This is a genomic window from Bradyrhizobium sp. CCBAU 45389, assembly GCF_028128625.1.
Classification (GTDB): domain Bacteria; phylum Pseudomonadota; class Alphaproteobacteria; order Rhizobiales; family Xanthobacteraceae; genus Bradyrhizobium; species Bradyrhizobium liaoningense_B.
In genome coordinates this window covers 449,125-502,086 of the sequence record NZ_LBIY01000097.1, presented here as the reverse complement: position 1 = coordinate 502,086, position 52,962 = coordinate 449,125, and the positions used below count along the sequence as shown (strand labels likewise).

Sequence of the window (52,962 nt, the reverse complement as noted above, 5' to 3'; positions counted from 1 at the left end):
GAAGGCGCTTGCGTCGTAGTCGGCATAGGTCTGGAGCACGCCGCGGCAGGTGATGCCGTAGGTGCACATGCCGTGCAGGATCGGGCGCGGGAAGCCGGCCTTCTTGGCGAACTCGGGATCCGAGTGCAGCGGATTGCGGTCGCCGCACAGGCGGTAGACCAGCGCCTGGTCGGGACGCGTGACGATGTCGATGGTCCTGTCAGGCGAGCGCGAGGGGATCTTGTGCGGATCGGGCTGGGTCAGGTTCGGCCCGCCAAAGCCGCCGTCGCCGCGGGCAAAGCGCGAGGCGACCAGCGTTGCCAGCTTCTCGCCCTTCTCGTTCTTGAGCACGGTCTGGTGGCTGATGACGACGCCCTTGTCCTTGCCCTTGTCGTAGACCTCGAGCACGGAGGAATCGGCCGTGATGTGCGCGGCGACCGGCAGCGGCTGGTGGAAGGTGATGTCGCGCTCGCCATCGACCACCATGACGCGGTTGAGGTTCATCTCGCCCGGCCCCGAGCCCCACGCGGCGACGGAGGCGAAGGTCGGCACCACCTTCAATGGCCGCGGCGTGAACGTGCCCTCGTTGACGAAGGCGAGCTCGTTCTCGTCCATGGGATCGGCTCCGAGGCCGATGCCGTAGGCGTAGAGCATCACCTCGCGGTCGGTGTAGGCGTATTTCTGGCCGAGGTTTTTCAGGCCTTTGAGCTCTTCGTATCTGGCGGACATTTTTCTGGTTTCCTCCCGGCATTCGTCTCAGCGAGCAGCGGCGCTCGTTAATGTGCCCTCTCCCCTTGCGGGAGAGGGCAGCACCGCTCTTGCAACAAACTCACTCCGGTGAGGGGTTGGCTCCGCAGTGACACTTCTCGTGTGGAGAGAGACCCCTCACCCGGCAGCCTTCGGCTGCCACCCTCTCCCACAAGGGGAGAGGGTTACATCTTGCTTCGCGTCAAGCCGGCGTGAAGAACGGCAGCGGTGCGCCGTCGGTCGGCTTGAACACCACCTTCACCTTCTGGCCGATCTTGAGCTTCTCCAGATCGCAGTCGACGAAATTGGTCTGCACCGACGGTCCCTCCTTCAACGTGACGTAGCCGATGGCATAAGGACCGGTCGGCGACTTCCGCATCAGGCTCCAGGTGTAGATCGTGCCCTCGCCCGAGGCTTCCTCCCACACCGTCTTGTCGGAGTAGCAGAACGGACAGATCGAGCGCGGGAAGTAATGCGCTTCGCCGCACGCGGTGCAGCGCTTGATCATGAACTTGCCCTGCTTGGCCGCATCCCAGAACGCGGCGGTCTCGGGGTTCGTCACCGGGGCCGGATATTTCTTTGCATCTACCATCACACGCGCTCCAGAATGGCCGTCGAGGCGGCGTGGCGGACGCCCAGAAGGCCGCCGGTGCCGTGGGCGATGGCGAGATCGCAATTTTTCACCTGCACCTTCGGATGCGCCTCGCCGCGCAGCTGCCTGACGGCCTCGATGATCTTGGTCATGCCGCCGCGGTTGACGGGATGATTGCTGCAGAGGCCGCCACCGTCGGTGTTGAACGGCAACTTGCCGACGCCCGAGATCAGATTGCCGTCGGCGACGAACTTGCCGCCCTCGCCCTTCTTGCAGAAGCCGAGGTCCTCGAGCTGCATCAGCACCGTGATGGTGAAGCTGTCGTAGATCGAGGCGTATTTGATGTCCTTCGGCGTGATGCCGGCTTCCTCGAACGCGCGCGGGCCGGACCAGATGCCGGCGGAGTAAGTGAGGTCGAGATCCTTGCCGCCGCGCGGGCCCTTCATCGCCTCGCCATGGCCGATCAGCTTGACCAGCGGCTTCTTCAGGCTCTTGGCGATCTCCGGCGTCGTCACGATCAGCGCGCCGCCGCCGTCGGAGACGACGCAGCAATCCATGCGATGCAAGGGATCGGAGATCATCGGCGAGTTCAGCACGTCCTCGACGGTGACGACGTCCTTCAGCATCGCATGCGGATTGTATTGCGCGTGATGGGAGGCTGCGACCTTGATCCAGGCGAGTTGCTCGCTCGTCGTGCCATAGTCGTGCATGTGACGCATGGCACACATGCCATAGGCATTGTGCGTGGTCGCACCGTAAGCGGACTCGAAATCGACCTCGGCGCCGGCCGCACGCGGCGGCATCACGCCGGTGCGCGGCTTGCCGGCGAGCGTGATCAGCGCGATCGAGCACTTGCCCGCGGCGATCGCTTCCGCGGCATGGCCGAGATGGATGATGTAGGAACAGCCGCCGGTCTCGGTGGAATCGACGTGGCGGAGCTTCTTGGTGTTCAGGCCGAGATAATCGACCATCGGCCAGGCGCCGCCGGGCGCATCGCCCGCGCAGAAATAGCCGTCGACGTCGTCCTTGCTGATCCCGGCATCCTCGATCGCGCCCTTGGCGACCTCGGCGTGGAGCTGGGCGGTGGATTTGTCCGGCGCATGCCGGGTCGGGTGTTCGTAGATCCCGGCAATGTAGGCCTTGCCCTTGATGGTCAAACTCAGGTCTCCGCTCGCGTTTCTTCTTGGCTCTTTTTTCTGAACCGCACCGGCCTGATTGGCAAGCGCGGAAATATTCCGTCGGGCGAGAGGGCAGCGGGTCGGCGCAAGTGGAGGATGCTCTCGTGTCCCGGACGCGCTGCAGCGTGCAACGCTGCTGAGCAGAGCCGGGACCCATGCGGTCCCGGACTCGGTGCGACATGGGCCCCGGCTCGGCAGCGCACCACTTCGTGCTGCGCAGCGTCCGGGGCACGAGACTTTACCTGCAGACACACCTCCGCATCCTCGCGGCGCATCTCGCCCGAGCTTTGCTTCCGTCTTGCTCCCCTCTGGAAACAGAGGGCGCAGGGAAGACCGGGTGCCGGCTGGGCACCCACGGTCCGCTGTGCGCGAATTGCGCGAAGAACAGATGCACAGCGGCATACAGGTGAAGCCAAACATCCGGCCTTCCCTGCGCAGTGGCTTTACGGCTTATGTCGCGCTCTCCCCGGGGAGCGATGCACTATTGCCCCCGTCGCCTTGCGAGCGATCGCAAGACTTGACGCACAGACCCCGGGCGTCAGGACCACACGATTTTGCCGTACGCGAGACCGCGCCCGTCGTGCCGCGAGACAATCGCTCGCGTGACGCAGCCCGCGTCCACCGCCGCTCACCCCGCGTTTCGTGACGATCGCGATACGCCCCTCTGAGGGGGATGAGGTGGCGGATCGATACGACAATTCCGAATTTCGGTAAAGTGGAATGTTTTTGCGCCGGCGGATTGACCCATGGCGTGGGTGTTTTGCCCGACGGGCAGCACAAGGGATGGTGTCGCAGTGTCGTAGGGTGGGTTAGCCGAAGGCGTAACCCACCGCTTTGTTCTCAGCGGAGGCAGAAGCGGTGGGTTACGCCTCGCGAACCGCGCTTCGCGCATTCGCAAGGCTAACCCACCCTACGGGACTGCCCTACTCCGCCGCAATCTGCCTCGGCGCGGACGGCGGGTTTGCCAGATCCGCGGCGAGCTGAGCGTAGCGGGCCTTGGCGTCCTGAACCGCCTTCTCCTTCACCGGGCCGTAGCCGCGGATGCGGTCGGGCAGCGAGAGCAATTCCACGGCGGCGTCGATCGTGACCGGCGACAACAGGCCGAGCACGGTGGCGACGTCCTTCTCGTAGCCGGCGATCAGGTCGCGCTCGAGCTTGCGGTCGGCGCTGCGGCCGAAGATGTCGAGCGGGGTGCCGCGCAGGAACTTGAATTTCGCCAGCACGCGGAAGGTCTTCAGCATCCACGGACCGAAGGCGCGCTTCTTCGGGCGCCCCAGGGCGTCGACACCGCTCGCCAAAATCGGCGGAGCCAGATTGAAGCTGAACTTGAAGTCGCCCTCGAACTGGTCGCGCAGCTGCTGCTCGAAGGCGCCGTCGGTGAAAAGGCGCGCGACTTCGTACTCATCCTTGTAGGCCAGGAGCTTGGCGTAGTTCACGGCGACCGCGCGCGGCAGCGCATCGCCATAGCCGCCCTGCCCGGCGGCGTCGCGGACCTGATCGACCAGCTTGCGATAACGCTTGGCGAGACGGGTGTTCTGGTAGGCGGTCAGATGCTTGGCGCGGTGCTCGATGACCTCGTCGAGCGTCATGGCATCCAGCGTCTTCGGCGCAACCACTTCGTCCGTTCCCTTCAGCATGTCGGCAAGGCGCTTGGGGTCCGCGACCGCGAGGCGGCCGAGGCGGAAGGCTTCCTTGTTCATCTTGATCGAGACGCCGTTGACCTCGATGGCCTGCTCGATCGCCTCAGCCGACAGCGGGAACAGCCCCTTCTGATAGGCATAGCCCATCATCATCATGTTGGTGGCGATGCTGTCGCCGAGCAGCTGTTCGGCCGGCCTGGTGAAGTCGAAGAAGGCCGAGTCCTTGTGCAGCGCCGTCTCCAGCACCGCATTGAGCTTGCGGGTCTGGAAGTTGAAGTCGCGGTTGAGGATGAAGTCGGCGGTGGGAATGACGTGGCTGTTGATGACGCCGCGGGTGCGGTTGGAGTCGCAGAGCGAGATGGTGTCCTTGGCGACCGCGACCACTTCGTCGGCGGCGAGCACGAGGTCGGCCGTGCCGGTGACGATGCGCGAGCAGGTCACCTCGGCCGGATGATCGGACAGGCGGACATGGCTGAGCACCGCCCCGCCCTTTTGCGCCAGGCCCGACATGTCGAGGATCATCGAGGCCTTGCCCTCGATATGCGCGGCCATGCCGAGCAGCGCGCCGATGGTGAGCACGCCGGTGCCGCCGACGCCACCGACCGCGATGTTGTAGGGCTTGTCGAGCGTCGGGCGCGACGCGGGCTCCGGCAGCGCGCCGATGTCGCCGAGATCGGCCGGCGCGCGATGGCGCGGCTTGCCGCCGTCGACGGTGACGAAGGACGGGCAAAAACCCTTCAAGCAGGAATAGTCCTTGTTGCAGGACGACTGGTTGATGGCGCGCTTGCGGCCGAACTCGGTCTCCAGCGGCTCGACCGAGATGCAGTTCGACTGCACCGAGCAGTCGCCACAGCCTTCGCAGACGGCCGGGTTGATCATGACGCGGCGCGCCGGATCTTCCATCAGCCCGCGCTTGCGGCGGCGGCGCTTCTCGGCGGCGCAGGTCTGCACGAAGACGATCGCCGACGTGCCCTTGTACTCGCGGCACATCTTCATGACGTTTTGCAATTCGTCGCGGTGATATTTCTTCACGCCGGGCGCGATGGTGTCGGCCGGATAGGCGTCCGGATTTTCCGAGACGAGATAGATCTCGCTGATGCCCTCGGCGTGAAGCTGAGCCATGATCTTCTGCGGCGAGAGATCGCCGTCATGGCGCTGGCCACCGGTCATCGCGACCGCGTCGTTGTAGAGGATCTTGTAGGTGATGTTGGCCTTGGAGGCGATCGACTGGCGGATGGCGAGACTGCCGGAATGGAAATAAGTGCCGTCGCCGAGGTTCGCGAAGATGTGGTTTTCGTTGGTGAAAGGCGCGATGCCGACCCACGGCACGCCCTCACCGCCCATATGCGTGAAGGTCTCGGTCGAGCGGTCCATCCACAGCGCCATGAAATGGCAGCCGATGCCGGCGAGCGCGCGGCTGCCCTCGGGCACTTTGGTGGATGTGTTGTGGGGACAGCCGGAGCAGAAATAAGGGGTGCGGGAGACAGGCGCGACCGCCTGCATCTGGGTGGCCTGGCGACCGTTGAACCAGTCGGCCTTGACGCGGAGCATCTCCGCGATCTCGGGGTTGAGATTAAGTCGGAGAAGTCGCTCGGTCAGCGAGGTCGCAAGCGAGGCGACGCTGAGCTCGGCGGCGAAGGTCAGGAAGCGCTTGTCGTGCTCGTCCATCTTGCCGACGATGCGCGGCCGCACGTCGTCGCGCCAGTTGAACAGCACCTGCTTGACCTGGTTCTCGACGATCTCGCGGCGCTCCTCGACGATGAAGATCTCCTCGAGGCCGACGGCGAATTGATGCACGCCTTCCGGCTCCAGCGGCCAGGGCATGCCGATCTTGTAGAGGCGCAAGCCGATCTTGGCCGCGACCTCCTCGGTGATCCCGAGCTCGCGCAGCGCCTGCCGCACGTCCTCATAGCTCTTGCCTGAGGCCATGATGCCGAAGCGCGCGTTCGGCGAATCCATCGTGACGCGGTTGACCTTGTTGGCGCGCGCAAAGGCGATCGCGGCAAAGCCCTTGTAGTCCTGCAGGCGGCGGTCCTGCTCGAAGCGGTCGTCGGGCCAGCGCAGATTGAGGCCGCCGGGCGGCAGCTCGAAATCGGCGGGGATGATGAAGGGCTTCATCTCATCGGTGAGGTCGATCTCGGCGGTGGTCTCCACCGTCTCCGTGATCACCTTCATGCCGACCCAGCAGCCGGAATAGCGCGACATCGCGATGCCGAGCAGGCCCATCTCGATCATCTCGTGGATGCTCGAGGGATAGAGATACGGCATCAAGGCCGACATGAAGGCGTGGTCGGACTGATGCGGGACGGTCGAGGATTTGGCGCCGTGGTCGTCGCCGGCAAGACACAGCACACCGCCGTTCTTGGCCGAGCCGGCGGCATTGCCGTGGCGGAACACGTCGCCGCAGCGGTCGACGCCGGGGCCCTTGCCGTACCAGATGCCGACGACACCATCGTATTTGGCACCCGGCGAAAGATTGAGCTGCTGCGAGCCCCAGACCGCGGTTGCCGCCAGGTCCTCGTTCACGCCGGGCTGGAACTTGATGTTGTACTGCTCGAGATGTTTTCGCGCGGCGAACAGCTGCTGGTCGTAGCCGCCGAGCGGCGAGCCGCGATAGCCGGAGATGAAGCCCGCGGTGTTGAGGCCGTTGGCGCGATCGCGCCGGATCTGGGCCATCGGCAGGCGGACCAGGGCCTGGATGCCCGTGGTGAAGACGTGTCCGGTGTCCTGGGTGTATTTTTGATCGAGACTGATCGGACCCTGGTTGATTCCCATGCTGTCCTCTTTCCGCGCCCTGTTCAGGTCTTTGTCAGTTGCATCGCTTAAGCCGTTGCCTGCCCATTGTTTTTAGCTAGGGCGCGCCGACCACCTGCGCCACTCTATGTCGGATATTTAACGCGGCGCATCAGAAATCTGGACCAAAGGGAGCGCCGGGTAAAAATCGCAATTTCGTGGCTGCAAAGGCATCGGGCATTTTCAATTTGTGTCACCATACCCCCGCCGTCGCGAAATGAATGGATGCTTCCTTCGCACGGGTGCGGTCGATTGGTCGCAGGAGAGGCTTTCGATGCGGACGATTCTGACTGGCTTGGCTCTTGCGGGTTTGGCGTTGTGCAGTGCGGTTGCAGGTACGGTTACAAGCGCGGCCCATGCCGCCGAACCGTCGCCCGAGCTGATCTCCTATGGCAAGGCGTTGGTCGAGGCCGGAGGCTGCGCGGGCTGCCACACCGCCGATCCGGCGAGGCCGTTCGCGGGCGGAAAGCGCATCGATACGCCCTTCGGCGTGATCTACGCGCCGAACCTGACGCCGGACCGCGACACCGGAATCGGCGCCTGGGCGGAGGCCGATTTCACCCGGGCCCTGCGCTACGGCATCGCGCCTGATGGATCGAACTACTATCCGGCCTTCCCCTACCCTTACTTCACGCGGATGACGAAGGACGACACGCTGGCGATCCGCGCCTATCTCGGCTCGCTCGCACCCGTGGTGAGCCGCAACAAGCCGCCGGAGCTGCGCTGGCCGTTCGGCTATCGCGGCCTGATGCGGATCTGGAATGCCATGTACTTCAAACCTGGCCTGTTCGAGCCGGACCAGAACCAGAGTGCGGCGTGGAACAGAGGCGGCTATCTCGTCACCGGGCTCGGCCATTGCGGCGCCTGCCACACGCCGAAGAACTATTTTGGCGCCGACAAGCAGGCACAGGCACTCTCGGGCAACGAGGTCGGCGGCTGGTATGCGCCAAGGCTCGATGGTGCCGGGCGCACCGGGCTGAAATCCTGGAGCGAGGCGGACATTGCCGAGTATCTGCAAAGCGGACGCAACGCGAAGAGTCATGCCGGCGGTCCGATGGCCGAGGTGGTCGTCAACTCCACTGCGAAGATGAGCGATGCCGATGTTCGTAGCATTGCGCTGTATCTGAAGAGCCTGGCGCCGGCGCGGCGCGAGACGATCGTGACGCCGCCCGACGATGCCGAGATGAAGGCCGGCCAGGCGGTCTATGCAAAGCTCTGCATCGCCTGCCATGAGGCCGACGGCACAGGAGCGCCGCGGATCTATCCGCCGCTGCCGGGCAACGCGCTGCTGCAATCGGTCAATCCGGCCTCGACCTTGCGCATCATCCTCGACGGCGCCTACACCGTGACGACGCCGCGCGCGCCGAACACCGGCGAGATGCCGGGCTATGCCAAGCAATTGTCCGATGCGGAGATCGCCGCGGTGACGAATTACATCCGCAATTCCTGGGGCAATGCGGGCCCGCTGGTGACGCCGTCGCAGGTGGCGAAGGCGCGGAAGGAGGAACCGTAGCTCCTTCTCGTCACCTCTACCTCTCCTCCTCACCCGTGAACACGAATTTCGGCATCTCCCATTTGTAGTGCACCGCGAGCAGGCGGAAGCTGATGCCGAGGACGAAGGTGAGAATGGTCCAGAGCTCCGCGTTGAGCTGCAAGCCGAACGCGGTCGCGTAGAACAGGCCCGTTACCACCGAGACGCTGGCGTAGAGCTCGGAGCGGAACAGCAGTGGCACGTCGTTGCAGAGCACGTCGCGGAGCACGCCGCCGGCGCAGCCCGTCACCATGCCGGAGACGATCACAATGGGCAGCGTCGCATCCATCTGCCAGGCAACGTCGCAGCCGGTCATGGTGAAGACGACGAGGCCGATGGCGTCGAGCACGATGAAGGCGACCTTCAGCCGGTGCACGAGACGCGCGATCAGGATGGTGACGAAGGCGGCGCCGCCCGCGAGCGCGAGATAGACGGGGTTCTGCACCCAGGCCAGCGGATAGTGGCCGAGAAAAAGATCGCGCAGCGTGCCGCCGCCGAGCGCGGTGATGCAGCCGAGGAAGCAGACCCCCAGCCAGTCCATGCTGCGGCGTCCGGCAGCCAGCGCAGCCGTCATGCCCTGTGCGGCCACCGCGACCAGCGACAGGAAATGCAGCACGGTATCGGTTGGTGGCAGGCTCCACATTGCCGTGTTCCCTCATCCCCGATGGAACTTAAAGCCCGGGGCTCCCGGCGGAACAGGTTCCCGATTCCCGAGGCTGGGGCAACATGAGACGAAAGCATCAGAGCAGGCGGAACGGAATCTCGCAGCTGAGGGTTGTCCCGTCGTCATAACCGAGGAGACCAATCGATGGCTGACGACCGTTTTCCCAACGATCCGTATCGCCCGAACCTCGCCGACGATGAGTATCTTCGCGCGGCACGCCGGGATGCCGACCTGCAGGCCGACCCCGAGCTTGGCGAAGGCCCCGCCTCCAGCGGCAAGATCGCGCTGTTTGCCGTGGCCGTCGCCCTTGTGCTCGGCGCCGTGTTCTACGGCCTGAACAACACGAGCACGACGAACCAGGCCGGCAACGCGCCGACCTCGCAGACCGCTCAGCAGACGCAGCCGGCCAATCCGGCCGCGCCTCCCGGCATGCGTGACGTGACGCCGCGCAACAACACCGAGCCGGGCACGACCACGGGTGCTGCGCCGACCAAGCCGGCCCCGGATGCGCAGAAACCGTCTGACGGCGCGAAGTAACAGTCACAAGGTAGTGTCATCGCCCGGCTTGACCGAGCGATCCAGTACTCCGAGGCGGGAGTGATTGATTGATGGGCCGCGGCGTACTGGATGCCCGGCCTGCGCGGGGCATGACACCGAGAGGATGAGAAAGCGGCGGACTCAAAGGGTTCCGCCGCTTTTTCGCTTTCCGGGATGGTCGTTCGCCTAGCTGAACATCTTGTTGAGCTCGCCGCCGGGGTAGCCGCTGCCAAGCTCCGTGAACGTTCCCTTCTCCGCCATCTCCTTCGCGGCGCGCATGAAGCCGCCCCAGGCGGCGCGGGCGAGCGATCCGCCCACGCTGATGCGGCGCACGCCGAGATCTTCGGCTTCCTTTAGCGACAGGCCGGACGCGCCAATCAGAAGATTGAACGGCTTCGGTGCGACAGCCTTCACCACCGCGGCGATGTCTCCGCGGCTCTTCAGGCCCGGCGCGTAGAGGCAATCGGCACCTGCATCCGCGTAGGCCGTGAGCCGGTCGATCACGAGCTTGAGATCGGTCACGCCCCAGAGATAGGCTTCGCAGCGGCCGACCAGCAGCGTGCCGCTGTCGCCGATCGCCTTGCGCGAGGCCTTGATGCGCTCGACCGCCAGCGCGTGGTCGTAGAGCGGCTTGTCCTTGTCGCCGGTGGAATCCTCGATCGACAGGCCGGCGACGCCGGTGCGCACACAGCGCTCGACATTGTCGGCGACCTTGTCCGGCTCGACGGCAAAGCCGCCCTCGAAATCGGCGTTGACGGGAATGTCGACGGCCGAGCTCAATGCTGCCAGATGCTGACAGACATCTTCGACGGAGACGTGGTTGTCGGCCTTGCCGATGGTCCAGGCAAAGCCCGCGCTCGATGACGCGATCGCCTTGAAACCGAGATGCTGCAAGGCTTTCGCGCTGCCGACGTCGACCGGATTGGGCAGGATGAAGCAGCCGCTCTCGTGCATCTCCTTGAACGTCGCGCGCTTGTCGGCGGTCGTCACATGCATGTTTCTCTCCCTTGTTGGCCGCGCAGACATAGGCACGCATCATCGCGCGCGCTAGTGCGCATCATGCACCGCGCGGCTGTCCTTCGGCGCCTCGTCGCGATCGTTCATGCCGTAGTCGCGTACGACGCTGGCGATGCGCAGGTGATAATCGGCAAAGATCTGCGCCCTGCCCCTGGCCTGGGTGCGGCGGTGCTCCATGGTGTTGCGCCAGGCCTGCACGGCCGCCTCATCCCGCCAGAACGACACAGAGAGGATCTTGCCCTTCTCGGTCAGGCTCTCGAAGCGCTCGACCGAGATGAAGCCGTCGATGGTTTGCAGGAGCGGCTTCAGATCGGCTGCGAGGTCGAAATAGGTCTGGCGGTGTTCCGGCTTGGGCCAGACCTCGAAGATCACGGCGATCATGGGCGTCTCCTCTTATGTGAGCACGATCGCTTTCGGAAAACCGCGTTGCACTTTGCGCTAACGCGGCCCTTCGGGTCCGGATCATGCTGGCGTGGCCTACAATACCACCTTGCGCAGGAAGGTGCGCTCTTCCGCGAGGATGAATTTGTGTTCCTCGGCGAAGTGGAAGTTCGCCATGCCCTCCGCATCCTGGCGCAGCCGGGCGCGATAGGCCTCATAGGCGCCAAGGCTCTCGAAGGTGATCAGCGCAAACGCGATGTTGTTGGTGCCCTCATGCGGCATGAAATAGCCGATCAGGTCGCCGCCGCATTTCGGAATGATGGTGAGCCAGCGCGTCGAATATTCCTCGAACTGCGCGCGCTTGAACGGATCGAGCTGGTAGCGGATGAAGACAGTGACGGACATGACGGGCTCCTGATTTTTCGTTGCGCGAAGCGCGAGCGACACCGTCGCCGCTGAAGCAACTGGATTGCTTCGCTTCGCTCGCAATGACGTGTTTGCAGCGACACGCTACGCGCTTGCCCGACCGCAATGCTTCGTCTACCATCGAAGCATGAAATCAGGTCCCGACATCGCCATGGTCGCCTCGCTGGTCGGCGACCCCGCCCGCGCCAACATGCTCACGGCGCTGATGAACGGCCGCGCACTGACCGCGAGCGAGCTGGCGCAGGAAGCCGGCATCACACCGCAGACGGCGAGCTCGCATCTGGCCAAGCTCGAGGCCGGCGGACTGGTGGAGCCGGAGAAGCAGGGCCGCCATCGCTACTACCGCCTCACCGACGACGACGTCGCCGGCGTGCTCGAAGGGCTCGCGGGCCTTGCCGCACGCACCGGCCACATGCGCGTGCGCACCGGGCCGAAGGATCCGGCGCTGCGGCGCGCGCGGATCTGCTACGACCATCTCGCCGGCGACCTCGGCGTGCAGATGCTCGACGCCTTGCGCGAGCGGCACCTGGTCAGGCAGAAGAAGCAGGAGATCGAGCTGACCGCCGAGGGCGAGCGCTTTCTCGCCAAGCACCTGCAGATCTCGCCCGACATGCTCAGCCACCCGCGCCGCCCGGTCTGCAAGGCCTGCCTCGACTGGAGCGAGCGGCGCCATCATCTCGCCGGCACGTTAGGGGCCGCCATGATGCAGCGCTTTGCCGAGCTGAAATGGGCCGCGCGCGATCCCACGCCCGGCAGCCGCGTCGTGAACTTCACCCGCGCCGGCGAGAAGCAGTTTGCGGCGCTGTTCGGCAATGGGAAGGACTGATCACACGAGAAGCGTGGGATCGCACGTTTGCGTGTGATTGGATGATCTCGTCATGGCCGGGCTTGACCCGGCCATCGATCGCTTTAAGCGCAGTGTCATTCCGGGATGGTCCGAAGGACCAGACCCGGAATCTCGAGATTCCGGGTTCGCGCTACGCGCGCCCCGGAATGACGGCTCCAAACACGAGATCCCAAATGAACCGCCTCCTCCCGGCCGCGCTCGCCGCCGCCCTCCTTGCTTCCCCGTTCACCTCTGTCCACGCCGCCGAGACCACGCCGCGCGAACCTTACGGCATTGCGCTCGAGGGCTTTGCCTATCCCTATCCCGTTCACCTGCTCCCCGTGGTCAATGACGGCGAGCAGCTCAGCATGGCCTATATGGACGTCGCTCCCCAGCAGCCGAACGGCCGCACCGTGGTGCTGCTGCACGGGCGCAATTTTCCGGCAAGCTATTGGGCGCCCGTGATCAAGATGCTGAGCGAAGCGGGCTATCGCGTCGTGGTGCCGGATCAGGTCGGCTTCGGCAAATCCTCCAAGCCGGTGGGCGAGCTGCATTTCGACAATCTGGCGCGCAACACCATCGCGCTGCTCGACCATCTCAAGATCGACAAGGCCGAGATCGTGGCGCATTCGCTCGGCGGCATGCTGGGCGTGCGCATCGCCCGCGCCTATCCCGATCGCGTTGCCCATCTGGTGCTGACCGCCCCGATCGGCCTCGAAGACTACCGCTTCTACGTGCCGCCGACGCCGACCGAGAGGATGATCGAGACCGAGGACAAGCTCACCGCGGACGGCTATCGCAAGCAGCTGCAGACCAACTACGCGATCAAGCTGCCGGGCGAGGCGATCACGCCCTTCGTCGATGCCCGCTTCAACATCAAGGGCAGCCCCGACTATCCGCGCTGGCTGCGCGCCTTCGTCTCTTCCGGCCAGATGATCTATCGCGAGCCGGTCGCGCACGAGATCCCGTTGATTGCGCTGCCGACGCTGTTCATCATGGGCGCCGACGACCACAACGCGCCGGGCCGGCCGCTCGCGCCCGAGGCGCTGCGCGCAAAAATGGGGCAGAACGCCGAACTCGCAAAGCAGCTCGCCGCGAAGATGCCGAACGCGCGGGCCGAGGTGATTCCCGACACCGGGCATCTCGTCTTCCTGGAGGCGCCGGAGAAGTATCGCGAGCTGGTGCTGGGCTTTCTCGGCCGCTAGCGACAGCTGCGTGTCGCTTGAGGCAGGATGCGGGGAACGTTCATGCCGCATTCAGGTCATGATTGGCAGGTTTGGATCGCGACGTGTCGGCATGTTGCAAGTTTAACGTGTCGAATCGTGTCTTTTGATTCATTGTGCGCCGCAAGCGCCCTGCCCCAACAATCTGCCCCAAGGACGAGAAGGAAGATCAAATGAAATATCTCTTCGCCGCCGCCATGCTCGCGAGCGCCGTCGTCGGTTTCAGCGAGGCGGCCAGCGCCATGCAGGGCTGCGGCCCCGGCTGGGCCCGCGGCCCCTATGGTGGCTGCCGCCCGATGCGCGGTGCGGTCGTTGTGCGCCCCGCCCCCGTCGTGGTCGCCCCTGCGCCGGTCGTCGTCGTGCCGCGTGCCCGCGTGTGCCCCTACGGCTTCCGCTGGTGGGGTGGCCGCTGCCGCCCGATCTGATCTCGTCTTTTCGTACTGCGAGGTGGCCGCGCGGGATCAGCCCGCGCGGCCATTTTCTTTTGAAGGCCTCCAAACAGCCGTCGGCGGAGTTTTTGCAACAGCCACGAATCAAAACGGGGACCGCGATCGCGATCCCCGTCGAAAGCCTGGCCTCGCGCGAAGCTTACCAGTGATGGCGACGCCAGTGCCGGCGGCGCCAGCCCCAGTGACGGCGGCGCCAGCCCCAATGATGGCCACGGCCGTGCCAATGAACCTGTTCAGGCTTCAGCTGCGCAGCTTCCTCGCTGGTGGTGACAGCGGGATGAGCGTCGGGATTGCCTTCCGGCATGCGGTTCGGACCGCCGACCGGCTGCGGTGACAGCGGCGCGGCCTGGGCGGTCGCCGCGAAGGCGGCGGCGCCCGCCGTCACACCCAATGCAAGTTTCAGAAAGTTCCGGCGCTCCATGACATTTCCTCTAAGCTATCGAGCAAGTGATGCAGAGGAAGTGTCGCGGTCACGACATGAACCCAAGCTGAATCCCGCATTCAGATTCGTTGCGAAGTGGAGAGTTCGTAGCCCGCATGAGCGGCAGCGACATGCGGGAACGCTTGTCCCGGATATCGCTGCGCTCATCCGGGCTACGGGGCCGCTTCAGCTATTTCGCAAACTCCTGCGCCAGCACCAGCGTCTCGCGCGAACGCTTCACGTCGGGCCAGTCGCGGTTGAAATCGGCGACGAGCCTTTTCAGCGCATCGCCCTTCAGCATGGCAGCGAGCTCGGCCTCGTCATCGAACTGATACATCGCCTGGTGCAGCGAGGGATCGTCGAGGCTCCAGAACCGCCAGGCTTTGCTCACGCCGAACGCCTTCACCGCATCGGGCACGTGCTCGGTCTCGTACCATCTGTCGAAGGCGGCGCGCTTGTCGGCATCGGTGACGATGGCGCGGACGACGAAGAAGGCTGCTGGCATCGGATTTCCTCCTGTTGTTTGACCCCAGGATAGCTGGTTATAGTCGCCGCAACAAAAAGCCCGCGGGACGGAACTTGCCGTCGTGCCATACAAGGGAAGGACAGCCATGCGCAGGATCATCTCGGCTCTCATCGCGATCACCTGCCTGTGGCCCGCGGCCTCGCCCGCCGAAATCGTCCGCTTCGACATTCTGGAACGCGTGCCCGCCTTCGCCGGACGCAGCTTTGGCGCTGTCGGCACCTATGAGCGCATCACCGCGCGCGCGACTTTCGCACTCAACCCGTCCGACGACCGCAACGCTGTCATCACCGACCTCGCGCTCGCACCGCGTGGCGCCGACGGCAAGGTTGAGGCCACCGCCGACGTCGTGATCCTCAGGCCCAGCGATGCCAGCCACGGCAACGGCACGCTGCTGCTGGAAGTCCCTAATCGCGGCCGCAAGCTGGCGCCGCAGCTGTTCGACGAGTCCGCCCAGCCCGGCGCCAACATTGCAGACAAGGCCGAGGACGCCGGCGTCGGCTTCCTGCACCGCCAGGGCTTTACGATGGTCTGGGTGGGCTGGCAGGGCGACATCCCTTCGAAGCCGGGACAGCTCGCGATGAGCGCGCCGGTGATCAAAAACGTCACCGGCCCCGCACGCGAGGAGGTGATTTTCGACAACACGACCAATCCCGCGCGCGCGACCCTGACCTGGCCCGCAGCCGACGCCGCCAACCTCAACGTCACCGTGCGCGCGGCCTGGGCCGACGCGCGGCAAACGCCATCAGGCCTTGCGGCAAAGCTCGTCGATCCCGTGACCGTAGAGATCTCCCGCCCCGAGGGTTTTGACGCCGGCGCGCTCTATGAGATCACCTACACCGCGCGCGATCCGGTGCCGCTCGGCATGGGCTTTGCCGCCGTGCGCGATGTCGTCAGCTTCCTCCGCCATGACGAGACGCAAGCGAACCCGCTGCTCAATGGTCTGCACCCATCGGTCAGCCGCGCCATCGGCTTTGGCGTCTCGCAGTCCGGCCGCTTCCTCCGCGACTTCCTCTATCTCGGCTTCAACGAGGATCTCCAGGGCCGCACCGTGTTCGACGGATTGATGCCGCATGTCGCGGGCACGCGGCGGATGGCGACCAATGTCCGCTTCGGCCAGCCCGGCCGCAACCCGCGCCATCCGCAGGATCCGGCGTGGCAGGCCGATCTGTTCCCGTTCACCTACGCGACGTTGAGTGATCCCTATTCCGGCAAGACCGACGGCCTGCTCCGCCGCTGCTCGCTCTCGGCCACCTGCCCCAAGGTCATGCAGACCGACAGCGAGCACGAATGGTGGGCCTCGCACGCCTCGCTGCTGGTCACCGATCTCGCCGGCAATCATCTCGATCTGCCCGACAACGTCCGCGCCTATATGATCACGGGCACGCCGCATTTCGCCGAAGCCGCGGAGGTCATGCGCAAGGGCTTGCCGGCGATGTCGCTGCCGCAGAACCCGATGCATGCGGGCATGCCGATGCGCGCACTCCTCACCGATCTCAACGCCTGGATCAGCGACGGCATCAAGCCGCCGGCGAGCCGCGTCCCCATGCGTGCCCACGGCACGCTGATGCCGGCGCAAGGCGCCGTGCCAACCGACATCCCCGGCCTGCCCTTTGCCGGCATCCACACGCTCGCCGCCTTCTCCGACCAGAGCGTGCTGCCGCCCAAGGAGATCGGCCGCTATCCCGTGTTCGTGCCGAAGGCGGACACTGACGGCATGGCGATTGCGGGCATCCGTCAGCTCGCATTGGCGGTGCCCCGCGCGACCTACACCGCCTGGAATCCGCGCGCGCAAGGCTTTGGGCCGACCGCGCTCTATCCGCTGCAGGGCGCCGTGGTGCCGTTCGCACCGACCGAGGCCGCACGCAAGGAGGTGCACGATCCCAGGCTGTCGATCGCGGAGCGTTATGCCGACGACGGGGCGTATGTCGCTGCGGTGAGGCGTGAGGCGGCACGGCAGGTGGCAGAGCGGACCCTGCTGCCGGAGGATGCGGAGCGCGCGGTCGAGGCCGCAAAGCAAGGGAAGCTGGCGAAGCTTGGGCAGTAAGGGAGCCACGCTGCCGTAGGGTGGGCAAAGCAGAGCGTGCCCACCACCTCTGTCCCTGGCAAAAGATCGTGGGCACGGCGCAAACGCGCCTTTGCCCACCCTACGGACTAATTTTGTGAGCGCGTGAACGGGACAAAGCGCACGAGGGCAACGGTGCGAGTCGTTGTCTTGCCGGGGGCGACTTTTTCGACGACCGTGAGCTGCTGGGTCGTATAAGCTGGTCCCACCGGCATGACGAGCCGGCCCCCCACCTTCAGCTGCTCGATCAGCGGCGGCGGTGGTTGCCCGAGCGCCGCAGTCACGACGATGGCATCAAAAGGACCGCATTCGGGCCAGCCATCGTAGCCGTCGCCGAGCCTGACGCTCACGTTGTCATATGCGAGGTCTCTTAGTGTTTTCGCGGCGGTCTCGGCCAGTTGCGGGATGATCTCGATGGTACAGACCTTTTGCGCCAGGCGCGCAAGAATGGCGGCCTGGTAGCCCGAACCTGTACCGACTTCGAGCACAACATGATCGGGCGCGACCTCGGCCAACTGGGTCATCAAGGCGACGACATAGGGCTGCGATATGGTCTGGCCGAGGCCGATCGGTATCGGTCGATCCGCGTACGCGACAGAGCAGGATCGCTCGGGGATGAACAGATGGCGCAGCGTTTGCGCCATGGCCTCAAGGACCCTCTCCGACAGGCCTTGCTGTCCCAGAACACCGGCGGCGGACCGGGCGTAGGTCCGGATGGTTTCGACCATGGCGGCGCGCTCGCGGACGCATTGTGCATCCTGTGGTGCGTCCTGTGCGGTCGCTTCCCGCGCGACGACAGCCATGGCAAGCACGAGCAGGACAACCGTGGCAAACACGAGCAGCAAGGCCTTCATGATCGTGCGCTCTCCAAGAGGTACACAATTCACGTCGACCGCTGAGCACAACGAATGGATTCGGCCGATCACCGGTATCCAGTCGCTACAGCTTGTAGCCGATCTTTCGCAGCAGGTCTTTCCGCCACGCAATGTCCTCGTCGGTTTCGACACCCACCGGGGAGGAGCCATCCACCACCCCGAGCACGCCGCGGCCCTGCTCCGTTTGCGCAACGATCACTTGTGTGGGGTTGGCCGTCGCACAGTAGATGCGGCAGACCTCCGGCGCCGCGCGCACCGCAGCCAGCACGTTGACTGGAAAGAATCCGTCGCCCAGGAAGATCAGGAATGTATGGCCGGCGCCGATGGCCGTTGCGTTGTCGCGTGCAAGCGCGATCGCGGCTTCGTCGTTCCCCGACCAGCGCACCAGCCGCTTGCCGGAGGCCTCACAAAAGGCCAGCCCGAAGCGGATGCCGGGGACAGCCCCCACCAGCGCCTCGTGGAGGTCCTCCACGGTCTTGATGAAATGCGACTGGCCGAAGATGAAGTTGGCGGCGTCAGGCTTGACGATGGGCACCACGGTGAGTTCCATGGCTGCGCTCCTTCAAGGTAGACACGCAACACATCGTAGGCCACCGGGAGGCGATTGCAAGCGACTGGTGCGGCTGATTTCGCGCCGCGGCGCTTCGACCTTTGCCCGTCGAGCTACGGCAGCCAAGTCCCCCTCGCAGAGCGGTCGTCCTTACGCGCGCGCCCGCGTCACATCAGTTTCATGGGCGCATCGCTGACCATCCGAAGGTCGATGCTGCCGATCAGTTGAGACCGAAGCGCTTCCGCAGCACCGATGGCGCTCTCGGTCTGCCGCAATGTGCTGACATTCGATCCGAGCGAGACGATTCCGCCCAGCACCAGAGCAATCGATCCGAGCGCAGCGATCTGATCCGAACAGACGGAGGATCGTAACCAACAGCAGCGCCGCCCCACCGCCGATGGCGATCTTGGACGACAGAATGTACTTGCAGCAGCGCTCGGCGATCTCGGCAAGCCGCTCGATCCGATCTTCGAAGTCAGAGATTTCGTCGGTCGGGTCGTCTTCGGTCATCTTTGAGCAAGCTCGAGGTCCCGTAGGATGGGCAGAGCGAAGCGAAACCCATCCTACGAGGTCTGACGAAGCTCGGGCAGTAAGGGAGCCACGCTGCCGTAGGGTGGGCAAAGCGGAGCGTGCCCACCACCTCGGTCCCTAGCGAAAGATCGTGGGCACGGCGCAAGCGCGCCTTTGCCTACCCTACGAACGCCGCCCGTGGAGAAAAAACGTCGCTCACTGTCGGAACGCGCGGCCCTCATCCGTCCTATGCGTAAGACAGCACGGAGACTCCACATGGCTGACCTCACCCTCACCACCTTCGACTGGGTTCCCGAAAAGCCGCGCGGTTTCGTGCGTGACCTCCGGGTGCGCTGGGCGCTTGAAGAGGCGTCCCTGCCCTATCGCGTCGCCAGCACGCCGTTCGGCGACCGCGGGCCTGAGCACCTCGCGCACCAGCCGTTCGGCCAGGTGCCGTGGCTGACCGACGGCGAGCTCTCGATCTTCGAGACCGGGGCGATCCTGCTGCATCTCGGCGAACTCAGCGCGAAGCTGATGCCATCAGATCCGCGCGGCCGCGGCGAGGCGACAAAATGGGTGTTCGCGGCGCTCAATTCGGTGGAGATGGCAAGCCTGCCATGGTCCATGTTCAAGTTCACCGGCAGCGATGACGGTTCACCGGCCGCAAAATTCGTCGACGGCTTCCTGAAGATCCGCCTCAAGCATCTCGAGCCGGTGCTGGCCGGCCATGAATGGCTGGCGGGCTCCTTCTCCGTCGCCGACATCCTGATGGCGGACGTGCTGCGCCCCGTCGATCGTTTCGACGGGCTCGCGGACCATCCGGCCTGCCGCGCCTATCTCGCGCGCGCCACCGCCCGCCCCGCTTTCATCAAGGCCCGCGCGGACCAGATGGCGCATTTCGCAGCGGCGGATAAGGCGCGCGGGACGTGACGCGCCTCACACAATCAATCCAGTGCGCTGGCATACAGTCGCCACCGCCGGAACCAAGCAATTCGAAAGTCGACACATGACCCGCATCGAATATCTCAAGCAACAGATCGCCCGCGCCGAGCGGCTGGCCAAAGCCATCCTCGACCGGCAGGCCGCCGAGCGGCTTCAAGCCTTCGCCGCCGAATGCCGCACGGAATTGTCGGAGCTGACGCTCAAGACCGTCGCGTGAGGCCTGGTGGCGCTGGATGCGTCACACCAGCTTCAAGGGCGCATCAGCGACGACCCTGAGGTCGATGCTGCCGATCAACGCCGAACGCCGCGCCTCCGCAGCAGTGATGGCGTCGTCCGTCTGCCGCAACGTGCTGACGTTCGAACCGAGCGAGACAATCCCGCCGAGCACGAGTGCTATCGATCCGAGCGCTGCGGTTTGACCTGTTCCGAGCAGGCCGAGGATCGTCACCAACAGCAGCGCCGCCCCACCACCGATGGCGATCTTGGACGCCAGAATGAACTTGCGGCAGCGCTCGGCGATCTCGGCGAGCCGCTCGATCCGATCTTCGATGTCGGAGATTTCGTCGGTTGGATCGTCTTCGGTCATTGGCTACGAAATTGAGGCTGTCGCGGCATGAACTGAACCTACATATAGGGCGGGTCAGGCGAAGCCGTAACCCGCCGGTCGCAACGTCGCTAGACGGCTGATTGAGGTCCGCCCCTTACCTCCAACTGCTTCGCGAGAAGCCAGCCGGACAACCCGTACGAAGAGTAGAGTTCGAATCCCCGGATGCCCTTGGCGCTTAGCACTGCGTCAGCCGAAGCGAGGTCCGCGGCCCATGGCCCCGGCGCCCCGGACATCCGATAAGACTCTTTGATCTCAGTTTGACGATCGAGAAGAAGCTTCTCGACCGGAACTTCCGTCAACGAAAAGATGATGCTGCCAAACGCGTCGTCCCAAAAGTGGTAGCCTTCCACACCATCAAACACGACGATGCGGTCCAACGACGGGTCTGATGCCGGATGCGGCCTGGTATCAGGCCGTGCACGCAACGTGATGCGGCGTGCCTCGCAGTGGACCTCATAAGAAATCAGAAAATAGTCATGGAGCGACGGCAACACGACTTACACCTGATCTTTGGTTCGCACGCACGTTCCTCTCAACCGGTAGCCGCATGAGCGAAGCGACACGTGGGACCCCTGGGCAAGAACCCGGATGTCGCTGCGCTCATCCGGGCTACGTTTCCTCACAACGGCAAATTGTCGTGCTTCTTCGCCGGCATTTCCGTCTTCTTGTCCTTCAGCATCGCCAGCGCGCGGGCGATGCGCTTGCGGGTCGAGTGCGGCATGATGACGTCGTCGATGTAGCCGCGCTCCGCCGCGATGAACGGCGACAGGAAGCGGTCTTCATATTCCTTGGTGCGCGCGGCGATCTTGTCGGGGTCGCCGATGTCGGAGCGGAAGATGATCTCGACCGCGCCCTTGGCGCCCATCACCGCGATCTGGGCGGTCGGCCAGGCATAGTTCATGTCGGCGCCGATTTCCTTCGAGGCCATGACGTCGAAGGCGCCGCCATAGGCCTTGCGGGTGATGACGGTGACGAGCGGCACGGTGCACTGCGAATAGGCGAACAGCAGCTTTGCACCGTGCTTGATCAGGCCGCCATATTCCTGCGCGGTGCCCGGCAGGAAGCCCGGCACGTCGACGAAGGTGACGATCGGGATGTTGAAGGCATCGCAGAAGCGCACGAAGCGTGCGGCTTTCCGCGAGGCGTCGCTGTCGAGCACGCCCGCCAGCACCATCGGCTGGTTGGCCACGAAGCCGACGGTGCGGCCGGCGATGCGGCCAAAGCCGGTGACGATGTTCTTGGCAAAGCTCTCCGCGATCTCGAAGAAGTCGCCCTCATCCACGACCTTCAGGATCAGCTCCTTCATGTCGTAGGGCTTGTTCGGATTGTCGGGGATCAGCGTGTCGAGGGAATCGTCGAGGCGCTCGATCGAATCGAAGCTCGGCCATTCCGGCACGCCGTCGGTGTTGTTGGACGGCAGGAAGTCGATCAGGCGCCGCATCTGCAGAAGAGTCTCGACGTCGTTCTCGAAGGCGCCGTCGGCGATCGAGGAGCGCGTGGCGTGCACCGAGGCGCCGCCGAGTTCTTCCGCCGTGACGACCTCGTTGGTGACGGTCTTCACCACATCGGGGCCGGTGACGAACATGTAGCTGGTGTTCTTCACCATGAAGATGAAGTCGGTCATGGCCGGCGAATAGACGTCGCCGCCGGCGCAGGGGCCCATGATGACGGAGATCTGCGGGATCACGCCCGAGGCCAGCACGTTGCGGCGGAACACGTAGGAATAGCCGGCGAGCGCCGCGACGCCTTCCTGGATGCGGGCACCGCCGGCGTCATAGAGGCCGATGATGGGCGCCCGCGCCTTCATCGCCATGTCCTGGAGTTTTGTAATTTTCAGCGCGTGCGTTTCCGACAGCGAGCCGCCGAACACCGTGAAGTCTTTGGCAAAGACAAAAGTCTTGCGGCCGTTGACGGTGCCCCAGCCGGTAACGACGCCATCGCCGGGCACCTTGCTCTTCTCCATGCCGAACTCGGTGGAGCGGTGCTCGACGAACATGTCGAACTCCTCGAACGATCCCTTGTCGAGCAGGAGCTCGATGCGCTCGCGGGCGGTCAGCTTGCCGCGGGCGTGCTGCGCCTCGATGCGCTTCTCCCCGCCGCCGAGCTTTGCGCCGGCACGACGATCTTCAAGGGCGTCCAGGATATGTTTCATTTGCTCCCGCCAGGTCTTAAGTGATGCGGGGTTCTAACACGGCATTTTGCGGGCCGGAAAGCCGCTTTCGCCGTCGCAGGGCTGCCTTGCCGTAGCGGGAAAGCGCAAGGAATTACAAAGTTTTGTCCGGGAGGCGAGCATGACGGAAGGAACGGCCGAGACGGGGGCTGCGACAGGCGGCGTCAACATCCTGCTGCGGCTGGAGGGCCTGACCCTGTTTGTGGGCATGGTGATGCTGTACTGGGCCTGGGACGGGTCGTGGCTGGTGTTTGCCCTGCTGTTCTTCGTGCCCGATCTGAGCTTCCTGGCATACCTGTCCGACGCCAGGTTCGGCGCGATGGTCTACAACGCCGCCCACAGCTACATGGCGCCGGTGACGCTGCTGACGCTGGGCTTCGGCCTCGCCTCGCCCCTCACCCTGTCCATCGCCTTGATCTGGCTCGCCCATATCGGCATCGACCGGGCGCTCGGCTACGGCCTGAAATATTCCGCCGGGTTCGGCTTCACCCATCTGGGGCGGATCGGGCGGCAGAAGGACGCCTGACCCGGCCCGGAAAATTGGCGGCCCGGCCGGTTGACCGGGCCAGCCGATTCAGGCTTGCTTCAAGGCCTTGCGATCAGGCGCCGAATGTTGCGTGAGCCCAGTCGGTACGGCGGCTGTCATCATGGCCTGGCTCCAGCAACATCATGTCCGCGACGGTCGTCCCACTGCCGCCGAACCCATCGTCCGAAACCATCGACTTCCTGCGGCGCATGGCCAGCATGGTGTCGGGACGGAACGGCGAGATGCTGCTGCGGGCAGCCCGCCTGATCGAATCGCTGAGCCAGCGGGCGATGTCGGCCGAGCGGCTCTATCATCAGGCGCAGGAAGAGAGCTCGCGCAGCACCGAGCTGCGCGAGGCCGCCGAGCTCGCCTCCGATGCCATGGTCGGCCAGATCGAGGCGCTGCGCACCCAGCTTGCCGAGGTCACCGCGGCAGCCGCCGCGGAGCGCGCGGCATTCGATGCCGAACGCAACAAGCTGCTCGGCCTGATGCAGCACGCGGAAAGCCATATCGTCCAGCTCACCGCTGAGCTCGACAGCTTGCGCGCCTCCGTGGACAGTTTCAACGAGACCGTCGTCTCGGTGCCGATCGAGGTGCTGCGGCTGGCGCGGACGCAGTTCGATTATCTCTCCAGCGGCTTTGCCAGGCGCGGCGACGTGATCTCGCAGGCCATGAGCGAGATCGGCGGCTTCGCGATCGACCAGGCGCTGATGGCGAAGAAGACGGTCGACAAGGGCTGAGTCCGGCCCGCGACAAATTGACAGCGCTCGGGCGCGTTGTTCTACTGAACGAAAATATCAGGGAGTATCCGATGCCGACGGCATTCCGCGCCGCGATGGTGCTCATTGCGCTCTGCGCGTCCACCGTGCTCGCCAATGCGCAGGCGCTTCCGAAGGAAGTCGCCACCCGCGCCGAGATCTACCCGATCCCCTCGCTCACCCTGTCCGACCAGCAATTCCTCAGCGGCGATGCAGCCGCCGGCAAGCCGGTGACGGTCGCCGGCGAATTCCGTGTCGCGCAGGGCACGGGCAAGCTCCCCGTCGTGGTGCTGATGCACGGCTCCAGCGGCGTCGGTGCCACCACCGAGGCCTGGGTGCACGCGTTCAACGCCATGGGCATCTCGACCTTCGTCATCGACGGCTTTACCGGCCGCGGACTGACGGTGGTGGGGCCGAACCAGGCCCTGCTCGGCCGGCTCAACCTGATCGTCGACATCTACCGCTCGCTGGAGATTCTGGCGAAACATCCGCGCGTCGACCCCGACCGTATCGTGCTCATGGGCTTCTCGCGCGGCGGACAGGCGACGCTCTATGCGAGCCTCGACCGCTTCAACAAGCTCTGGAACAAGTCCGGCATCCACTTCGCGGCCTACATTCCCTTCTATCCGGATTGCTCGACCACCTATGTCGGCGATAGCGATGTCGCCGCACGGCCGATCCGCATCTTCCACGGCACGCCCGACGACTACAATCCCGTGAGGAGCTGCAGGGCCTTCGTCGAGCGGCTCAAGGCCGCCGGGCGCGACGTGGTGCTGACCGAGTATCCCGACAGCGCGCACGGCTTTGACAGTGGCCTGCTCGGCGTCAACACGGTTGCGGTGTCAGCCAATGCGCAGACCGTGCGCAATTGCCAGATCAAAGAAGGCGACGGCGGCGTGCTGATGAACGGCGCGACGCAGGCGCCGTTCTCCTACAAGGATTCCTGCGTCGAGCTGAACCCGCATGTCGGCGGCAATCCGGCGACCGCCGCGGAGTCGCGGAAAGCGGTGGAGGAGTTTTTGCAGGTGTTGTTCAAGTTGGGATGAGACTGCCTGCTCCACACGCACTGTCGTAGGGTGGGCAAAGCGAAGCGTGCCCACCGATCGCGGTACCAAATAGAGAGATGGTGGGCACGGCGCTACGCGCCTTTGCCCACCCTACGGCACCGCAATTTTGTCGCGGGTTTCTCGCGAGCCCTACGGCTCGCCCGGCCTAAACGGCTCCTGCTTGTCCGGCGGCACCGTCTCTTCCGCCATGGCCAGCAGCATCGCCACCATCACGTAGTTGCCGGCAACCGCGGTGAGATCGACGATCTGCTGATCGCTGAACACCTTCTTCGCCCGCGCATAGGTCTCGTCGCTGACCTTCTTGGTCGTGGTGATCTCGGTGACGAAGTCGTAGACCACGGCCTCGTCCTCGGCCATCTTTGACGGCCGCTTGTTGGCCTTGAGCTCCGCGATGATGTCGGGCGACAGGCCCGCTTTCGCCGCAAGCGGCGCGTGCGCGAACCACTCCACCTGCGAGCGCCATTGCCGGCCGATGATCAGGATCGCGAACTCGTTGAGCTTGGTCGGGACCGAGGTCTCCCAGCGCAGATAATAGAACAGGTCGAACAGGCGCTGGCCGAGCACGGGGCTGCGGATCATGGGATTGTAGGGTCCGCCGATGCCGACGCTCGACACCTTCATGATCTGCTCGCCAAGCGGTTTCTGCTTCGCATCCAGCTGGTCCATGGTGAGCTGAGGAAAGCGTGGCTCCTTGCTGGTGGCGGGGCCGGCAAACATCGTGGCGGCGAGCCAGCCGCCCGCGGCGGCAAGCGTGAGCGACGACAGCCAGAGTGGCGTTGAATTCATTGTCTCCTCCCGACCTTTGTTTTTGCTTGGTCGGGAGGATGCTAATCGAGCGGCGCCGGCGCGGTAGCGCTATATCGCGCCGATCTCGGCAAGGCAGGCTTGCGTGAGCGGCATGCGCTCGCCGACAAGGCGCGGCTCCTTGCAATCCATGTTGAGCGCGAACACGGTGTGGGCCTCGCCCTTCTCGGCCCAGCCGACCATCCAGCCGAGCGACGGCTCGCCGCGCTCGGCGCCGAGCAGGCCGGATTTGGCGCGGATGACGCTGTCGCCGACCTTGGTCACCGGCAGGATGTCGGCGACCAGATCCTGGCTGCGCTTTGAGATCGGCAGCGCGCGACGGCGCAGGCGGTCGACGAAATCGATCTGCTCGACCGGATCGATGCGCAAATTGCCGGTGAGCCAGAACTGGTCGATGCCGCCGCCGATGTCGCGATTGCCGTAGTCGAACTCGTCGACATATTTCTGCATGCGTTCCTGCCCGATGCGGCGCGCGATCTCCTGATAGACCGGCACCGCGCTGACCGCGATCGCGCTGCGCAGCGTGTGGTCCTTGTTCCAGGCTTCGATCGGCCGCTTCACGCCGTCCCAGGGAAACACGTCCTTGTCGGGGTCAGTGACGACGCCGGTCTCCAGCGCGATCAGCGAGTTCGGAATCTTGAAGGTCGAGGCCGGCAGCTTCCCCTCGCCCGAGCGCTCCTTGTCGGAAGCGACGATCAGATACTCCTCGACCTTGTAGCCGACGAAGGTGCCTGATGTGCCGAGATCGGTGAAGCGCTTTGCGAGGCTATCGCGGATCTCGTTGCGCGGCGGCGCGACGTGGGCGAGCGCGCGTGACGGCAATGTGGCAGCAGCGGCGAGAAGGCCGAGGGTGGAACGGCGGGTGAGCAAGGCAGGATCCGTCGAATGATGAAAGTGGCCGCGACCATGCAGCCGCTACGTGGTAAAACGATGACAGGTGGTTTCTACCGCCCCCGGCCCGACAGCCGCAGCACGAACACCAGCACCTCGGCGACGGCCTTGTAGAGGTCGGGCGGGATCTCCTCGCCGAGCTCTACCTTGGAGAGCGCGCCGGCCAGGATCTCGTTCTCCTCGATCGGGATGTCGTTGGCCTTCGCGATCTCGACGATCTTCTCGCCGATCGTGCCCTTGCCCTTGGCGACGACCACGGGCGCGCCAGAGCCCTTCTCGTAATGCAGCGCGATCGCGAGCTTGGACGGATCGCTCATGTGGCGCGGTCCAGGAAGTGGCCGGCGCGGGCCGGCGCCGGCTGCGGCGGCGTGCCGTCGCGCACGACGATGTCGCCGGGCTTGAGCTCGGCCCGCGTCATCGCCTGGCTGAGCTCCCCGATCCCGGCGCGGAGCTGCTGCGCGGTCGCCGGCCGCTCCGCCCACATCCGCACGAAGGTCTTGTCGCCGTTCAGCGTGATCAGCGCGTGCACGGGCCCGGCCGGCTCGACATTGAGCGTGAAGCGCGCACGCCAGGCGCGCTTGGCCGGATCGGCCTGCTCGCCACCGCCATCGCGCGAGATCTCGAACTGCGCCATCGCGGTGCCTTGCGGGGTCGCGAACGGAATCTCGAAATTCCACTGCGGCACGGCCGGATCGATGCGGTGACCGCTGGCATCGGTGCGATCGGGGAGCGAAGCGACCTGCAACAGCGTCTGCCGCGCGATCGCGGCATCGGTGTCGTCGAGGAGGCGATGCACGGTTGCGGCCAGCGGTGTATCAGGCGCGAGCGATGGCGCGGCGACAGCCTGCGGCACCGGCAGCGCGCCGCGGATCGGCGGCGGCGTGGTTGCGCGCGCGGCGGCCTCGAAGATGTGACCATCCGGCACGGCCTTGTTCGAGCCCGGCAAGTTGCCGAGCATCCGCGGCAGGTTTTGCGTAACCTCCTGCAGCAGGCTCGCGGCAAGGCCTGCGGACACGGTTCGCGGCACCGGGCCCTGCGGATTGCCGCCCGCTATCTCCGCCAGCACGGCGGCGGCAAGCGCAGCGCCCCGTGGCACTTGGGTCACTTCCGCCGCCGGTGACGGTAACGCCGCCTGTGCCGCCTCGCCCGCCACTTGAAGCGTGGAAGCTGCGGTCTGCGTCGTGGCCGCAGCACTGGTCGGCGGCGCGGCGCCTTGGGCCGGCGCCTGCGGCACGGCGGTATCGAGGGTCGCCAGTGTCTGGCGCAGCACCAGCAGTGCGGCCTTCAAGTCCGGCGTCGCGCCAGGAGACGGCGTTGTGCCTGCGGCCAATGACGCCTCGAGAAACAGCCCGGACTTCTGGAACGCGGATTCGATATCGCCGCCATCGAGGGCGGTGTTGAGCGGTGTCTGCTGCGCCAGCACGTCGAGCACCGCCTGCTTCAGGCCCGCGGGCAGATCGCTGTCTGTCACCACGGAAGCCAGATTGGCGAACAGCGGCGCCTGGCTGCCCTGTTTTGTGACCGCCTCGGCCGAAGCGGCGGTGACGGCGACCTGTTCCGATGCCGTCAGCGTGTTGCGTGCCGCGGTCGCGGACGGCGCGAGCGAGGGGCTGTCCACCAGCGAGGCCGCGCGCGGCGTCAGCGTGACCTGATCGGCGGTCGCCTCGCCTGCCCCGTTCATGACAGCGAGCCGGATCGTGCCATCGTTCTGCGAGACCGCGAGCTGGAGGTTTTGCCCAGGGGTTAGCGCCACCTCGGACATCACGTCCATCGACAAATTGGCAATCGCGATCCGCACCAGATTGTCGGCCATCACGCTGACGACCCTGGCATCGACGACGCTGCCGGCCTGGAGCACGAGATCGGGCGTCGCCGCATCAGCGACGGGGCTGGCGGCACTGACGGGAACGATCGAGCTTATCGGCGTCGGCATCTCAAGGGGCCCGGGAAACGCTGGCCCCTCACCCTAAAGCCCCGTCGTAAACCTCTCGTTAAGGACCTTGGGCCGCGGGCGGCTTCACCGCCGCCAGGACCGCCACGGCGGCCTGGAAATCCTTCAGGCGGGCGGCGCGGCGGGCGGCCGCCTCCTCGTCCGCGCCCCATTTCTCGATGTTCCAGTCCTCGTCGACATGGGCGGCGGCCCAGACCTGGTCCGCATCGCGCACGCCATGGGCCAGCGCCAGCGCCAGCAGCGCCGAGCCGGTCAGGGTCGTGACCATGTGGAGGGCTGCGACCGACCAGGGATCGCCGGGCAGCGCGGCCCGGGCCGCCTTCAGCGCCTCGTCCGGCTGCTTCACATGCATGACGCCCTCGGACAGGATGAAATGCGCGCCCAGCGTATCCGCGGCCCAGAACAGCACGGGGTCCCAGTGCGCGGCCTCGCGGGCGACCAGCCCCTCGGGATGGCCGGCGCGATAGAACAGCAGGTCGGACTCGAAGTACTTTGCGAGATCGTCGCTGACGAGCTCGACACGGTCGACGACGCCCTCGACCACGCTGTTGGCGATCCGCGTCTGCGGCATGGTGACAGGGTCGATCGTCTCGCCCTGGGCCGCCCACTCGGCGGCCACCGCATCGGCCAGCGCGCGCGCGGGGATCACCACCTGGCGGCCGGACGGCGTGCGGATCGGCTTGCCGTCGAGCGTGATGGCGAAGCCGCCCTCGGCATCCGTGACGCCGGCCTCCTTGTAGAAGCGCTTGCGCAACGGCGTACGCGCGGACGCACGTGCCGATTCCCGTGGATCCGGCGGGGGCTGCCCCGCAGCTTCTTCGAACAATTCGCGCATGTGAGTTTTGGGTCCCGGTCGCCGGATGCTAGGCTTTTAAGATAAGACCTGTGGCCGATAAAGCGAGCAGCGGGCATGAGGGAACTTGGGGGCATTGGGGGCATTGGAGCCCTGTTGGCAGGACTTTGGCTGGCCGCGGCCGAGGCCGGCTTCCGCACCCCGGAATCGCTGGTCCGCAACGTCTATGCCCATTACGGCGAGGGCGCGCCGGAGCTGTCAAAGGGCCTGCCGCGGGACACTGCGACCGCCCGTCAGTTCTTCGATCTGCCCCTGCGCAAGGCCTGGAGCACGCCGAGAGTCGAGCCCTACGATTTCCTGGTGCAGAGCCCGAACTGGAGGCTCGGCCCTGTTACGATCGCGGTCGTCCGCAGGCAATATGACAAGACCTATGTCGCGGCGAATTTCGACAATCACGGCCGCCGGGTGGCGCTGAACTTCGTCCTGGTGAACGGTCCCGAAGGCTGGCTGATCACGGATGTCGAGAGCCCGCACGACAGCTTGCGGATGTTTCTGGAGCAGTTCCGGAATTGAGGACGTGTGTGGGGAAGCTGGTCGCCAAACATTCCGCTGTCGTCCTGGCGAAAGCCAGGACCCATACCGCGTGATCTATCTGGAGGACGAAGTCGAAGTACCAAACGACGAGTCTTCGTCAAACTCCTCTCTGTGGTAATGGGTCCTGGCTTTCGCCAGGACGACCTTGGGGAAACGCCTTAGCCCAAAGCTCAGCCCCTACTCCTCCGGTGCGTTCTCGATCGGGTCAAACCGGCTCGCGTCCAGCCCGAGCAGATTCCACGACTGCTGCATGTGCGGCGGCAGCGGCGCGGTGGCGTCGATCACGCCGCCGCGCGGATGCGGAATGACGATGCGGCGGGCCAAGAGATGCAGACGATTTTGCAGGCCGCCCGGCAGCTGCCAGTTCTCGATGTTGAAATATTTGGGATCGCCGACGATGGGATGGCCGATATGTTCCATGTGGGCGCGCAGCTGGTGGGTGCGGCCCGTCACCGGTTTCAAGGACACCCAGGTCAGCTTGTTGCCGGCGGTCTCGACCACGGCGTAGTAGGTCACCGCGTGGCTGGCGCCCTCATCGCCATGCTGCGCGATGCGCATGATGGTGTCGTCCTCGCTCTCTTCCTTCGCGAGGAAGGTGGAGATGCGGCCCTGCTTCGGCTTCGGCAGACCCGGCACCAGCGCCCAATAGACCTTGCGGGCCGATCGCGAACGAAATGCGCCGGTCAGATGCGAGGCGGCAAAGCGCGTCTTGGCAATCAGCAGGCAGCCCGAGGTCTCGCGATCGATGCGGTGCACGAGGCGCGGCTTCTGGCCCTTGGCATCGCGCATCACCTCCAGCATCTGGTCGATGTGGCGCGTCATGCCCGAGCCGCCCTGCACGGCAAGGCCGGCCGGCTTGTTCAGCACGAGGACGTCGTCGTCCTCCCAGATCGTCATCTCCTTGAGCGCCTTGAGCGTCTTCTGCGCAGCCTCCGAGAGCTCACCGACGGCCTTCGGCGCGTCGAGCTTCAGCGGCGGAATGCGGACGCTCTGCCCTTCCTCAAGCCGATCCTTGCTGTCGACGCGCTTGCCGTCCACGCGCAGCTCGCCTTTGCGGACGACGCGCTGGATGTGGGAGAACGACAGGCCGGGAAAGCGCGCCTCGAGGAAACGGTCGACGCGCATGTTGTTCTCGTCGGCCGTGACGGTCACGGTCTGCACCTTGGTCGGCAGCAGCGCCTCGACCGGCTTCTCCGGCGCAGGCCTTTCCTGGGCGGCAGCTTTGGGCGGCCGCCGCTCGGCGCGCTCGGGGCCACGCCGCTCGGCACGCTCTCCGGCAGAGCGCGGCGGCTTCCCGCCCGGACGCGGCCCGGCCTTCTTCGCGCTGCGCGCCTTCAACGGGCGTGCGTCGTCGCGCTCGTCACGCGAACGGGGTTTTGGATTCATTCTCTTGATGCGGCGGCTCATGAATGCCTGCCTACCCTAAAAGCGGCCTTCCGTCACGGCGAAATGGCCGCCTCTAGCGCGAGCCACCCCGCTCCTTGCGCAGCTTGGCCCAGTAATCCAGCCGCTTCCTGATCTCCCGCTCGAAGCCGCGCTCCGGCGGGTCGTAGAAGGTCTGGCGGCCCAGGGCTTCCGGGAAGTAGTCCTGGCCGGAGAAGGCATCGGGGGCGTCGTGGTCGTATGCGTAGCCGGAGCCGTAGCCCTCCGACTTCATCAGCTTGGTCGGCGAGTTCAGGATGTGCTTTGGCGGCAGCAGTGATCCGGCCTGCTTGGCGACCTGCATCGCCGTGCCGAAGGCGGTGTAGACCGCATTCGATTTCGGCGCGGTGGCGAGATAGACCACGGCCTGCGCGATGGCGAGCTCGCCCTCGGGATGGCCGAGGAAATCGAAGGCATCCTTCGCCGCATTGGCAATGACGAGCGCCTGCGGATCGGCAAGGCCGATGTCCTCCACCGCCATGCGCACGACGCGGCGGGCCAGGAACAGCGGGTCCTCGCCGGCGTCCAGCATGCGCGCGAGATAGTACAGCGCGGCGTCGGGATCGGAGCCGCGCACCGACTTATGCAGCGCCGAGATCAGATTGTAATGGCCGTCGGCCGACTTGTCGTAGATCGGCGCACGCCGCTGCAGGATGTCCTGCAACTGCGCGGCGTTGAAAATCTCGTCCGCTCGCGCCGAACGCCAGACCTCTTCGGCGAGCGTCAGCGACGCGCGACCGTCGCCGTCGGCCATGCGCACCAGCACCGCGCGCGCCTCCGCATCGAGCGGCAGCTTCCTGCCCTCGACCTGCTCGGCATGCGCGAACAGCTTCTCGATCGCGGCGGCGTCGAGCGAGCGGAACACCAGCACGCGCGCGCGAGAGAGCAACGCCGCGTTGAGCTCGAAGGACGGGTTTTCGGTGGTGGCACCGATCATCACCACCGTGCCGTCTTCCATCACCGGCAGAAACGAATCCTGCTGCGCGCGATTGAAGCGATGGACCTCGTCGACGAACAGCAGCGTGCCCTTGCCCATCTCGCGGCGGGCACGTGCGGCGTCGAACGCCTTCTTGAGGTCGGCGACGCCGGAGAACACCGCGGAGATCTGCTCGAAATGCAGATCGGTCGCATCCGCCAGCAGCCGCGCCACCGTGGTCTTGCCGGTGCCGGGCGGGCCCCAGAACACCAGCGAGCCCAGCGTGCGCGTCTCCAGCATGCGCGTCAGCGCGCCGTCGGGGCCGAGGATGTGATCCTGGCCGACGACCTCCGACAGCGCGCGCGGACGCAAGCGATCCGGCAGCGGATGCGGAGCCTCGTGATCGAGCCCCGCCGCGGCAAAGAGAGTTGGCGTCTCCTGTGGTCGCTTCGGACTCATCCGCCCAGCGTAACGTTGATCTGCTGACCGCCGCGCACCAGCGTGATGCGCCAGATCCGCTGGCGCTCGCCCGCGGCCTTCTCGAGATCGCCGGTCTTGCTGATCTTCTGGTTGTTGACGGCGAGGATGATGTCGCCCTTCTGGAAGCCGACACTCGCCGCCGCGCTGTCGCCGCCGAGATCGGCGATCACGACGCCCTCGGTGTCGGCGTCCAGATGCAGCTCGTCGGCAACCGCCGGCGTGATGGTCGAAACCTTCGCGCCCTGGAACGGCGAGCGCGCGGTAATGACGAGCTCGTTGCGGCCGGTGTCGGGCGCGGTCTCCAGCGCCACTGTCAGCCTGACCGGCTTGCCGCCGCGCTGCACGTCGATCTGCGCCGTGCCGCCGAGCGGACGCGTCGCGAACCGATAGTCGAAGGCGTTGGGATCATCCACGGTCTGGCCGTCGATCCCGGTGATGAGATCGGAGGATTTCAGGCCGGCCTTGGCCGCGGGGCCGTTCGACACCACGCTCGCGACCAGCGCGCCGGTCGGCGAGCGCAGCCCGAGGCTCTCGGCGATCTCCGGCGTCACCGCCTGCAATTTCGCACCGAGCCAGGGACGCTTCACCGCCTTGCCGCCGCTCTTGGCGGAGGCGACGACGACGCGCACCATGTTGGCGGGAATCGCAAAGCCGATGCCCTGCGAGCCACCGGAGCGCGAATAGATCGCGGTGTTGATGCCGGCGAGTTTGCCGCTCATGTCGACCAGCGCGCCGCCGGAATTGCCGGGATTGATCGCCGCATCGGTCTGGATGAAGAACTGGTAGTCGGTGATGCCGACCTGCGTGCGCGCCAGCGCTGAGATGATGCCGTGCGTCACCGTCTGGCCGACGCCGAAGGGATTGCCGATCGCGAGCACGATATCGCCGACCAGCAGCTCGTCGGAATTGGTGAAGTCCAGCGTCGGGAATTTCTCTTTGGTGTCCTTCAGGCGAAGCACGGCCAGATCAGTGCGCGAATCCTTGAGCAGGATCTCGGCCTCGAACTCGCGCTTGTCCGACAGTGACACCCTGACCTGGTCCGCGCCCTCGATGACATGGACGTTGGTGACGACGAGGCCGGAGGCATCGACGATGACGCCGGAGCCGAGCGAGCGCTGCATCTGCTCGGGCTGCTGGCCGGGTACGCCGAAGAAGCGGCGGAAGATCGGATCGTCGAGCAGCGGATTGCGGTTCTGCACTACCTTCGCGGCATAGACGTTGACGACCGCCGGCTGCACCCGCTGCACGATCGGCGCATAGGACAGCCGCAGTTCGGCCGGCGACGACGGGACCCGACGGTCCTGCGCCGTGGCCGGATTGAAGTGGGCCGAAAAGGCTATGCACAATGCCGCCACCGCGGCAGTCCAGGTCGATCGAAACATTCCTACCTCTTGGAAAAGACGACGGAATATAGGCGTGTTCGCCCCCCAATAGAAGGGCGCCGGGCGGCAATATTCGGTCCCTTCCCCGGTGCGTCCGGCATGCAAGCGAACCGTGCGAATCGGCAATTTACCCGGGCGGTGGATTGGCATGATGCGCGTCATCTTGCATGGTGGTGGGAAGCGGATTCGGTTGCGGCGAATTTGCACCAGTGGGAACCCACGCAACCGGGCGCAGCGTCGCGGGGCAGTCATCGTTCATACCTAGGCTCTCCGTTCGCGACTTGAGGAAGTCACTTGGGGAAGTTCGTCAAACGATGGAGGCGTAACGTGAGCAGGACAAGACTTGCAGCCACGGCCATTGGTCTCGCCGGAGCGCTGGCGGCCTCGCAGGCCCAGGCCCAATCGGCAAGCAGCAGCGAGCAGGAGATCGCTCTCCTCAAGCAACAGCTGAAGCTGCTGGAGCAGAAGCTCGACAAGCTCCAGAGCCAGACTGCGGCGAACACGGCGGCCACGGCGAAGGCGAAGGCCGAAGCCAAGGCCGAGGCGAAGGCCGAAGCGCGCTCGGAGGCGAAGGCGGTGGTGGCAAACGCGAACGCGGCAATCCCCGTCAAGGGACCGGTGCCCGCCTCTGGCGTGGTCGTGACGATGCCGAACAACCGACCGACCATCTGCACCGCCGACCAGGCCAACTGCGTGGCGATCACCAGCCGCTTGCATTGGGATGTCGGCGGCTACGACTACCGCCCCAACACGGCGGCCACCGTGCCCCAAAAGCTCGACAGCGGCGAGAACGTCCGCCGCGCGCGCATCGGCGTCACCGGAAAATTCTTCAACGACTGGAATTTCGCGCTGGTCTACGACTTCGGCGGCTCCTCCGACGGATTTGGCGGGGCGGCTCCGGGATCGCTGCCCGGCGGCGGCGTGTCCGGCGTCGAGAACGCCTATCTCAGCTACACCGGCCTGAAGCCGTTCGGCGGACGGATGGCGATCGAGGCCGGCATCATGGACCTGCCCTACACCATGGACGAGGCGACGAGCTCCAACGACATCATGTTCATGGAGCGCGCCTCACCCGGCGTGATCGCGACCAACATCGCCGCCGGCGACTTCCGCTCCGCGGCCGGCACGCGCTGGTTCACCGACCAGCTCTGGATCGGCGGCTATGTCACGGGACCGTCGACCGGCGCGATCCACTCCGCCTCCAGCGCGGCTCCGGCGGGCACGAGCGAGCAATATGGCGCCGTGGCGCGTATCGCCGGCAACCCGATCAGCGGCAAGGACTACTCGGTGCATATCGGCGCCGACGCGCAATGGCTGATCCAGCCGCCGCGCAACCTCATCGCCAACACGCAGACGGTGACGCTCAGCGATCGCCCCGAACTGCGGCTTGATCCGACGACGCTGATCTCGACCGGCGCGATCGCCAACACCTCCGGCGCGCAGGTCTACAGCGTCGAGGCCGCGGCGACCTACGGTCCATTCATCGTTCAGGGCGAGTACTTCTGGTACAATGTCGATCGCACCGCCAACACCGGTGTGCCGCTGGTCGGCGCGCCGAGCCTGAAATTCCAGGGCGGCTACGCGCAGGCCGGCTACGTGCTGACCGGCGAGGGTCGCACCTACAACGCGGCGAATGCGGCCTATAACGGCGTCAAGCCGGCGCATCCGTTCTCGCTCGACGGCGGCGGCTGGGGTGCGTGGGAGATCGCGGGACGCTTCTCGACGATCGATCTCAACAACCAGCTCGCGACCGCCAACGGCGTCGCCGGCGGCCGGCAGACGGTCTACACCCTTGCGCTCAACTGGTATGTCAACGGCAACGTCCGCTTCATGCTCGACTATCTGCACGGCACGGTGTCGCGGCAGGCTTCGCCGATCTCGACCGCCGATGTCGGCTCGAAGTTCGACGCGGTCGCGATGCGCACGCAGTTCGCGTTCTGAACTCGTCGTCCCGGGGCGCGCGACAGCGCGAACCCGGGACCCATAACCACCAGCGGATGCGTTCGCAGGGACGACACCGAGCACGCCGCGCTGCTTACGCCGCGCGCTTCGGCTTCCTCACGACCACGGGCGGCGGCGCGCAGGACAGCCGCTGCTGATGGCTCTCGCCCCAGGCCTTGAGGATGTCGATCACCGGCTTGAGGCTCTCGCCGAGCTCGGAGAGGCAATACTCAACCCGCGGCGGCACTTCCGCATAGACCTTGCGGATGACGAGCTTGTCCTCCTCCAGCGCGCGCAGCTGTTTCGTCAGCATGCGCTGGGTGATGCCGGGCATCCGGCGGCGTAATTCGCCGAAGCGCTGGGTTCCGCTCTGCAGGTGATAGAGGATCACGCCCTTCCACTTGCCGTCGATCAGGTCCAGCGTCGCCTCGACCGAGCAGCCGGGACGACGGGCAAAATTGCGCCGTTTCATGCGTGTTTTTCCAATAGTATCCAAACAGGGACTATATCCCCGAATTTACAGTACTTGCCAAATGGACGCCAGCGGGACAGTTAGCAGGCTAGGCGCACGCGACAAGCTGCGCCAACTGATGGAGACACGCCATGAAGGCCGTCGGCTACAAGAAGTCGCTTCCGATCGAGGACGCGAATTCACTGATCGATTTCGAGACCGCAAAACCCGAGCCCAAAGGGCGCGACATCCGCGTCGCCGTGAAGGCGATCTCGGCCAATCCGGTCGATTACAAGGTGCGCAAGCGCGCTGCCCCGCCCGAGGGCGAGGTGAAGATCCTGGGCTATGACGCCGCCGGCGTCGTCGATGCGGTCGGTCCCGATGTCACGCTGTTCAAGCCGGGCGACGAGGTGTTCTACGCCGGCTCGATCCTGCGCCAGGGCACCAACGCCGAATTCCATCTCGTCGACGAGCGCATCGTCGGCAACAAGCCGAAGAGCCTGTCGTTCGCGCAAGCGGCCGCTCTTCCCCTCACCTCCATCACGGCGTGGGAATTGCTGTTCGACCGGCTCGGCGCCGTGCCCGGCAAGAGCGTCGATCCGCGCACGCTGCTGATCACGGGCGGCGCCGGCGGCGTCGGCTCGATCCTGATCCAGCTCGCGCGCCGCCTGACCGGGCTCACGGTGCTCGCAACCGCGACGCGGCCGGAATCGCAAAAATGGTGTCTCGATCTCGGCGCGCATGCCGTGATCGACCACGGCAAGCCGATGAAGGAGCAGATCGAGAAGTTGAAGCTGCCGCCGGTCGCGCTGGTGGCGAGCCTCACCTTCACCGATCAGCACTACAAGGCGATCGCGGAGTTCATGGCGCCGCAGGGCCGGTTCGGTCTGATCGACGATCCCCCGGAATTTACGATGAGCACCTTCAAGGGCAAGGCGATCTCGGTGCACTGGGAATCGATGTTCACGCGCTCCTCGTTCCAGACGCCCGACATGATCGCGCAGCATCACCTGCTCAACGACGTCGCGGACCTCATCGACAAGGGCGTGTTGCGCACGACGCTCGACCAGACCTTCGGCACGATCAATGCCGCCAACCTCAAGCGCGCGCATGTGCTGCTCGAGAGCGGCAAGTCGCGCGGCAAGATCGTGCTGGAGGGGTGGTAGTCGAAGGCCTCGGTGCGTAGGGTGGGTTAGCGCAGCGTAACCCACCTCTTCTTGTACGGCGGAGGCACCCAGTGGTGGGTTACGCGATCGGACTGCGCTTCGCGCAGCCGCACGCTAACCCACCCTACGTTTCCGCTACGCCCTCAACAAAGATCAAGCGCCGCTCCAGCGCAGCGGCGCGGATCTTCAACGCCTCGGCATATTCCGGCGAGGCGTACCATTCCTTCAGCCTCGCCATCGACGGGAATTCGACGATGACGATGGCCTTCGGCGGAAGGTTGCCTTCCGCCAGATCGGCCTTGCCGCCGCGGACGAGATAGCGCCCGCCAAACTGCGCAATCGTCTTCGCGGCGAGCGCGCGATAGGCTTCAAATCCCTCGAGATCGCGCATCTCGACTTCGGAAATCACATAAGCGCTCATAGGCGCTCTTACGCGATCGTATTGACGATGCCGCCTTCCGCCCGCAGCGCCGCGCCGTTGGTGGCGGACGCCTCCCTCGAGGCGACGTAGACAACCATGTTCGCGATCTCGTCGACGCTCGCAAAGCGCTGGATCAGCGAGCTCGGGCGATGCTGCCTGACGAAATTGGCGGCGGCTTCATCCACGGATTGTCCGTTTTGTTTGGCGAGCCCCTTCACGAAGGTCTCGACGCCCTCCGACATGGTCGGGCCCGGCAGCACGGAATTGACGGTGACGCCGGTGCCGCGGGTGAGCTGCGCGAGGCCGCGCGCCACCGAAAGCTGCGCCGTCTTGGTCATGCCGTAATGGATCATCTCGACGGGAATGTTCAGTCCGGACTCCGAGGAGATGAAGACGATGCGGCCCCAGTTACGCTTGAGCATGCCCTTCATGTAGGCCCGCGACAGCCGCACGCCACTCATCACGTTGACGTCGAAGTAGCGGCTCCATTCCTCGTCCGGGATGTCGAAGAAGTCCTTTGCCTCGTAGACGCCGGTATTGTTGACGAGGATGTCGACCTCGGGCAGCGCCGCGATAAGCGCCTTGCAGCCCGCAGCAGTGGAGACATCGGCGGCGATGCCGCGGACCTTGGCGCCCGTCCCTTCCAGCTTGCGCACGGCGGCATCGACCTTGTCCTGGCCGCGCCCGTTGATCACGACGTTAGCACCCGAGCCAGCAAGGCCCTTGGCGATGGCATGGCCGATGCCGGCCGTCGAGCCGGTCACCAGGGCGGTCTTTCCGGAAAGGTCGATGTTCATGCAATATCTCCGTCAGTTCGGTGATCGTGATATCGGACGCGGCGGATCGGGCCGCAATCGGCACTCACCAATCAGTGACGCGTTGCGGAGCTTTCCCGCGACAACTTGGACACCCGCTCTACGAATGGAACGATTATTGCTAGGCTGCACCGAGCACTCTTGCTCTGGCGAACACGGAAAATCTCTGCATGAAATCAACGGCTCTCACTGTTGTCCTCGGACTGCTCGGCCTGATGGGCGGCAATTCGCTAGCACTGGCTGAAGCGGCCTATCCGGAAAAGCCGTTGCAATTGATCGTCCCCTTCCCACCCGGCGGCGCCTCCGACGTCGTGGCGCGCATCATCGGCGGCGAACTGGAGACGCGGCTCGGCAAGCCCGCGGTCATCATGAACCGCCCCGGCGGCGGCACCACGATCGCGGCCAAGGAAGTCGCGCGCGCGGCGCCCGACGGTTACACCCTGTTCTTCAGCTCGAACTCGAGCTTCACGCTGCCGGCGGCCGTGAAGGAAAGTGTGCCCTACGACGCCGCCAAGGATTTCGAGCCGATTGGACAGACCGGCAAGATCACGCTGGCGCTGGTCACCTACAAGGATAATCCCATCACGGACGTGGCTGCGCTGGTCGCCGAGGCGAAGGCCAATCCCGATAAGCTGTCGCTGGCGTCCTTTGGCGTCGCAACTGTCTCGCATTTTGCCGGCGAGCTGTTCAAATCGGCCGCCGGGGTCAAGATGGTCCACCTGCCCTACAAGGGCAGCGCGCCGGCGATGAACGACCTGATCGGCAAGCACATCCAGTACCATGTCGACACCGTGATCGCCGTGAAACCGCAGATCGAGGCCGGCACCGTCAAGGTGCTCGCGGTGTTCTCGGGCAAGCGTACGCCCTACCTGCCCGACGTGCCGACGCTTGCCGAGCTCGGCTACACCGGCATCGACTTCTCGTCATGGGGCGCGGTGGTCGCGCCCAAGGGGCTGCCGCCGGCGGTTCGCGACAAACTGACGGTGACGCTGGAGGAGATCATCAAGAGCCCTTCCGTCGTCGATCGTTTCAGCAAGGTCGGCTTCGAACCCGGCTTCATGCGCTACAGCGATTGGGAGGGAGCCATCGGCAAGGAGACCGCCGAGATGAAGGAGATCGCGCAAAGGGCGGGGATCAAGGAAGAATAGTCTCGCGGACCTTCGACCGTCCCAAAAACAAAAGCGGCGCCCGAGGGCGCCGCTTTCAATTCCGTGCCTGCTGAAACGGCTTACGCCGCCTCGGCTTCCTTCTCCTGCACCGGGCCGGAATCCTGGCCCTTGGCATCGACGTCGCGATCGACGAACTCGATCACGGCCATCGCGGCGTTGTCGCCGTAGCGGAAGCCGGCCTTGATGATGCGGGTGTAGCCGCCCTGGCGGTCCTTGTAGCGGGGGGCCAGCGTGTCGAACAGCTTCTTGACCTGATCCTTGTCGCGCATCTCGGAGATGGCCTGGCGACGCATGGACAGGCCGCCCTTCTTGCCGAGGGTGATCAGCTTCTCCACGATCGGGCGCAATTCCTTGGCCTTCGGGAGCGTGGTGACGATCTGCTCGTGCTTGATCAGCGCGGCACACATGTTGGCGAACATCGCGCGGCGATGCTCGGCGGTGCGGTTGAGCTTACGATGAACCTTGCCGTGACGCATTTTTGTATTCCTTGAATTTCCATTCGTCGCGACGGTTCGTCGGACTTGTTGCTCAGGTGGGCTGCCTGCGTTCGCCCAGTCAGTCATTCCGGGGCGGCTCGCAGAGCCGAACCCGGAATCTCGAGGTTCCGGGCTCGATGCTCGCGCATCGCCCCGGAACGACGAAAACTCAGTAATGATCCTCGAAGCGCTTGGCGAGCTCGTCGATGTTCTCCGGCGGCCAGCCCGGCACTTCCATGCCGAGGTGCAGACCCATCTGGGCCAGCACTTCCTTGATCTCGTTCAGCGACTTGCGGCCGAAGTTCGGGGTGCGGAGCATTTCCGCTTCGCTCTTCTGCACGAGGTCGCCGATGTAGACGATGTTGTCGTTCTTCAAGCAGTTGGCCGAACGCACCGACAGCTCGAGCTCGTCCACCTTCTTGAGGAAGGCCGGGTTGAAGGCGAGGTCCGGGATGATCTCCTGGGCGACTTCCTTGCGCGGCTCTTCGAAGTTGACGAACACGTTGAGCTGATCCTGCAGGATGCGGGCGGCGTAGGCCACCGAGTCATCCGGCGAGATCGCGCCGTTGGTCTCGATCGTCATGGTCAGCTTGTCGTAGTCGAGGATCTGGCCCTCGCGGGTGTTCTCGACCTTGTAGGAGACCTTGCGGACCGGCGAGTACAGGCTGTCGACCGGGATCAGGCCGATCGGCGCGTCCTCGGGACGGTTGCGCTCGGCGGGGACGTAGCCCTTGCCGGTCGAGACCGTGAACTCCATGCGGATCTCGGCGCCCTCGTCGAGCGTGCAGATCTGCAGGTCCGGATTGAGCACGGTGACGTCGCCGACGGTCTGGATGTCGCCGGCGGTGACGACGCCCGGGCCCTGCTTCTTCACGACCATGCGCTTGGGGCCTTCGCCCTGCATCTTGATCGAGATGTCCTTGATGTTCAGCACGATGTCGGTGACGTCCTCACGAACGCCAGCGATCGAGGAGAACTCGTGCAGCACGCCGTCGATGTGCACCGACTGCACCGCCGCGCCCTGGAGCGAGGAGAGCAGGATGCGGCGCAGTGCGTTGCCGAGAGTCTGGCCGAAGCCGCGCTCGAGCGGCTCGGCGACGATGGTCGCGAAACGCGAGGGGTCACTGCCGGGCGTGACCTGGAGCTTGTTCGGCCGAATCAGTTCTTGCCAATTTTTCTGGATCGTCACTGTTTCACCCATACAGGCCAGTCAATTTGAGGCATCAAATACTGGCGTTGGAGAAAGGCCGCAGAGCATTCCCGCGGCTTCTTGCAAAGTCATTGCGGGCGCCGATGCGCCCGCAACTCGTAGAAATCAAACGCGCCGACGCTTGCGGGGACGGCAACCGTTGTGCGGGATCGTGGTCACGTCGCGGATCGAGGTGACGGTGAAGCCCGCGGCCTGGAGCGCGCGGAGCGCCGACTCGCGGCCCGAACCGGGACCGGCGACTTCGACTTCCAGCGTGCGCATGCCGTGCTCCTGCGCCTTCTTAGACACGTCCTCGGCGGCAACCTGCGCGGCATACGGGGTCGACTTGCGCGAGCCCTTGAAGCCCATCGTGCCGGCGGAAGACCAGGCAATCGTGTTGCCCTGCGCGTCGGTGATGGTGATGGTCGTGTTGTTGAACGACGAGTTCACGTGCGCAACGCCGGAGGCGATGTTCTTGCGCTCACGACGGCGAACGCGGGTGGCTTCCTTGCCCATTGAGTCCCTTTCCTGAAGATCTCAAACGCCGCCGTAATGCCAGCGGCTACACCTGTGGAACGAAAAGCGCGTGGCGAACGGGTATCCCCTTTCGCCACACGCCGCGATGGAATGCGAAAACTTACTTCTTCTTGCCGGCGATGGCCTTGGCCGGCCCCTTGCGCGTACGCGCATTGGTGTGGGTCCGCTGACCACGCACCGGCAGACCGCGACGATGACGCAGGCCGCGGTAACAGCCGAGGTCCATCAGACGCTTGATGTTGATGCCGACCTCACGACGCAGGTCGCCCTCGACGAGATAGTCGCGGTCGATCACTTCGCGGATCTGGAGCACTTCGGCGTCGCTGAGCTGATTGACGCGACGATCCTCGGGGATCTTCACCTTCTCGATGATGTCACCGGCGATCTTCGGGCCGATGCCATGGATGTACTGAAGCGCGATCAGCACGCGCTTGTTGGTGGGAATGTTCACGCCGGCAATACGGGCCACGGCCTTCTCTCCTGTTGCCGATCCCTCGTCAGAAATCGGGCTTAAGTGCTTGGTTTCTCGGGCAGGTGTTCACAAACGCGAACACGACGCCCACCCCCGGTCTTCCTGGGGCCCGGCATCGTCTGAAACTATCCGACTTGGATGCGGGGCTTATTAGGGGATTCCAGGGGCTTTCGTCAACCGCTGCTAGCGCTTGGCTCGCTTTTTCGTGACCTTTTTTGCGGTCTTTTTGGCACCCTTTTTGACGGCCTTCCTGGCGGTCTTCTTGGCTGCTTTCTTGACCGTTTTCCTGGTCGTTTTTTTGGCCGCCTTCTTGGCACCCTTCACGGCCTTCTTGGCGGCCTTTTTGGAGGATTTGCCAGCCTTTTTGGCCGTTTTCGCCGGCTTTTTGGCCGCTTTCTTCGCCGCCTTGGCCTTCTTGGCCGGGCTCGACTTGGCCGCGCTGCGGGCATGGGTCTTGGGTTCCACCGCCCCGAGCGCCAGGAGCTGGCGGTGGATGGCGCGGGTAACCTCGTCGATGGCCATCATGCCGTCGATGGTGGAGAGCTTCCGCCGCTCGGAATAGTAGTGAATCAGGGGCTCCGTCTGGCTGCGGTAGCTGGCCAGGCGCTTGGTCAGAACCTCCGGGGTGTCGTCGAGCCGGACCTCCTCCCCGCGCTCACGCATCTGGGCGACGCGGGTCTCGACGCGACTCAGAAGCGCGCTCTCGTTGACGCGGAGCTCGATCACCGCATCGAGCTTGAGATGCTTGTGCCTCAGCAGCTCATCCAGCGCCTCGGCCTGCGGCACGGTGCGCGGGAAACCGTCGAGGATGAAACCGTTCTTGGCGTCCGGCTGCTCGATCCGGTCGGAGATGATTCCGACCACGACTTCATCAGGCACGAGCCCGCCGGCGGCCATGACTTCCTTGGCCTTCAGCCCCACCGGCGTAGCCGCAGCAACGGCCGCGCGCAGCATCTCGCCGGTCGAAAGCTGGACGATGCCATAGCGCTGCACCAAGAGCTGCGCCTGGGTCCCCTTGCCCGACCCCGGCGGTCCCAGAAGTATAATTCTCATCGGCGTACGCCCCCCGGATTGGTGAGCGATACGTCGCGCACCTGTGTTTGAAAGCTCGGTAACAGTGCAAATCATAATCAGCGCCGCACCGCTACCCATATCATAGGGGAGCAAATGCCCGGACGCCAAGAAGGCCTTTGAAATCAGTGATTGCGCTGCGGTGGAAGCCGCTCTGCCGAAGCGGCCGAACGGTTGGTTGATCGTTACCGCGGGCGCCGCGCGCTGCTCGCGCGGCGAATCGGCGGCGCTGTTGCACCGACTCGAGAGAACGCCGCGCTTAGCGGCGGCGGCCGCGCAGCTTCGACTTCCGGATCAGACCTTCGTACTGATGGGCCAGCAGATAGCCCTGCACCTGCGCCACCGTGTCCATGGTGACACTGACGACGATCAGCAGCGAGGTGCCGCCGAAGTAGAACGGCACCGACGCGTAGGAGATCAGGATCTCCGGGATCAAGCAGACGATGGCGAGATAGATCGCGCCGAGCACGGTGATGCGCGACAGCACGTAGTCGATATATTCGGCGGTGCGCTCGCCGGGACGGATACCCGGAATGAAGCCGCCATGCTTCTTCAGATTGTCCGCGGTCTCGGTCGGGTTGAACACGATCGCGGTGTAGAAGAAGGCGAAGAACACGATCAGCGCCAGATACATGGTCAGGAACAGCGGACGGCCGTGGCCAAGCTGGGTGGTGATCCACTGGAACCATTCCGGCCCGCTGCCCGCGTTGAAGTTCGCAACCGTGGTCGGCAGCAAGAGCAGCGAGGACGCGAAGATCGGCGGAATCACGCCCGAGGTGTTGAGCTTGAGCGGCAGATGCGAGGACTGGCCCTCGAACATCTTATTGCCGACCTGGCGCTTCGGATACTGGATCAAGAGCCGGCGCTGGGCGCGCTCCATGAAGACGATGAAGGCGATCACGGCAACCGCCATGATGATGACGACCAGGATCAGGCCGGTCGACATCGCGCCCTGACGGCCGAGCTCGAGCATGTTGGCGAGCGCCGCGGGCAGCTCGGCGACGATGCCGGCCAGAATGATCAGCGAGATGCCGTTGCCGATGCCGCGCGAGGTGATCTGCTCGCCCAGCCACATCAGGAACATGGTGCCGCCGGTCAGCGTGATCGCCGTGGACAGGCGGAAGAACATGCCGGGGTCGCTGACGACGTTGCCGGCGCCTTCGAGACCCACCGCAATGCCGTAGGACTGGAACGCTGCCAGGATGACCGTGAGATAGCGGGTGTACTGGTTCAGCAGCTTGCGGCCGGCCTCACCCTCCTTCTTCAGCGCCTCGAGCTGCGGCGAGACGGTGGTCAGGAGCTGGATGATGATCGATGCCGAGATGTACGGCATGATATTCAGCGCGAAGATCGCCATGCGGTGGATGCCACCGCCGGCGAACATGTTGAACATGCCGAGGATGCCGCCCGCCTGCGACTTGAACACCTGCTCCCAGATGTTGGGATCGATGCCCGGCAGCGGGATGTAGGTTCCGAGCCGATAAACGAGCAGCGCACCCAGGGTGAACCAGATGCGCTTCTTCAGTTCGTCGGCCTTGGCGAACGCGCCGAAATTGAGATTGGCTGCCAGTTGTTCCGCTGCAGAGACCATCTTGGACTTTCTCCCGCCGCCTGTTGCGCCGTCATGCCCGCGGCCGGGCTACTATCTAGCGGACGCCGGACATTATCTGGGGCTCGGCTTCGATAAGTCCACGTCCCGCATGCGTAAAGGCCCGCGAGCCGCGGGCCAATGACGCAGTTGTTACGCCGCCTCGCCTTCTTCCTTGGCAGGGGCGAGGATCTTCACCGAGCCGCCGGCCTTCTCGACCGCCGCAATCGCGGTCTTGGTGGCGCCATGCACTTCGATGTTGAGCTTGGACCTGAGCTCGCCACGGCCGAGCAGCCGCAGGCCGGCCTTGGCGCGGCGCAGCACGCCGCCCTTCACCAGGGCTTCGACGTTCACGACGCTGCCGGCGTCGATCTTCTTGGCATCGACCGCTTCCTGGAGCCGGTCGAGATTGATCTCGGCGAACTCGACGCGGAAGATGTTGTTGAAGCCGCGCTTGGGCAGACGGCGATGCATCGGCATCTGGCCGCCTTCGAAACCCTTGATGCGCACGCCCGAACGCGCGGTCTGACCCTTGCCGCCGCGGCCGGACTGCTTGCCCTTGCCCGAACCGATGCCGCGGCCGACGCGCATACGCTTTTTGCGCGAGCCGGCGTTGTCGGCGATATCGCTGAGCTTCATCGCCCTTCTCCTTATTTCTTACTTCTCGTCGACGATGCGGACGAGATGGTGAACCTTCTCGATCATGCCGCGGACTGCCGGGGTGTCCTGCAGTTCGCTGGTGCGACCGATCTTGTTGAGCTTGAGACCGATCAGCGTCGAGCGCTGCGAGTGATGGCGGCGGATCGCGCTGCCGATCTGCTCGAGCTTGATCGTCTTGCTGGACTTAGCGGCGTCCTTGGCCATGGGAGTCTACTCCAAAGCTTCCGTTAGTCGGCAGCCGCCTCGGCATCGCCACCGATACGGCGCGACTGCAGAGTGGACACCTTGATGTTGCGGCGGGCTGCGACCGAACGCGGCGAATCCTGATGCTTCAGCGCGTCGAAGGTTGCGCGAACCATGTTGTACGGGTTCGACGAGCCGATCGACTTCGCCACCACGTCCTGGACGCCGAGCGTCTCGAACACGGCGCGCATCGGACCGCCGGCGATGATGCCGGTACCGGCCGGAGCTGCACGCAGGTAGACACGGCCCGCGCCATGACGGCCGGCGATGTCGTGATGGAGCGTGCGGCCCTCGCGCAGCGACACCCGGGTCAGGTTGCGCTTGGCGGACTCGGTTGCCTTGCGGATCGCCTCAGGCACTTCGCGCGCCTTGCCGTGACCGAAGCCGGCGCGGCCCTTCTGGTCGCCGATCACGACCAGCGCTGCGAAACCGAAGCGCTTGCCGCCCTTGACGACCTTGGCCACGCGGTTGATGTGGACCAGCTTGTCGACGAACTCGCTGTCGCGCTCCTCGCGCTCCTTGCGTTCGCGTCCGCCGCCGCGTTGATCGCGTCCACCACGTTGTTCGCGTTCTGCCATTTTTCCAATCCTTCAGAGGCTTACGCCTCAATCCTCAAATTCTGTTAGAAGCTCAGCCCGCTCTCACGCGCCGCGTCGGCAAGAGCCTTGACGCGCCCGTGGTAGAGGTAGCTGCCGCGATCGAACACGACTTCCTTGACGCCCTTCTCGGCGGCGCGCTCGGCCAGCAGCTTGCCGACCGCCTTCGCCGCATCGATGTCGGCACCGGTCTTGCCACCGTCGCGCATCGCCTTCTCGAGCGACGAGGCAGAGGCCAGCGTCTCGCCCTTCAGGTCGTCGATGACCTGGGCGTAGATGTGCTTGGACGAGCGGAACACCGACAGACGCGGACGGCCACCACCGGAGCGACGCAGCTTCAGCCGCACACTCCGCTTGCGCCGGGCATTCGTAACCTTGGCTTTGGACATGACCGGCTCCGTTACTTCTTCTTGCCTTCCTTGCGGAAGATGAATTCGCCCACATACTTCACGCCCTTGCCCTTGTAGGGCTCCGGCGGACGGTAGGCGCGGATCTCCGCGGCGACCTGGCCGACGCGCTGGACGTCGCTGCCCGAAACCGTGATCTCGGTCGGCTTCGGCACGGCGATCGTGATCCCTTCCGGGATCGGATAGATCACGTCGTGGCTGTAGCCGAGCGCGAGCTGCAGGTTCTTGCCCTGCATCGCGGCGCGGTAACCGACGCCGGTGATCTCGAGCTTCTTCTCGAAGCCCTTGGTGACGCCTTCGACCAGATTCGCGACCTGGGCGCGAGCGGTACCGTACAGCGCGCGGGCGCGGTTGGTCTCGGCGCGCGGCTTGACCTTGATCTGGCCGCTCTCGAGCTTCACCTCGACGTCGTCATGGACGACGAACTGAAGCTGGCCCTTCGGCCCCTTCATCTTGACGGTCTGCCCATCGACGGTCGCGGTCACACCCGACGGAACCGCCACAGGCCTTTTGCCAACTCGTGACATGGATGAAAAATCCTTCTCAGAACACCGTGAAGAGGACTTCACCGCCCACATTCGCGTCGCGCGCGCTGTGGTCGGCCATGATCCCCTTCGGCGTCGACAACACCGAAATGCCGAGCCCGTTGTTGACCCGCGGCAGGTTCTTCACCGAGGCGTAGACGCGACGCCCGGGCTTGGAAACGCGTTCGATCTCGCGGATGACGGGCTCGCCGTCGAAATACTTCAGCTCGATCTCGATCTCGCTGCGGCCCGAGGGATGCTCGAGCGTGGCGTAACCGCGGATGTAGCCCTCGGACTTGAGCACCTCGAGCACGTTCTCGCGCATCTTCGAGCCAGGCGTGGAGACCTTGGTCTTGGAGCGCATCTGCGCGTTGCGGATGCGGGTGATCAGATCGCTGATGGGATCGTGCGTAGACATCTAAACGACCCTCCTTACCAGCTGGACTTCACGAGGCCCGGGACCATGCCCTTGGAGCCAAGGTCGCGCAGCGCGATACGGGACAGCTTGTTCTTGCGATAGTTCGAGCGCGGCCGGCCCGACAGCTCGCAACGCAGGCGGATGCGGGTCGCCGACGAGTTGCGCGGCATCTCGGCCAGCTTCAACGTCGCAGCGAAACGCTCTTCCATCGGCAGCTTCTTGTCGGCGATGATCGCCTTCAACCGCTCGCGCTTGGCGGCGGCGTTCTTCACCATCCGCTTGCGCCGGTTGTTCTTCTCGACTGAACTCTTCTTTGCCATGCTTGGCTCCTGGGTATCCGCGTTTGAGAGGCTTTAGGTCAGCGTCTCACTGCCGGAACGGGAAATTGAAAGCGGTCAACAAGGCCCTCGCCTCTTCGTCGGTCTTGGCCGTGGTGCAGACGGTGATGTCCATACCGCGGGCTTCCGTGACCTTGTCGAAGTCGATCTCGGGGAAAATGATGTGCTCCTTGATGCCGAGCGAGTAGTTGCCGCGGCCGTCAAAGCTCTTCGGGTTCAGGCCGCGGAAGTCGCGGACGCGCGGCAGCGCGACCGTCACCAGGCGATCGATGAACTCGTACATGCGGGCCTTGCGCAGCGTGACCTTGCAGCCGATCGGCTGGTTCTCACGCAGCTTGAAGGTCGCGATCGCGATACGCGAATAGGTCACGATCGCCTTCTGGCCGGCGATCTGGGTCAGCTCGGCAGCAGCGGTCTCGGCCTTCTTGCGGTCGTTGACGGAATCGCCAACGCCCATGTTCAGCACGACCTTGTCCAGGCGCGGAACCTGCATGACGTTCTCATAACCGAACTTCTCGGTCAGAGCCGTGCGGATCTTCGCATCATATTCCGCGCGCAGGCGCGGCGTGTAAGCGGCCTCAGCCATCGATCTCAGCTCCCGAGCTCTTGGCGATGCGGACCTTCTTGCCGTCCGCCAGAATCTTGAATCCGACGCGGGTCGGCTTTCCATCCTTGCCGACATACGCGATGTTGGACAGTTGGATCGGCGCCTCTTTCGAGATGATGCCGCCCTCCTGGGCCTGCGTCTGCTTCTGGTGACGCTTGACCATGTTGATGCCGCGCACGAGCGCCGTGCCGGCGTCGGGGCGAACCTCGAACACCTCGCCGGTGCGGCCCTTGTCGCGGCCGGTCAGCACGACGACCTTGTCGCCCTTGCGGATCTTCGCAGCCATCACAGCACCTCCGGCGCGAGCGAAATGATCTTCATGTGGTTCTTGGCGCGCAGCTCGCGCGGCACAGGCCCGAAGATACGGGTGCCGACCGGCTCGGACTGGTTGTTGATCAGAACGGCGGCGTTGCGGTCGAAACGGATGACCGAACCGTCGGCGCGGCGGATGTCCTTGCGGACGCGCACCACGACGGCCTTCATCACGTCGCCCTTCTTCACCTTGCCACGCGGAATCGCTTCCTTGATCGAGACGACGATGATGTCGCCGATCGTGGCGTAGCGGCGCTTGGAGCCTCCGAGCACCTTGATACACATGACACGGCGTGCGCCAGAATTGTCGGCCACGTCGAGGTTGGTCTGCATCTGAATCATTGATGCACCTCGTCCTCTTTCTCTTTGCGCCAGCCCAGCCGGCGCTCAACATTTCCCTGAAGTCAGTCGGCTAAAGCCAACAGATCAGGCGCTTTTCTTGTGTTCGCCCCGGATCACGACCCAGCGCTTCAACTTCGAAATCGGCTTCGATTCCTCGATCCACACCACGTCGCCCGGCTTGAACTGGTTGCTCTCGTCGTGCGCGTGATAGTTCTTCGAACGGCGGATCGTCTTCTTGTAGATCGGGTGCGTGAAACGGCGATCGACGCGCACCACGATGGTCTTGGCTTGCTTGTCGCTGACGACCACGCCCTGCAAAGTACGTTTCGGCATCTTCGTAAGCCTCTTACTTCTTCTTCGCGCGCGTCTGCGCGGCGACGGTCTTGATCCGGGCGATGTCACGGCGGGCCTCGCGCAGGCGCGAGGTGTTCTCGAGCTGCCCGGTGGCGCGCTGGAAGCGCAGGTTGAAGCGCTCCTTCTTCAGGTTCAGGATGGCGTCATCCTGCTGGTCGGGGCTCATCGCGCGGATGTCTTCGATCTTCATCTGGGCCATGGCCATTACTCCGCAATGCGCTCGACGAAGCGCGTCTTGATCGGCAGCTTGGCGGCCGCCAGGGTCAGCGCCTCACGCGCCGTCTGGGTGTTGACGCCGTCGATCTCGAACAGCACCCGGCCCGGCTTGACGCGAGCCACCCAAAGTTCCGGTGAACCCTTGCCGGAGCCCATGCGGACTTCGGCCGGCTTCTTCGACACCGGAACGTCGGGGAACACGCGGATCCAGACGCGGCCGGCGCGCTTCATGTGGCGGGTCAGCGCGCGGCGGGCGGCCTCGATCTGGCGCGCGGTGACGCGCTCAGGCTCGGTCGCCTTCAGGCCGTACTGGCCGAATGCCAACGTCGCGCCCGAAGACGCAACGCCGTGGATGCGGCCCTTATGCGCCTTCCGGAACTTCGTTTTCTTAGGTTGCATCATGGCTTTAAGCCCTCAAATTCCTGTCTGGCTTTAGGCCGCAGCCGTGTCGCGGCGCTGACGGCCACCACGATCGCTGCTACCGCCCGTCTCGCCTTCGGCCATTCTCTTGTCCTGGGCCATCGGATCGTGCTCGAGGATCTCGCCCTTGAAGATCCAGACCTTGACGCCGCAGGTGCCGAAGGTCGTGAACGCGGTCGCAACGCCGTAGTCGATGTCGGCGCGCAGCGTGTGCAGCGGCACGCGACCTTCGCGGTACCACTCCATGCGTGCGATTTCCGCACCGCCCAGACGACCCGAGCAGTTGATGCGGATGCCTTCCGCGCCGAGACGCATCGCCGACTGCACGGCGCGCTTCATGGCGCGGCGGAACGCCACGCGGCGCTCCAGCTGTTGCGCGATCGACTCGGCCACCAGCGTCGCATCGAGCTCCGGCTTGCGGATCTCGACGATGTTGATGACGACGTCGGACGAGGTGATGTCCGCAACCCGCTTGCGCAGCTTGTCGATGTCGGCGCCCTTCTTGCCGATCACCACGCCCGGACGGGCCGAGTGGATGGTGACGCGGCACTTCTTGTGCGGACGCTCGATCACGATGCGGGCGACGGCCGCCTGCTTGAGCTCCTTGTGCAGGATCTCGCGGATCTTGACGTCCTCGTGCAGCAGCTTGCCGTATTCCTGCTTGCCGGCGAACCAGCGGGAATCCCAGGTCCGGTTGATGCCGAGACGCAGACCGATCGGATTGATCTTTTGACCCATCGTGTTCTCCTGCGCCCTTAAGCCGCTGCTTCGGCTTCGACCTGACGAACGATGATCGTCAGCTGCGAAAATGGTTTGTAGACACGGCCCGAACGGCCACGGCCGCGGGCGGCGAAGCGCTTCATCACCAGGCCGTTGCCGACGAAGGCCTGCGCCACGACGAGATCGTCGACGTCGAGGTCGTGGTTGTTCTCGGCGTTGGCGATCGCCGATTCCAGGCACTTCTTCACGTCGACCGCGATCCGCTTGCGCGAGAACTGCAGGTCGGCGAGCGCGGCAGAAGCCTTCCGGCCGCGAATGAGCTGGGCGACCAGGTTGAGCTTCTGCGGGCTCACCCGCAGCATCCGGGCGACCGCCTTGGCCTCGTTGTCGGCGAGGCTCCGTTCGCGCTTAGGTTTGCTCATCGTTTAATCCTCAAGCCTTCTTGGCTTTCTTGTCGCCGGAGTGGCCATGGAAGGTCCGGGTCGGCGAGAACTCGCCGAACTTGTGACCGACCATTTCCTCGTTGACCGCCACCGGCACGTGCTTCTGACCGTTGTAGACGCCGAAGGTCAGACCGACGAACTGCGGCAGGATCGTCGAGCGACGGCTCCAGATCTTGATGACGTCGTGACGGCCGGACGCGCGCGCGGCATCTGCCTTCTTGAGCAGAGAACCCTCGACGAACGGGCCTTTCCAGACTGAACGAACCATGTCCGGCGTTCCTTACTTCTTCCGCTTGTGGCGGCTTAGGAGAATGAATTTGTTGGTCGACTTGTTGGTGCGGGTCTTCTTGCCCTTGGTCGGCTTGCCCCACGGGGTGACCGGGTGGCGGCCGCCCGAGGTACGACCTTCACCACCGCCGTGCGGATGGTCGATCGGGTTCATGGCGACACCGCGGTTGTGTGGGCGACGGCCCATCCAACGCTTGCGACCGGCCTTGCCGATCGAGGTGTTCATGTGATCCGGGTTCGACACCGCGCCGATCGTGCCGCGGCAGCGGCCGTGCACCAGGCGCTGCTCGCCCGAGTTCAGGCGGATGATGACGTAGTCCTGGTCGCGGCCGACGAGCTGGGCGTAGGTGCCGGCGGAACGGGCGAGCTGCCCGCCCTTCCCGATCTTGACCTCGATGTTGTGGATGATCGTGCCTACCGGCATGTTGCCGAGCGGCATGACGTTGCCCGGCTTCACGTCGACATAGTTGCCGGCGATGATGGTGTCACCCACGGCCAGGCGCTGCGGCGCCAGGATGTAGGCCTGCTCGCCGTCCTGATACTTGATC

The 52,962-nt window shown here is 64.9% G+C and carries 64 protein-coding genes and 1 pseudogene (2 of these 65 cut by a window edge); 15 read left to right on the top strand and 50 right to left on the bottom strand.

Features of this window, described 5'->3' with window-relative positions; all coding sequences use genetic code 11:
- The 4 genes from XH79_RS35325 to XH79_RS35310 all read right to left on the bottom strand — a co-directional run.
- A protein-coding gene (locus XH79_RS35325) for a MaoC family dehydratase (RefSeq protein ID WP_271584664.1) crosses the window boundary here: on the bottom strand, positions 1-708 show its 5' portion. The gene continues 153 nt to the left of window position 1, outside the view; only the first 708 of its 861 coding nucleotides appear in the window; the start codon lies at positions 706-708; the stop codon falls past the left edge of the window.
- A 220-nt stretch (positions 709-928) separates the two neighbouring features.
- Entirely contained in the window at positions 929-1,318 is a 390-nt protein-coding gene (locus tag XH79_RS35320) for a Zn-ribbon domain-containing OB-fold protein (RefSeq protein ID WP_014494555.1), read from the bottom strand.
- A complete protein-coding gene (locus XH79_RS35315) occupies positions 1,318-2,475 on the bottom strand; it encodes a thiolase domain-containing protein (protein ID WP_063682799.1) in 1,158 nt (385 codons plus the stop codon). The genes XH79_RS35320 and XH79_RS35315 overlap by 1 nt, the downstream gene beginning before the upstream one ends.
- A gap of 944 nt (positions 2,476-3,419) precedes the next feature.
- Positions 3,420-6,911: an indolepyruvate ferredoxin oxidoreductase family protein gene (locus tag XH79_RS35310; RefSeq protein WP_271584663.1), complete on the bottom strand. Its 3,492-nt coding sequence runs from the start codon at positions 6,909-6,911 to the stop codon at positions 3,420-3,422.
- A gap of 292 nt (positions 6,912-7,203) precedes the next feature.
- Here XH79_RS35310 and XH79_RS35305 point away from each other — a divergent pair, with 292 nt between their 5' ends.
- Positions 7,204-8,442: a cytochrome c gene (locus XH79_RS35305; RefSeq protein ID WP_271584662.1), complete on the top strand. Its 1,239-nt coding sequence runs from the start codon at positions 7,204-7,206 to the stop codon at positions 8,440-8,442.
- A 16-nt stretch (positions 8,443-8,458) separates the two neighbouring features.
- Here XH79_RS35305 and XH79_RS35300 read toward each other — a convergent pair whose 3' ends face one another.
- Positions 8,459-9,103 carry a trimeric intracellular cation channel family protein gene (locus tag XH79_RS35300; protein WP_271584661.1) on the bottom strand — a complete coding sequence of 215 codons (645 nt, stop codon included), beginning with the start codon at positions 9,101-9,103 and terminating at the stop codon, positions 8,459-8,461.
- Between the two features lie 165 nt (positions 9,104-9,268).
- Here XH79_RS35300 and XH79_RS35295 point away from each other — a divergent pair, with 165 nt between their 5' ends.
- Positions 9,269-9,661 (top strand): hypothetical protein, encoded by a 393-nt coding sequence (locus tag XH79_RS35295; RefSeq protein WP_271584660.1) that lies wholly within the window; start codon positions 9,269-9,271, stop codon positions 9,659-9,661.
- A 186-nt stretch (positions 9,662-9,847) separates the two neighbouring features.
- Here the strand turns inward: XH79_RS35295 and XH79_RS35290 are convergent, their stop codons facing one another.
- From XH79_RS35290 to XH79_RS35280, 3 genes are all read right to left on the bottom strand, one after another.
- Positions 9,848-10,657, bottom strand: a complete 810-nt coding sequence (locus XH79_RS35290) for an isocitrate lyase/PEP mutase family protein (RefSeq protein ID WP_212345864.1) — start codon at positions 10,655-10,657, stop codon at positions 9,848-9,850.
- 51 nt (positions 10,658-10,708) lie between these two features.
- Positions 10,709-11,059 (bottom strand): antibiotic biosynthesis monooxygenase family protein, encoded by a 351-nt coding sequence (locus XH79_RS35285; RefSeq protein ID WP_271584659.1) that lies wholly within the window; start codon positions 11,057-11,059, stop codon positions 10,709-10,711.
- 96 nt (positions 11,060-11,155) lie between these two features.
- Complete coding sequence (locus XH79_RS35280; RefSeq protein ID WP_271584658.1) at positions 11,156-11,464, bottom strand: NIPSNAP family protein; 309 nt, start codon at positions 11,462-11,464, stop codon at positions 11,156-11,158.
- 148 nt (positions 11,465-11,612) lie between these two features.
- On the opposite strand from XH79_RS35280, the gene XH79_RS35275 reads away from it, so the two are divergent.
- The 3 genes from XH79_RS35275 to XH79_RS35265 all read left to right on the top strand — a co-directional run bounded on the left by XH79_RS35275 (position 11,613) and on the right by XH79_RS35265 (position 13,959).
- Positions 11,613-12,311, top strand: a complete 699-nt coding sequence (locus XH79_RS35275) for a winged helix-turn-helix domain-containing protein (protein WP_271584657.1) — start codon at positions 11,613-11,615, stop codon at positions 12,309-12,311.
- 194 nt (positions 12,312-12,505) lie between these two features.
- Entirely contained in the window at positions 12,506-13,516 is a 1,011-nt protein-coding gene (locus XH79_RS35270; protein WP_271584656.1) for an alpha/beta fold hydrolase, read from the top strand.
- 191 nt (positions 13,517-13,707) lie between these two features.
- Positions 13,708-13,959, top strand: a complete 252-nt coding sequence (locus XH79_RS35265; protein ID WP_212345873.1) for a GCG_CRPN prefix-to-repeats domain-containing protein — start codon at positions 13,708-13,710, stop codon at positions 13,957-13,959.
- Between the two features lie 163 nt (positions 13,960-14,122).
- Here the strand turns inward: XH79_RS35265 and XH79_RS35260 are convergent, their stop codons facing one another.
- Positions 14,123-14,404: a twin-arginine translocation signal domain-containing protein gene (locus XH79_RS35260; RefSeq protein ID WP_212345875.1), complete on the bottom strand. Its 282-nt coding sequence runs from the start codon at positions 14,402-14,404 to the stop codon at positions 14,123-14,125.
- 190 nt (positions 14,405-14,594) lie between these two features.
- Entirely contained in the window at positions 14,595-14,909 is a 315-nt protein-coding gene (locus XH79_RS35255; RefSeq protein WP_271584655.1) for a hypothetical protein, read from the bottom strand.
- Positions 14,910-15,015: 106 nt separating this feature from the next.
- Between XH79_RS35255 and XH79_RS35250 the strand changes: the two genes are divergently transcribed.
- The gene (locus tag XH79_RS35250; RefSeq protein ID WP_271584654.1) at positions 15,016-16,974 is read left to right on the top strand and encodes an alpha/beta hydrolase domain-containing protein; all 1,959 of its coding nucleotides are present in this window, start codon (positions 15,016-15,018) and stop codon (positions 16,972-16,974) included.
- Positions 16,975-17,081: 107 nt separating this feature from the next.
- Here the strand turns inward: XH79_RS35250 and XH79_RS35245 are convergent, their stop codons facing one another.
- The 3 genes and pseudogenes from XH79_RS35245 to XH79_RS35235 form a co-directional block, all read right to left on the bottom strand.
- On the bottom strand, positions 17,082-17,846 hold the full coding sequence (locus tag XH79_RS35245; RefSeq protein ID WP_271584653.1) for a protein-L-isoaspartate(D-aspartate) O-methyltransferase: 765 nt from the start codon (positions 17,844-17,846) through the stop codon (positions 17,082-17,084).
- Between the two features lie 85 nt (positions 17,847-17,931).
- Positions 17,932-18,417, bottom strand: coding sequence for an adenosine-specific kinase (locus tag XH79_RS35240; RefSeq protein ID WP_271584652.1), 486 nt, complete (start codon positions 18,415-18,417; stop codon positions 17,932-17,934).
- Positions 18,418-18,584: 167 nt separating this feature from the next.
- Positions 18,585-18,927, bottom strand: a pseudogene (locus XH79_RS35235) (hypothetical protein).
- 276 nt (positions 18,928-19,203) lie between these two features.
- Here XH79_RS35235 and XH79_RS35230 point away from each other — a divergent pair.
- The gene (locus tag XH79_RS35230) at positions 19,204-19,857 is read left to right on the top strand and encodes a glutathione S-transferase family protein (protein WP_271584651.1); all 654 of its coding nucleotides are present in this window, start codon (positions 19,204-19,206) and stop codon (positions 19,855-19,857) included.
- A gap of 76 nt (positions 19,858-19,933) precedes the next feature.
- Complete coding sequence (locus XH79_RS35225; protein WP_271584650.1) at positions 19,934-20,086, top strand: hypothetical protein; 153 nt, start codon at positions 19,934-19,936, stop codon at positions 20,084-20,086.
- Between the two features lie 21 nt (positions 20,087-20,107).
- Here the strand turns inward: XH79_RS35225 and XH79_RS35220 are convergent, their stop codons facing one another.
- From XH79_RS35220 to XH79_RS35210, 3 genes are all read right to left on the bottom strand, one after another.
- Positions 20,108-20,455 (bottom strand): hypothetical protein, encoded by a 348-nt coding sequence (locus XH79_RS35220; protein ID WP_212345883.1) that lies wholly within the window; start codon positions 20,453-20,455, stop codon positions 20,108-20,110.
- Between the two features lie 89 nt (positions 20,456-20,544).
- Complete coding sequence (locus tag XH79_RS35215) at positions 20,545-20,970, bottom strand: hypothetical protein (RefSeq protein ID WP_271584649.1); 426 nt, start codon at positions 20,968-20,970, stop codon at positions 20,545-20,547.
- A 125-nt stretch (positions 20,971-21,095) separates the two neighbouring features.
- Positions 21,096-22,628 carry an acyl-CoA carboxylase subunit beta gene (locus tag XH79_RS35210; RefSeq protein WP_018647278.1) on the bottom strand — a complete coding sequence of 511 codons (1,533 nt, stop codon included), beginning with the start codon at positions 22,626-22,628 and terminating at the stop codon, positions 21,096-21,098.
- A gap of 139 nt (positions 22,629-22,767) precedes the next feature.
- Between XH79_RS35210 and XH79_RS35205 the strand changes: the two genes are divergently transcribed.
- The 3 genes from XH79_RS35205 to XH79_RS35195 all read left to right on the top strand — a co-directional run bounded on the left by XH79_RS35205 (position 22,768) and on the right by XH79_RS35195 (position 24,976).
- On the top strand, positions 22,768-23,172 hold the full coding sequence (locus tag XH79_RS35205) for a DUF4260 domain-containing protein (RefSeq protein ID WP_212345889.1): 405 nt from the start codon (positions 22,768-22,770) through the stop codon (positions 23,170-23,172).
- A 143-nt stretch (positions 23,173-23,315) separates the two neighbouring features.
- Entirely contained in the window at positions 23,316-23,912 is a 597-nt protein-coding gene (locus tag XH79_RS35200) for a hypothetical protein (protein WP_271584648.1), read from the top strand.
- 71 nt (positions 23,913-23,983) lie between these two features.
- Complete coding sequence (locus XH79_RS35195) at positions 23,984-24,976, top strand: dienelactone hydrolase family protein (protein ID WP_271584647.1); 993 nt, start codon at positions 23,984-23,986, stop codon at positions 24,974-24,976.
- Between the two features lie 150 nt (positions 24,977-25,126).
- Here the strand turns inward: XH79_RS35195 and XH79_RS35190 are convergent, their stop codons facing one another.
- The 5 genes from XH79_RS35190 to XH79_RS35170 form a co-directional block, all read right to left on the bottom strand.
- Positions 25,127-25,783, bottom strand: coding sequence for a carboxymuconolactone decarboxylase family protein (locus XH79_RS35190; protein ID WP_271584646.1), 657 nt, complete (start codon positions 25,781-25,783; stop codon positions 25,127-25,129).
- Positions 25,784-25,852: 69 nt separating this feature from the next.
- Complete coding sequence (gene blaOXA, locus XH79_RS35185) at positions 25,853-26,671, bottom strand: class D beta-lactamase (RefSeq protein ID WP_271584645.1); 819 nt, start codon at positions 26,669-26,671, stop codon at positions 25,853-25,855.
- A 74-nt stretch (positions 26,672-26,745) separates the two neighbouring features.
- Complete coding sequence (locus XH79_RS35180; RefSeq protein ID WP_011088117.1) at positions 26,746-27,009, bottom strand: EscU/YscU/HrcU family type III secretion system export apparatus switch protein; 264 nt, start codon at positions 27,007-27,009, stop codon at positions 26,746-26,748.
- The gene (gene fliK / locus XH79_RS35175; protein ID WP_271584644.1) at positions 27,006-28,625 is read right to left on the bottom strand and encodes a flagellar hook-length control protein FliK; all 1,620 of its coding nucleotides are present in this window, start codon (positions 28,623-28,625) and stop codon (positions 27,006-27,008) included. Before fliK ends, XH79_RS35180 begins: the two co-directional genes overlap by 4 nt.
- Positions 28,626-28,683: 58 nt before the next feature.
- Positions 28,684-29,478, bottom strand: a complete 795-nt coding sequence (locus XH79_RS35170; RefSeq protein ID WP_271584643.1) for an ATP12 family chaperone protein — start codon at positions 29,476-29,478, stop codon at positions 28,684-28,686.
- Positions 29,479-29,553: 75 nt separating this feature from the next.
- Between XH79_RS35170 and XH79_RS35165 the strand changes: the two genes are divergently transcribed.
- The gene (locus XH79_RS35165) at positions 29,554-30,009 is read left to right on the top strand and encodes a hypothetical protein (RefSeq protein WP_271584642.1); all 456 of its coding nucleotides are present in this window, start codon (positions 29,554-29,556) and stop codon (positions 30,007-30,009) included.
- Between the two features lie 198 nt (positions 30,010-30,207).
- On the opposite strand, the gene XH79_RS35160 is transcribed toward XH79_RS35165, so the two are convergent.
- From XH79_RS35160 to XH79_RS35150, 3 genes are read right to left on the bottom strand one after another with little or no spacing between them, the layout of a single operon-like run.
- Positions 30,208-31,437, bottom strand: coding sequence for an RluA family pseudouridine synthase (locus XH79_RS35160; RefSeq protein ID WP_271584641.1), 1,230 nt, complete (start codon positions 31,435-31,437; stop codon positions 30,208-30,210).
- Between the two features lie 52 nt (positions 31,438-31,489).
- Entirely contained in the window at positions 31,490-32,827 is a 1,338-nt protein-coding gene (locus XH79_RS35155; RefSeq protein ID WP_271584640.1) for a replication-associated recombination protein A, read from the bottom strand.
- The gene (locus XH79_RS35150; protein ID WP_271584639.1) at positions 32,824-34,230 is read right to left on the bottom strand and encodes a DegQ family serine endoprotease; all 1,407 of its coding nucleotides are present in this window, start codon (positions 34,228-34,230) and stop codon (positions 32,824-32,826) included. Before XH79_RS35150 ends, XH79_RS35155 begins: the two co-directional genes overlap by 4 nt.
- 327 nt (positions 34,231-34,557) lie before the next feature.
- Here XH79_RS35150 and XH79_RS35145 point away from each other — a divergent pair, with 327 nt between their 5' ends.
- The gene (locus XH79_RS35145; protein ID WP_271584638.1) at positions 34,558-36,171 is read left to right on the top strand and encodes an OprO/OprP family phosphate-selective porin; all 1,614 of its coding nucleotides are present in this window, start codon (positions 34,558-34,560) and stop codon (positions 36,169-36,171) included.
- Between the two features lie 94 nt (positions 36,172-36,265).
- On the opposite strand, the gene XH79_RS35140 is transcribed toward XH79_RS35145, so the two are convergent.
- Positions 36,266-36,643, bottom strand: coding sequence for a winged helix-turn-helix transcriptional regulator (locus XH79_RS35140; RefSeq protein WP_100176988.1), 378 nt, complete (start codon positions 36,641-36,643; stop codon positions 36,266-36,268).
- Between the two features lie 131 nt (positions 36,644-36,774).
- On the opposite strand from XH79_RS35140, the gene XH79_RS35135 reads away from it, so the two are divergent.
- A complete protein-coding gene (locus XH79_RS35135) occupies positions 36,775-37,788 on the top strand; it encodes a zinc-binding alcohol dehydrogenase family protein (RefSeq protein ID WP_271584637.1) in 1,014 nt (337 codons plus the stop codon).
- A 124-nt stretch (positions 37,789-37,912) separates the two neighbouring features.
- Here the strand turns inward: XH79_RS35135 and XH79_RS35130 are convergent, their stop codons facing one another.
- Both XH79_RS35130 and XH79_RS35125 read right to left on the bottom strand, forming a co-directional pair.
- Positions 37,913-38,209 carry a DUF1330 domain-containing protein gene (locus XH79_RS35130; protein ID WP_212345924.1) on the bottom strand — a complete coding sequence of 99 codons (297 nt, stop codon included), beginning with the start codon at positions 38,207-38,209 and terminating at the stop codon, positions 37,913-37,915.
- 8 nt (positions 38,210-38,217) lie between these two features.
- A complete protein-coding gene (locus XH79_RS35125) occupies positions 38,218-39,006 on the bottom strand; it encodes an SDR family NAD(P)-dependent oxidoreductase (RefSeq protein WP_271584636.1) in 789 nt (262 codons plus the stop codon).
- Positions 39,007-39,194: 188 nt separating this feature from the next.
- On the opposite strand from XH79_RS35125, the gene XH79_RS35120 reads away from it, so the two are divergent.
- The gene (locus tag XH79_RS35120) at positions 39,195-40,172 is read left to right on the top strand and encodes a Bug family tripartite tricarboxylate transporter substrate binding protein (RefSeq protein WP_212345928.1); all 978 of its coding nucleotides are present in this window, start codon (positions 39,195-39,197) and stop codon (positions 40,170-40,172) included.
- An 80-nt stretch (positions 40,173-40,252) separates the two neighbouring features.
- Here the strand turns inward: XH79_RS35120 and rplQ are convergent, their stop codons facing one another.
- The 23 genes from rplQ to rplB form a co-directional block, all read right to left on the bottom strand.
- Complete coding sequence (gene rplQ / locus XH79_RS35115) at positions 40,253-40,669, bottom strand: 50S ribosomal protein L17 (protein WP_212345931.1); 417 nt, start codon at positions 40,667-40,669, stop codon at positions 40,253-40,255.
- A 169-nt stretch (positions 40,670-40,838) separates the two neighbouring features.
- Positions 40,839-41,870, bottom strand: coding sequence for a DNA-directed RNA polymerase subunit alpha (locus tag XH79_RS35110; RefSeq protein WP_060736365.1), 1,032 nt, complete (start codon positions 41,868-41,870; stop codon positions 40,839-40,841).
- Positions 41,871-41,984: 114 nt separating this feature from the next.
- Positions 41,985-42,374: a 30S ribosomal protein S11 gene (gene rpsK / locus XH79_RS35105; protein WP_007603045.1), complete on the bottom strand. Its 390-nt coding sequence runs from the start codon at positions 42,372-42,374 to the stop codon at positions 41,985-41,987.
- 121 nt (positions 42,375-42,495) lie between these two features.
- Positions 42,496-42,864, bottom strand: a complete 369-nt coding sequence (gene rpsM / locus XH79_RS35100) for a 30S ribosomal protein S13 (RefSeq protein ID WP_018647258.1) — start codon at positions 42,862-42,864, stop codon at positions 42,496-42,498.
- A gap of 186 nt (positions 42,865-43,050) precedes the next feature.
- Positions 43,051-43,920, bottom strand: coding sequence for an adenylate kinase (locus tag XH79_RS35095; protein ID WP_271584761.1), 870 nt, complete (start codon positions 43,918-43,920; stop codon positions 43,051-43,053).
- A gap of 277 nt (positions 43,921-44,197) precedes the next feature.
- Positions 44,198-45,529 (bottom strand): preprotein translocase subunit SecY, encoded by a 1,332-nt coding sequence (gene secY, locus XH79_RS35090; protein ID WP_271584635.1) that lies wholly within the window; start codon positions 45,527-45,529, stop codon positions 44,198-44,200.
- A 150-nt stretch (positions 45,530-45,679) separates the two neighbouring features.
- Positions 45,680-46,165, bottom strand: a complete 486-nt coding sequence (gene rplO, locus XH79_RS35085; protein WP_271584634.1) for a 50S ribosomal protein L15 — start codon at positions 46,163-46,165, stop codon at positions 45,680-45,682.
- 18 nt (positions 46,166-46,183) lie between these two features.
- On the bottom strand, positions 46,184-46,390 hold the full coding sequence (rpmD, locus tag XH79_RS35080; protein ID WP_008136329.1) for a 50S ribosomal protein L30: 207 nt from the start codon (positions 46,388-46,390) through the stop codon (positions 46,184-46,186).
- A 23-nt stretch (positions 46,391-46,413) separates the two neighbouring features.
- Positions 46,414-47,007, bottom strand: a complete 594-nt coding sequence (rpsE, locus tag XH79_RS35075) for a 30S ribosomal protein S5 (RefSeq protein ID WP_008136332.1) — start codon at positions 47,005-47,007, stop codon at positions 46,414-46,416.
- A gap of 44 nt (positions 47,008-47,051) precedes the next feature.
- Positions 47,052-47,414: a 50S ribosomal protein L18 gene (rplR, locus tag XH79_RS35070; RefSeq protein WP_008549238.1), complete on the bottom strand. Its 363-nt coding sequence runs from the start codon at positions 47,412-47,414 to the stop codon at positions 47,052-47,054.
- A gap of 11 nt (positions 47,415-47,425) precedes the next feature.
- Positions 47,426-47,959, bottom strand: coding sequence for a 50S ribosomal protein L6 (rplF, locus tag XH79_RS35065; protein WP_018647253.1), 534 nt, complete (start codon positions 47,957-47,959; stop codon positions 47,426-47,428).
- A 16-nt stretch (positions 47,960-47,975) separates the two neighbouring features.
- On the bottom strand, positions 47,976-48,374 hold the full coding sequence (rpsH, locus tag XH79_RS35060) for a 30S ribosomal protein S8 (RefSeq protein ID WP_018647252.1): 399 nt from the start codon (positions 48,372-48,374) through the stop codon (positions 47,976-47,978).
- Positions 48,375-48,388: 14 nt separating this feature from the next.
- Positions 48,389-48,694: a 30S ribosomal protein S14 gene (rpsN, locus tag XH79_RS35055; protein ID WP_018647251.1), complete on the bottom strand. Its 306-nt coding sequence runs from the start codon at positions 48,692-48,694 to the stop codon at positions 48,389-48,391.
- 46 nt (positions 48,695-48,740) lie between these two features.
- The gene (gene rplE / locus XH79_RS35050) at positions 48,741-49,298 is read right to left on the bottom strand and encodes a 50S ribosomal protein L5 (RefSeq protein WP_018647250.1); all 558 of its coding nucleotides are present in this window, start codon (positions 49,296-49,298) and stop codon (positions 48,741-48,743) included.
- Complete coding sequence (gene rplX, locus XH79_RS35045) at positions 49,291-49,605, bottom strand: 50S ribosomal protein L24 (protein ID WP_011088142.1); 315 nt, start codon at positions 49,603-49,605, stop codon at positions 49,291-49,293. The genes rplE and rplX overlap by 8 nt, the downstream gene beginning before the upstream one ends.
- Positions 49,605-49,973, bottom strand: a complete 369-nt coding sequence (rplN, locus tag XH79_RS35040) for a 50S ribosomal protein L14 (RefSeq protein WP_007603030.1) — start codon at positions 49,971-49,973, stop codon at positions 49,605-49,607. Before rplN ends, rplX begins: the two co-directional genes overlap by 1 nt.
- A gap of 84 nt (positions 49,974-50,057) precedes the next feature.
- Positions 50,058-50,306 carry a 30S ribosomal protein S17 gene (gene rpsQ / locus XH79_RS35035; RefSeq protein WP_008549247.1) on the bottom strand — a complete coding sequence of 83 codons (249 nt, stop codon included), beginning with the start codon at positions 50,304-50,306 and terminating at the stop codon, positions 50,058-50,060.
- A 13-nt stretch (positions 50,307-50,319) separates the two neighbouring features.
- Positions 50,320-50,526, bottom strand: a complete 207-nt coding sequence (gene rpmC / locus XH79_RS35030) for a 50S ribosomal protein L29 (RefSeq protein WP_011088144.1) — start codon at positions 50,524-50,526, stop codon at positions 50,320-50,322.
- 5 nt (positions 50,527-50,531) lie between these two features.
- Entirely contained in the window at positions 50,532-50,945 is a 414-nt protein-coding gene (gene rplP, locus XH79_RS35025) for a 50S ribosomal protein L16 (RefSeq protein WP_018647247.1), read from the bottom strand.
- A 30-nt stretch (positions 50,946-50,975) separates the two neighbouring features.
- Positions 50,976-51,701, bottom strand: a complete 726-nt coding sequence (rpsC, locus tag XH79_RS35020) for a 30S ribosomal protein S3 (protein WP_080137238.1) — start codon at positions 51,699-51,701, stop codon at positions 50,976-50,978.
- Between the two features lie 17 nt (positions 51,702-51,718).
- Positions 51,719-52,105 (bottom strand): 50S ribosomal protein L22, encoded by a 387-nt coding sequence (gene rplV / locus XH79_RS35015; RefSeq protein WP_008549264.1) that lies wholly within the window; start codon positions 52,103-52,105, stop codon positions 51,719-51,721.
- A gap of 10 nt (positions 52,106-52,115) precedes the next feature.
- The gene (gene rpsS / locus XH79_RS35010) at positions 52,116-52,394 is read right to left on the bottom strand and encodes a 30S ribosomal protein S19 (protein WP_008136357.1); all 279 of its coding nucleotides are present in this window, start codon (positions 52,392-52,394) and stop codon (positions 52,116-52,118) included.
- 12 nt (positions 52,395-52,406) lie between these two features.
- On the bottom strand, positions 52,407-52,962 hold the 3' portion of the coding sequence (rplB, locus tag XH79_RS35005) for a 50S ribosomal protein L2 (protein WP_060736369.1). It continues 278 nt past the right edge of the window; 556 of the gene's 834 nt are visible here — the last part of the coding sequence; its start codon lies beyond the right edge, outside the window; its stop codon occupies positions 52,407-52,409.

What these genes read in the sequence shown, in the direction of transcription:
- XH79_RS35320 (WP_014494555.1), bottom strand. Translation starts at nt 1,318, where the DNA reads ATGGTAGATGCAAAGAAATATCCGGCCCCGGTGACGAACCCCGAGACC.
- XH79_RS35310 (WP_271584663.1), bottom strand. Translation starts at nt 6,911, where the DNA reads ATGGGAATCAACCAGGGTCCGATCAGTCTCGATCAAAAATACACCCAG.
- XH79_RS35305 (WP_271584662.1), top strand. Translation starts at nt 7,204, where the DNA reads ATGCGGACGATTCTGACTGGCTTGGCTCTTGCGGGTTTGGCGTTGTGC.
- XH79_RS35300 (WP_271584661.1), bottom strand. Translation starts at nt 9,103, where the DNA reads ATGTGGAGCCTGCCACCAACCGATACCGTGCTGCATTTCCTGTCGCTG.
- XH79_RS35295 (WP_271584660.1), top strand. Translation starts at nt 9,269, where the DNA reads ATGGCTGACGACCGTTTTCCCAACGATCCGTATCGCCCGAACCTCGCC.
- XH79_RS35290 (WP_212345864.1), bottom strand. Translation starts at nt 10,657, where the DNA reads ATGCATGTGACGACCGCCGACAAGCGCGCGACGTTCAAGGAGATGCAC.
- XH79_RS35285 (WP_271584659.1), bottom strand. Translation starts at nt 11,059, where the DNA reads ATGATCGCCGTGATCTTCGAGGTCTGGCCCAAGCCGGAACACCGCCAG.
- XH79_RS35280 (WP_271584658.1), bottom strand. Translation starts at nt 11,464, where the DNA reads ATGTCCGTCACTGTCTTCATCCGCTACCAGCTCGATCCGTTCAAGCGC.
- XH79_RS35275 (WP_271584657.1), top strand. Translation starts at nt 11,613, where the DNA reads ATGAAATCAGGTCCCGACATCGCCATGGTCGCCTCGCTGGTCGGCGAC.
- XH79_RS35270 (WP_271584656.1), top strand. Translation starts at nt 12,506, where the DNA reads ATGAACCGCCTCCTCCCGGCCGCGCTCGCCGCCGCCCTCCTTGCTTCC.
- XH79_RS35265 (WP_212345873.1), top strand. Translation starts at nt 13,708, where the DNA reads ATGAAATATCTCTTCGCCGCCGCCATGCTCGCGAGCGCCGTCGTCGGT.
- XH79_RS35260 (WP_212345875.1), bottom strand. Translation starts at nt 14,404, where the DNA reads ATGGAGCGCCGGAACTTTCTGAAACTTGCATTGGGTGTGACGGCGGGC.
- XH79_RS35255 (WP_271584655.1), bottom strand. Translation starts at nt 14,909, where the DNA reads ATGCCAGCAGCCTTCTTCGTCGTCCGCGCCATCGTCACCGATGCCGAC.
- XH79_RS35250 (WP_271584654.1), top strand. Translation starts at nt 15,016, where the DNA reads ATGCGCAGGATCATCTCGGCTCTCATCGCGATCACCTGCCTGTGGCCC.
- XH79_RS35245 (WP_271584653.1), bottom strand. Translation starts at nt 17,846, where the DNA reads ATGAAGGCCTTGCTGCTCGTGTTTGCCACGGTTGTCCTGCTCGTGCTT.
- XH79_RS35240 (WP_271584652.1), bottom strand. Translation starts at nt 18,417, where the DNA reads ATGGAACTCACCGTGGTGCCCATCGTCAAGCCTGACGCCGCCAACTTC.
- XH79_RS35230 (WP_271584651.1), top strand. Translation starts at nt 19,204, where the DNA reads ATGGCTGACCTCACCCTCACCACCTTCGACTGGGTTCCCGAAAAGCCG.
- XH79_RS35225 (WP_271584650.1), top strand. Translation starts at nt 19,934, where the DNA reads ATGACCCGCATCGAATATCTCAAGCAACAGATCGCCCGCGCCGAGCGG.
- XH79_RS35220 (WP_212345883.1), bottom strand. Translation starts at nt 20,455, where the DNA reads ATGACCGAAGACGATCCAACCGACGAAATCTCCGACATCGAAGATCGG.
- XH79_RS35210 (WP_018647278.1), bottom strand. Translation starts at nt 22,628, where the DNA reads ATGAAACATATCCTGGACGCCCTTGAAGATCGTCGTGCCGGCGCAAAG.
- XH79_RS35205 (WP_212345889.1), top strand. Translation starts at nt 22,768, where the DNA reads ATGACGGAAGGAACGGCCGAGACGGGGGCTGCGACAGGCGGCGTCAAC.
- XH79_RS35200 (WP_271584648.1), top strand. Translation starts at nt 23,316, where the DNA reads ATGTCCGCGACGGTCGTCCCACTGCCGCCGAACCCATCGTCCGAAACC.
- XH79_RS35195 (WP_271584647.1), top strand. Translation starts at nt 23,984, where the DNA reads ATGCCGACGGCATTCCGCGCCGCGATGGTGCTCATTGCGCTCTGCGCG.
- XH79_RS35190 (WP_271584646.1), bottom strand. Translation starts at nt 25,783, where the DNA reads ATGAATTCAACGCCACTCTGGCTGTCGTCGCTCACGCTTGCCGCCGCG.
- XH79_RS35180 (WP_011088117.1), bottom strand. Translation starts at nt 27,009, where the DNA reads ATGAGCGATCCGTCCAAGCTCGCGATCGCGCTGCATTACGAGAAGGGC.
- fliK (WP_271584644.1), bottom strand. Translation starts at nt 28,625, where the DNA reads ATGCCGACGCCGATAAGCTCGATCGTTCCCGTCAGTGCCGCCAGCCCC.
- XH79_RS35170 (WP_271584643.1), bottom strand. Translation starts at nt 29,478, where the DNA reads ATGCGCGAATTGTTCGAAGAAGCTGCGGGGCAGCCCCCGCCGGATCCA.
- XH79_RS35165 (WP_271584642.1), top strand. Translation starts at nt 29,554, where the DNA reads ATGAGGGAACTTGGGGGCATTGGGGGCATTGGAGCCCTGTTGGCAGGA.
- XH79_RS35160 (WP_271584641.1), bottom strand. Translation starts at nt 31,437, where the DNA reads ATGAGCCGCCGCATCAAGAGAATGAATCCAAAACCCCGTTCGCGTGAC.
- XH79_RS35155 (WP_271584640.1), bottom strand. Translation starts at nt 32,827, where the DNA reads ATGAGTCCGAAGCGACCACAGGAGACGCCAACTCTCTTTGCCGCGGCG.
- XH79_RS35150 (WP_271584639.1), bottom strand. Translation starts at nt 34,230, where the DNA reads ATGTTTCGATCGACCTGGACTGCCGCGGTGGCGGCATTGTGCATAGCC.
- XH79_RS35140 (WP_100176988.1), bottom strand. Translation starts at nt 36,643, where the DNA reads ATGAAACGGCGCAATTTTGCCCGTCGTCCCGGCTGCTCGGTCGAGGCG.
- XH79_RS35135 (WP_271584637.1), top strand. Translation starts at nt 36,775, where the DNA reads ATGAAGGCCGTCGGCTACAAGAAGTCGCTTCCGATCGAGGACGCGAAT.
- XH79_RS35130 (WP_212345924.1), bottom strand. Translation starts at nt 38,209, where the DNA reads ATGAGCGCTTATGTGATTTCCGAAGTCGAGATGCGCGATCTCGAGGGA.
- XH79_RS35125 (WP_271584636.1), bottom strand. Translation starts at nt 39,006, where the DNA reads ATGAACATCGACCTTTCCGGAAAGACCGCCCTGGTGACCGGCTCGACG.
- XH79_RS35120 (WP_212345928.1), top strand. Translation starts at nt 39,195, where the DNA reads ATGAAATCAACGGCTCTCACTGTTGTCCTCGGACTGCTCGGCCTGATG.
- rplQ (WP_212345931.1), bottom strand. Translation starts at nt 40,669, where the DNA reads ATGCGTCACGGCAAGGTTCATCGTAAGCTCAACCGCACCGCCGAGCAT.
- XH79_RS35110 (WP_060736365.1), bottom strand. Translation starts at nt 41,870, where the DNA reads ATGGGTGAAACAGTGACGATCCAGAAAAATTGGCAAGAACTGATTCGG.
- rpsK (WP_007603045.1), bottom strand. Translation starts at nt 42,374, where the DNA reads ATGGGCAAGGAAGCCACCCGCGTTCGCCGTCGTGAGCGCAAGAACATC.
- XH79_RS35095 (WP_271584761.1), bottom strand. Translation starts at nt 43,920, where the DNA reads ATGAGAATTATACTTCTGGGACCGCCGGGGTCGGGCAAGGGGACCCAG.
- secY (WP_271584635.1), bottom strand. Translation starts at nt 45,529, where the DNA reads ATGGTCTCTGCAGCGGAACAACTGGCAGCCAATCTCAATTTCGGCGCG.
- rplO (WP_271584634.1), bottom strand. Translation starts at nt 46,165, where the DNA reads ATGAAGCTCAGCGATATCGCCGACAACGCCGGCTCGCGCAAAAAGCGT.
- rpmD (WP_008136329.1), bottom strand. Translation starts at nt 46,390, where the DNA reads ATGGCCAAGGACGCCGCTAAGTCCAGCAAGACGATCAAGCTCGAGCAG.
- rpsE (WP_008136332.1), bottom strand. Translation starts at nt 47,007, where the DNA reads ATGGCAGAACGCGAACAACGTGGTGGACGCGATCAACGCGGCGGCGGA.
- rplR (WP_008549238.1), bottom strand. Translation starts at nt 47,414, where the DNA reads ATGTCCAAAGCCAAGGTTACGAATGCCCGGCGCAAGCGGAGTGTGCGG.
- rplF (WP_018647253.1), bottom strand. Translation starts at nt 47,959, where the DNA reads ATGTCACGAGTTGGCAAAAGGCCTGTGGCGGTTCCGTCGGGTGTGACC.
- rpsH (WP_018647252.1), bottom strand. Translation starts at nt 48,374, where the DNA reads ATGTCTACGCACGATCCCATCAGCGATCTGATCACCCGCATCCGCAAC.
- rpsN (WP_018647251.1), bottom strand. Translation starts at nt 48,694, where the DNA reads ATGGCAAAGAAGAGTTCAGTCGAGAAGAACAACCGGCGCAAGCGGATG.
- rplE (WP_018647250.1), bottom strand. Translation starts at nt 49,298, where the DNA reads ATGGCTGAGGCCGCTTACACGCCGCGCCTGCGCGCGGAATATGATGCG.
- rplX (WP_011088142.1), bottom strand. Translation starts at nt 49,605, where the DNA reads ATGGCTGCGAAGATCCGCAAGGGCGACAAGGTCGTCGTGCTGACCGGC.
- rplN (WP_007603030.1), bottom strand. Translation starts at nt 49,973, where the DNA reads ATGATTCAGATGCAGACCAACCTCGACGTGGCCGACAATTCTGGCGCA.
- rpsQ (WP_008549247.1), bottom strand. Translation starts at nt 50,306, where the DNA reads ATGCCGAAACGTACTTTGCAGGGCGTGGTCGTCAGCGACAAGCAAGCC.
- rpmC (WP_011088144.1), bottom strand. Translation starts at nt 50,526, where the DNA reads ATGGCCCAGATGAAGATCGAAGACATCCGCGCGATGAGCCCCGACCAG.
- rplP (WP_018647247.1), bottom strand. Translation starts at nt 50,945, where the DNA reads ATGATGCAACCTAAGAAAACGAAGTTCCGGAAGGCGCATAAGGGCCGC.
- rpsC (WP_080137238.1), bottom strand. Translation starts at nt 51,701, where the DNA reads ATGGGTCAAAAGATCAATCCGATCGGTCTGCGTCTCGGCATCAACCGG.
- rplV (WP_008549264.1), bottom strand. Translation starts at nt 52,105, where the DNA reads ATGAGCAAACCTAAGCGCGAACGGAGCCTCGCCGACAACGAGGCCAAG.
- rpsS (WP_008136357.1), bottom strand. Translation starts at nt 52,394, where the DNA reads ATGGTTCGTTCAGTCTGGAAAGGCCCGTTCGTCGAGGGTTCTCTGCTC.